Raw genomic sequence first — 56,741 nt, 5'->3', positions numbered from 1 at the left:
CTTGATGATGATGACCCGCACATCCTGCGCCATAGCCAGCAGCATCTTTCGGACGTTCTCCGCCTGCCGCTCCTCACGCGAGGTCTGATAGCTGATCTGCCCCAACTTGGTCACGCCGTTCACCAACAGGGCGACATCGCTGCCAAACTGCCGTGAAATCTGCTCAAGCGGGATTTCGGTATCCTCCACCACGTCATGGAGAAGCGCCGCCTGAATGCATTCGTCATCCATCCCCAGATCCGCCAGAATCATTGCCACCGCGATTGGATGGGAGATATACGGTTCCCCCGAAACCCGGCACTGCCCTTTGTGGGCAGCGTTGGCCAGATCGTATGCATTGATGATGCTGTTTTTGTCATGGGGCTTGCCGCTCCTGTCCAGAAGATCGAGCAGGTCCTGTATCTCGTAATATTTCATTGCTATCACTCCTACGACGGGTTTCCAAATTCCCGCATTACGCCTGCAATGCGCGCAGAATTTTTGAACTGGAGATGTCCACCTTTTCCGGATTGCGCACCACCGATAGGCTTTTCCCGCAGCTGCTGGGGCGGCAGGTGATCAGCCGCATCTCGTCAAGAACATCCAGCGCAATCTTGAGTTTGCACAGGCTGGAGATGCTTTCACAAAGCCGGGCATAGAGCAGCTCGTCGGACGCCTCCAACTCTCCTCTGGAACGCAGGTAACGGTAGACCACCGCAATCTCATCCCGGTTGGGACATACCTGCACACGCACTGGTTTTTCGAGCGTCTCCCTACGGGCAATCTGCTGATAGAGCTGCTCGGAATGGTGAATCTGGTCGTAATCAATTCCCGCCAGATGGATGTCTCTGATCTTGACCGAGACGCGCAGTTCCCCATTCCATTCCCCTACATCGGCTGTCACCGCGAGGTCAACCGCGTCCCCGGCCGCGTAGGGAAAGCTCTGCTGGGTCATCCCGAAATAGACCGCATAAAATACGACACCGTCTCCCGAAAACCGCAGGCGCAGATGCTTTCCGTCGCCAATCGGGTAGATTCCCTGGAGGGTGCAGTTTTTCACGACAAATACCGGCGTCTCGTTGCCCGAACCAAACGGCTCCAGCATCGAAAGCGGCTGTACCCCCTCGACTGTGAGAACACGCGGGGAAATCGTACAGTCGATCCGGAGGGTCTGCTGGGGCATCTGCGGGTGGTGCGCCTCCGCCCACCTGTTGATTGCCTCGATGAAATCTGAAATCCTGTCGGTCCTGACAGTCAATCCCGCTGCCTGGTTATGCCCGCCATAGCGGGTCAGATGTTCGGAACAGGCATTGATCGCGTCAATGATCGAGAACCCCTCGATACTCCGCCCCGACCCGCGGGAGGTCTCCCCCTCGATTGAAAGAACAATGCAGGGTTTTCCAAACCGCTCGACCATCCGGGATGCCACAATCCCAACGATTCCATGATGCCAGTTTTCCCCGCAGATCACAATGACCCGGTGGCGGAGCAGCTGTTCGTCTGCGTTGATCCGCTCCATGATCTGCGCGACGATCTGATCCTCGATCTCCCGCCGCTTCTCGTTGAGCGCATTGATCCCGCCGGCGAGGGTATCCGGTTCATCTGCACCGCCCGCAAACAGCTCAATCGCCTGGTCCGCCTGATCGAACCGCCCGGCAGAGTTGATCCTTGGCACAATCCCATAGGCGATATTTTCGCATGTGAGGGCTTTGTCTGCCATCCCGCAAACCCGAATCAGCGCGGCAAGCCCTTCGTTCCCGGTATTTTGCAGCAACTCCATCCCCCGCTGGACAATCAGCCGGTTCTCTCCCGACAGAGGCACAATGTCCGCAATCGTAGCGACTGTTACCAGGTCCCCATATTGGTCAAGCATCATCTCATCGTCCGAGCCTTCGAGTGCGCAAGCCAGCTTGAAGGCTACGCCCACTCCTGCCAGATACTCGCACCCGCTTTCATCGTCCAGCCGGTGCGGGTCGACGACCGCAACCGCCCGGGGCAGAACATCGCGCGGCTTATGATGGTCGGTAACGACCACATCCAGACCGATCGAAACCGCATAGTCAACCTCCTCGAGCGCGGTCACCCCATTATCGACCGTCACAACCAGTGAAACTCCGTAATCGTGGATCTGTTTGAGTGCATTTTTATTCATGCCATAGCCCTCGCGATCCCGATCGGGGATGTAGTAGCAGACATCCACACCCATCGACTCGAGATAGCTGTAAAGGAGCACCGTCGACATGATACCGTCGCAATCGTAGTCTCCGTAGACCGCCACCCGTTCGCCATCTTTCGCAGCCTGCCGGATGCGCGCGACCGCTTTGTCCATATCCTTCAGCGACATTGGGTCGGTGAGACTGCTCCCTGAAAGAAACGCGCCTGCTTTTTCTATTGTGTCATAGCCTCTTGCCGCCAGCACCCGCGCCACCAGAAGCGGTAGTTTCAGCCCTTCCGCAAGGCGAGTGGCAGTGGATTCATCTGACTTTTTGAAACTCCAATGTTTGATGGGCACACCGATTCCTCCGTAGCTCTCAATTTACATTTGCCCTGTAATCCAGATTCCTTATGTATCCCCTGGAACAAATCGAACTTTCAGAAGTTCATCGTCGAATTGGGACTATTTTAACACTTTTTTCAATAAAACACAATAGAATGCTCCAAAAGTCCTGATCTCCTCCACACAGAACTGGAACAAAGACGCATTTTGTTTAAAACAGATCCACAACGACGGCTCCGCAGCCAACCGGATGGGTCAGAAAAACCATGCCGGCCTGATCGTAGAGCCTGCGCATACAATGCCGCGCGTGCGACCGCTTCTCAAACAGCCCAAATACCGCCGATCCGCTTCCGCTCATCATCGCACCAGCGGCACCGCCCGAAAGCAGCCTTTCATGCAGCTTGCACACCTCATCAAGACCCGCAACTTCCTCTAATACATTATACATCCCTTTAGCCAGGCCATGCAAATCTCCCTCTTTCAGCTTTCTGAGCAGCAGTTCGGTATCGGGACGCCGTACCGCACCCTGCTGGTCATATCGGCGGTAGCTCTCCTTAGTCGAAACGCCCGCCGTCGGTTTGGCGACAACAATATGACACTTTGGCAGGTCTGGCAGCCGGGTCAACTGTTCCCCAATCCCGCGGGCCCGCTGAATCCCGCCCATAATGCAGAACGGCACATCCGCACCAATCTCCCTGCCCAGCCGGCAAAGCGTCTCCATGTCCGCACCGACCTCGAACAGCGCATTCATTCCCACCAGAACGCCCGCCGCATCTGCACTTCCTCCGCCCATGCCCGCCTGCATCGGCAGACGCTTCTGAATATCAATCGAGATTGCAGATGCATCCAGTCCGAACCGGTCAAAGAAAAGACGCGCGGCAATATGAGCATAATTGGTATCATCGCTCGGGACGCGCGGCCGGTCACAGGAGATGAAGATTCCCTTCCCGGACATACGGGTGATTGTCACTGTATCCCGCAGGTCAACCGCCTGCATAATGGTGTCAATCTCGTGATATCCATCCTCGCGCACACCTGTAATATCCAGCGAAAGGTTGATCTTTCCTGGCGCATCCACAATTACTGTTTTTTTCAAAATCCGCCACCTGCCTTTTCCATGCTCAAATGGCTCCCACGCAGTGGCCCATAGCATGTCTGTTTTATATACCGGCCATCGGGACGGGCGCGGCCTTCCCTGTCATTCACATATCGTCCTGACCATAACCTGGTATAATAGGTTATTATACCATGGATCTTTCTAATTCTCAATCCTTTACAACTCTTTGGAAGAATAAGAAAAAGCCTTGAAAACAGTTTTGCTTTCAAGGCTATGTTATGTTATCTATGACGACTACAAGCGCTGTCTCCACACCGGCTGTATCTGTTCGCCAGATGCAGCTGATAAAAGTGTGGGGGCAATCAGGTCAAAAAAAGCCACAGCCGAAGTGGGCTTGTTCTTCGGGTCGTCCTGTGCCATCGGAACAAAATAAACCTGCTTGACATTCATTAGCCGTCCGATGTTCTGTGCTGAACCTCCAAGCGCATCATTGGTTGAAACTGCCAAGATAAGCGGATTCCCATTGCGTAAACTCGATTTCGCAGCCATCGTTACTGGTGTATCGTTGATTCCATTGGCAAGCTTCCCCAATGTGTTGCCTGTACAGGGCGCAATTAACAGCAAATCAAGCAGATTTTTAGGCCCTATTGGTTCTACTTCCTCAATAGTGTGCCATATTTTTCTTCCACAGATTTCCTCTACCCGTTCGATCCAATCAGCAGCCTTACCGAAGCGGTTGTCCGAGCAATAGGAGATCGGAGAAAAAATCGGATAAATCTCATAAAATTCAGTCAACTTCTCCATCTGCGGAATCACCGATGACCATGTACAAAAGGAACCCGTCATTGCAAACCCGAGCCGTTTTTTCCCCATCATACACCGCTCCTTTCGTTCAGGCAGTTGTCAATCGTCGACAGGATGATCTCCCCTGCGGAAATCGGCGCTGTTTTTCCTGGTAGAGAAAGCGCCCAGATGGTCTTTCTCTGAAGTTCCGCCGCAGCTTCGAGATCCACCCCCCGTGGCTTCGAATATTGTTGGCGGGAGTGGTGTGCAAGAATGAAACTGGACCTCTACTGGCTGACCCTGTGGCAACTGTTGACTTCTTTCCTTACGAGACCTCCCATGCATTTTCAATATGGCCTGCACCTGGTCAAACAGCTCCTGCGGTACGATCGGCGCATGTGTGTTTGGAACTGTCACCCATTCCTCTGGTGGCAGGCAGACCTTTTTTCCCACCTTGTGGCTGATCTTCCGCGTGCGGTTCTGGGTGAGATGACCAGCATAGGTTGGATTGCTTAAAATACGCCTCACCGTCACATCGTTCCATCCTACGGATGAGTCCTTTTTTCTTCCAGATGGCGGAGGAATCTGCCTGGCGTTGAGCGCTCGTACCACCTGGCTGATCTGCCCTGTCCGCAGATAAGCCCGATAGATCATCCGCACCACCGGTGCTGCCTGCGGATTAATCCGGAGCCTCCCGCGCTGCTCCGGGTCTTTCTGGTAGCCAAACGGCGGCACAGAACCAATGAACTGTCCCGTCTCTTTTCGAACTGAGAGCGCTGCCCGTACCTTTTTGGAAATGTCTCTCGCATACATATCGTTGACAACCGAAAGGAACGGTGCAAGGTCGTTCCCCTCCTGTTCTCCGGTGTCGATCCGGTCATTGACCGCAATATACCGTACCCCATGTTCTGGAAAGTATCGCTCGAGAAAATGCCCGGTCTGGATATAGTCCCTTCCCAGGCGGGAGAGATCCTTGGTAATCACTGTACCAACCCGCCCTGCTTCGATTTCCTGCACCATCTGCTGAAATGCAGGCCGCTCAAAACTGGTGCCGCTCCATCCATCGTCCACAAAAATTCCCGTAACCACGAAACCATGCTCCTGTGCATAGCGAAGCAGATATGCCCTCTGGTTGGCGATACTCTGCGATTCCATCTGCCGTTCGCCATCCTCCCGCGAAAGTCTTAGATAGAGCGCTGTTCCTCTTTGATCCACGCTGCTTTTCCTCCCCTGTCATCCAAGATGTTTCTCTCCTGCGGAAAACATTCCGCAGAAATCGGCGCATTGCGGCTTTACACCACTATATGCGGCAGGGAAGGATGTCCTTGCTGAAAAAAGCAGAAGGTCCGGGACGAAACTGTCCCGGGCCTCCCCGATCTGCCAGTCCGCTAAAATCGGACAAGCTGTTATTTTCTGTTCGTTTTGGCGGCCAGTGCGCCCGCAGCCGCGAGGGATGCGATCCCCGCCATAACAGCCGCATGAATCATATCGCCTGCACCTGTGCCCGGGTTCTCCTTGTCAGCATTGGTGGAATCACCGGAGGTGTTCTCCTGTGCATCCGAAACGGCGAACCCATCTTTGATCGGCTGATCGGTCACGACAAAAGTGTCCAGCTTGTTGGTGCGGAAATTGAGGGTGTTGTCCTCCGCGTTGAAGGTCGCGTTGATCCGGTACATCTTTCCATCTGCATAGCGGTATGTGTACAGCTTGGCGAAATCATCCGCAACGTCTGAAACATCCAGGGATACCTTGCCGGTTGCTTGGAAGGACGGCTTACCCGCAAACCGGAAGAACTTGAAGTCCTGATCCGGCAGCTTGGAGAGGATTTCCTTGATGCCCGCATTCGAAAATACCATATTTTTAGTCGGCTCGTCGGTCACATTGACAGTGAACTGCCAGCCGGCGCCCGCCAGGGTGACGTTCTTATAGTCGTTGAGTTTCGCAATTTTGTTGAACTGCTCCTTGGTGATGACCGGGCGGTCGTTGTCGATCTCCACAATGTCGCCCTTGTCCAGGTCGTTGATATAGTCGTCATTGCTCTCGTCGTAGCCGTAGGAGAACTTAACCTCCTGGCTGAACACCGAAAGATTGTTGGATTTGCGCACCAGCTTGACGTTGTATTTTACGTCGACCGGTTTTGCCGGAGTGGTGTCCTTCACCTCAACAAAGAGGTAGTAATTGCCTTTGTATTCCTCGATCTTGAAGGTTTTAACGCCCGACGCACTTACCCGGGTGTAGGTAAACTTATAGTCTTTGAGCAGCTCGTCGCTGATCGCCACCTGTTTTCCGCCTACCTCGACATAGGCCGGGAACCGGTACTCCTTACCCGGCTCAAGGATCGTCTCACTGAGCAGGCTGCCTTCGTCATCCGCCTTGAATACAAATGCGGAAGGCTCTACCGCAGGGGTCTCATCCTCGGAACTGGAGGAATCATCCGAAGAGGTGTCCTCGGACGAACTGTCAGACGAAACGTCCGACGAACTCTCATCCGAAGAAGTCTCGGAAGAGCTTACAATCGAAGAGCTGCTGGACTCATCGGACAGATCCTCGGCAAAAGCAGCCACGCTCATCGACATCATAGAAGAAACTGCAAGCAGCATCGCAATCGCTTTTTTCATGGTTTAGGTGCCTCCTGAAAGAAAAGTTTCGATCCGCAGCGCCCATCGTCGGGGCCGCTTGGAACGTGTCTCAGTATATCCGAGGCAAAGCGATTTTTCAAGAGGTTTTTGTTACCAGATTGTCATTTTTATTGTATTATTTTTATATAAAAATTCAACTTAGTTTATAAAAACTATCTATTTTTTATATTTTCAAAATATATGCAGGACAATCCGCCTGATCTATGGAATCTTCCTTCCATTCGCAGACATGCTTACTGCCGCATTTACAGATTCCCGTGGATACCGCCGGTTTTTGGAGGGGGAGGGGGTATTCCAGAAGGAGTTCAGTGCTCCTGCCGTCCGGATTCTAAAAGCTTCACCGCCTCACCAAGCTCCACGCAACGTGCATAGCGCCGGTTCCACATCATTTCATTATAATATCGATAGGTCTTTTCTGCGGCCAGAAACGCATTATCCTCGGTCGTATTGCAGCCTGCCGGGACGATCATCTCAAACCCATGCTCAAAGCCACATTTGACCGTCGCGTCAATACAGTAATCGGTCTGTAGCCCCACGATCATAACGCTGTTTTCCTGTTTCTCCCTCAGATATTCCAACAACCCACTGCCTTTAAAGGCTCTGTTGACCCGTTTGTCAAAAATTTTCTCCCCCTGCATGGGTGCGGCCTCTTTCGAGATTTCAAAACCAGGGACACCTCTTGTCAGCTCTATCCCATCATCATGCCGGACATAAATGACCTCGCCCCCCTGTTCCCGCGCAGTGGAAATCAGTTTTTTGACACGTTCCAAAAATGTTTTGCACCGGTACATCTTTTCTGTTACAAGCATTTCCTGTGTGTCAACCACGAGCAGAACCATTTTAACCCTTCTTATTTTAACGCCCGGATCATTGGTGTATGGTCATCCCCGGGCAGGTACCCCACTACCTCAACCTGTCCAAAACCGGCGGCTTTCATCGACTGTATCTCATGTTCGAGCGTGAGGGGTGTGTCAAAATGTATAGACCTGTCGGATGTAATCCCGTCGCGCAGCCGCCGCCTTTCGCACTCCGAAGCGCACAGCGTCTCGATCTCCTGCGTTTTTGCGACGTAATCACACTCCAGATAGACCCCGCCGGGCTTCAAACTGCCATACAGTTTGGAAAAAAGCTGGGTCTTTTTCTCTGCGGAGAAATGATGCAGCGTCTGGAAAGAAACTGCTGCATCAAAATGCGCGCTTTCAAACGGATGGAGAAAATAATCCTCCTGAATGACGGTCAGTGCCCGCCCGCCATGCTTCTGGACAAGTCTGTCGAGCATCTTTTCCGAAAGGTCAATGCCCGTCACTTGTAGAGACGGGAACCGCTGAAAGACCGTGTCCAATTCCAAGCCGCTTCCACAGCCAATATCGAGCAGTGTTCCGATCCCGTCCGGCAGCAGTTCCGCCATCCACTGGTAGTGTGCCTGCCATGGAGGTACACATCCTGTCCTTGAAAATGGTTGATATATCTGGACTTTCAGCAGATACCCCCGCAAATGTACTACTTGTTTACTACTTTTGCGGTCTGGACGATAACACCCGCCTCGGCACGATATGGACGATAAAGGGCAAGACACAGATAGACGTGCCTTGCCCTTTTTGCCGTTGTTGGCATTTCCGTCGTCGGATAATCCGACAACGGGAAAACCGACGTCGGAAAATCCAACACAATAAAATATAGATATAAGTAACTAAAGATAAAATCAAGTAAAGACTTATCAATTACCCATTCCTTTCCTATCCTTTCCGCTACCCTTCCCGTTGAGGAACGGGCGGCAAAGCCGCCGGAAAGGAATGGAACGGAAGCGAGACACAGGGAGATTAAATAGCAGCAGGGGGGTATCATGGGCGTTATCTGACCCACTGGAAGCGTACAGACGCGAAGCGGGTGTACGGTTTCTGCGGGTGTCGCAAGAGGGCCGTGGCCCTCTTGCGTGACAGTACAGTTTCACAGCCCAGCAGAAGCCGGGACAGGAGTGCCGGGGCGTTGGCCTCCCGCCCTGGCGTTTCCATGCCTATTTCTATGCATTTAGAACCTCATTTTTGAGGGTATAGGTCAAATCGTATTGCACCCTGTGTGACCGCCGCTTGGAAGTCTTGAAAATAGGGTGCTGAACAGGCCCTAAATGCGTAGGCTGGTGGGCTAATTGGGGACTATCAATTAAATTTGTTTTCCATCATTACTCTGATAATGCACACAGATGCACCGATTATGTTTCCACCAGTATTTTTTGATGTACGCCATGTTTTCAGGAGTAACCTGAAAAATTCAAATATAAACTGGAAATTATTGACCGTAATAAATCGCAATGGGATGAACGACAAATAAATCCTTTTCCTTTGTGGGTAACATAGATACTAAGGCCTGATTTACTAACGTTTGTAATTGTGAAAAAATATTTTCACTTGTAGCGTCACTTGTCTCACCGATTACATTGGTGATATAGCCTACACAAGTGATATACCCACCATGTTTGAACCCCATTGTTTGCGGATTATCCCTAAAGTACTTATCTTCCAACGGAATCAGATACCCATCATGCGAAACAAGCATCCGATCATAAGGAATCATTTGTCGAATAGCTTTGATGATTTCCGCTATATCATCATATTGTTTGTCATTAGCATCAAGCAGCTTTTTTATTTCTTTTTTTACATCTACACCGCCTTTTCTCTGTTGTCCACGATTCAATTCGCTCGAAACACTTTCATTTAATTCTTGTTCAATTTTTTCTCGCTCCGATTTTTTTAGGAAATCTATAAAAGAACCTTTCGAAAAGAGCCCCTCAATATACACCAAATCAACAAACTCGAACGCTTGGGTTAGTTCAACATAAGAACCCAAGTCTGCATTTTCTAAACTCAAGTCATATTCCCCACGTATTTGCTTGTAAGCAATATCAAATGCAGCGTCGTGCAAGGTTTTGGTTGCGATTTCTTTTAATACAGTTTGAGAATGCTTATTGAACGATACTTCTCCAGTTCCACTTAATTCTGCCTGTGCTTGCGCAAACTTCCATATCCCGCCACTTGCGGAGCCGTTAAACGTTAGACTTCCAGTTTTTCCACGTTCATCGCCACTGGTATCTTCATGTTCGCTGGCAGTTTCCAGCACAAGCCCTTTATCTTTTTGGGCAATGATTGAATTAACAATGTCTGTATCAAGATAAATAAATTGTTTCATTTCTTCTCCTTTTCTGTCGCTATTTGATTTATCGTATCAACGCCGCAATATAAGTATTTCGGTAGTCTGACTACGATAGAAGCCGTGAGTCTAATCTATTGGCGAACTTTGTGCAACTCTGGGCAACTACAGCCAACTACTAATATGTTACTCTACTTTCATAAATACGTCAAGTGATTAGGAAACCATAAAGGGTTTGGGACTATCCCAACAAGCAAAAACGGACACGGCCCGGCAAGGGCGGATTTGGACGTTTTTCGGGAGTGTGGCTACACTCCCTATGCTTGCTCTGAAAGCGTTCCCCTTAATTTTACAACGGGAGAAACAAAGTTTACTATCATTTCATATCCATTCCACATTCCCGTGTTACACTATTTCCAAAGGAGGCGAGTTAATGGCAACGTTACTGATTGTTGAGGACGACCGCAAGACCAACGATGCGATTTGTGAATACCTAAAGCCCACAGGCCACAAGGTTATCCCAGCTTACGACGGTGTGGAGGCGTTACAGCTTTTCCGTGAGAACAGCATCGACCTTGTTGTGCTGGATATTATGCTACCCCATGTCAGCGGCCTGTCCATTCTGCATGAGATACGGCGGACAAGCGCAACGCCCATTCTGATGCTTACGGCTCTTGAGGACGAATATACCCAGGTCATGAGTTTTGATGAACAGGCGGACGATTACATGACAAAGCCCTTTTCTATGGTATTGCTGGGGAGGCGGATCACCGCCCTCCTGCGGCGGAGTGGGCAGGCCCCGTTACCCCAAACGATAACCTTTGGTGATGTGACCGTTGATTTCTCCGGCTATACCGCCAGTGACCGCGCCGGGAAAATCGACATCATGCCAAAGGAAATTGATTTGCTCCGGCTGCTGGTGGAGCATAGGGGGCTGGTACTGACCCGTTCGCAGATTTTGGACGAACTGTGGGGCGCTGACTATCCGATCATCGACCGAACCGTGGACACTTATATCAAAAATCTGCGGAAGAAACTGCGGCTTGACTGTATCGTAACAGTCAAGGGTATCGGCTATAAATATGAGGTGCAGCCATGAAACGCTTAAAATTGTTTCCGAAGATATTTCTCTATACCATGAGCATCATGTTATTTGTCGTTGTTGTCACGCATGGGCTGATCTATCTGCTTGCCCCACAGATGCAGCTTGCATTGAGTACCCAAGATGATGTTGTTGTCAGCATCCGGCAGGAGCAGTTTGTGACCGAGGCAGTAGAAAAAGCCCTGCCTATCTCGTTAATCTGTTCCCTGCTGATTTCCGTTGTCTGTTCCCTCCTGTTTTCCAAAGCGATTGCCGACCCTATCAAGAAGATTTCTGCGTCAACCGAGCAGATGATGAAATTAGACCACGGAGCAAGCTGCCCTATCCATACAAAGGATGAAATTGGTACACTGGCGCAGAACGTCAATGATCTGTACTCTAATCTGCTGTCTACCATTGAACATTTAGAACGGGAAAAAGACGCTGTGCGTGATATGGAGCGGGCCAAGGTGGACTTCCTGCGGGCGGCGTCCCATGAACTGAAAACACCCGTGACCGCACTGAACGCCACCCTGGAAAATATGATTTTGGGCGTGGGGAAATATCAGGATTATGCTACTTATCTCCCAGAGTGCAAAGAAATGGTGGAGCAGCTTTCCGGGATGGTACATGAAATTTTGGAAACCTCCAAGCTGAACACTACCGATGAACCAGCGAAACTGATTGACATAGCGGAGCTGATGGCAGAACTGTGTGCGCCGTATCAGATGATTGCGGCAGCGCATCAAATCATCTTCTCTCTTGATCTGCCGGAACAATTTCCCGCGACACTTCCGGCTGGCCGATTTAGCAAGGCGGTATCGAATGTTCTTGCAAATGCTGTTGCTTATACGGAAGCCGGAAAATCCGTTTCTGTCTATATGGACGAAAACTGCCTAATCATTGAAAACGAATGTGACCCTATCCCTGATCGTGAAATTCGCCGCCTGTTTGAACCGTTCTATCGTCCAGACTTCTCCCGAAGCCGGGAGAGCGGCGGCAATGGCCTGGGCCTCTATATCGTGGATACGATCTTGACCTCTATGAATATTTTCTATGCCTTTGCACCGATGAAATCCCCGTTGGGGATGCGATTTACCATCCATCTATAAGCGTGAAAAACTCTCCAGCCGGGGAGTTTTTTCATTTCCACCACAATTCCATCTCCGTTTCATACCCATTCCACATTGGGATGCTATTCTACGGGTGCGTTCAGAAGAACAGCACAACAATATGGAGGTATCAAACATGAGTATTTTCAAAAGGGCGTTTCTATACGTCACACGAAAACGGGGGAAAACCATTCTCCTGTTCGCCATCCTTCTGATTATGGCAACCCTTGTCCTGACGGGGCTTTCCATCTGGAAAGCGTCGGAGGCCACGCAACTCGACCTGCGGCAGAGCCTGGGCGGCAAATTTGACGTTTTCGTAGATTGGAACAACAGCCCCTATGTAGTCAAAGAAACTGTCAAAGAGGAGTACGACGAGGAAACCGGCAAGGCAAGCAACGGCTTTATTATGTATTCCACCGTACAATTTACCCCGGAGAACATTGCCGCCATCAAAGGCGTTCCCGGCGTAAAGTATTGCAGCGCAAGGCAGGACAATCTTTTGCCGTTTGATGGGCTTTCCCTGTTTCCCGGGACAATCTCAACCGACGCAAAATATCAGGGATATACAAAGGCCCTGGGCGTCTGCAACACGGAAGATGATGAACTTTTCACCACCGGCACACTGACGCTGGCAGAGGGACGGCATATTACCACTGACGATACCCATGTGGCAATCATCAGCCAGGACTTGGCGGAAAGAAACGAGTTGAAGATCGGGGATTATCTCACCGCCCACAGTTACAGCGTGGAAGATCAGGGCTTTACCGGGCTGGAAATCAGGATACAAATTATTGGACTGTTTACCCCTCATGCGGTGGAACAGTTTGGGGAAACTGTCACCACCTATGACAAAATCCAGAACCGAGTGTTTGTGGATTTGCAGTCCTCGAAAGAGTTTGACGGCGAAGAAATCAACTATGGATTTTCCGCGCTCCATGTCACCATAGACGACCCGCAGGACATGGCGCGGGTCGTAGCCGAAGTCAAGGCCCTGCCGGGTATCGACTGGAAAGCCTTTACTGTGGAGATGGACAATGAAACTTACGAAAACGCCGCCGCTCCGCTGGCTACGCTGAATGAATTGGTCGTGACCCTTCTGGTGGTGATTATCGTTGTCAGCGCCATCATTCTGGCCTTGATATTGACCCTTTGGACAAAGACACGTATTCACGAAATCGGCGTGTTCTTGTCCGTTGGTATCAGAAAATCGGCCATCATCGGCCAGTATTTGATTGAGGTGCTGCTGATCGCCGTCCTCGCCTTTGGCCTGTCCTACTTCACCAGCAACGCCATAGCGGGACAAATCGGCAACCACCTGTTGGAGCAGAGTATGCAGACGGAGCCGGAGGATGATAACGATGTTGTAGCTGCTGCCGCGGTTGATGTGGGCGCGGATAATCTGCTTCAAAAGCCCCTGCCTACGGAGAACGGCATTCAGGTGTCCGTTGGACTGGACAACCTCGCCCAACTCTATCTGATCGGCCTTGCCATTGTCATTGTGGCCGTCAGTACATCGTCCATCACGGTCATGCGGCTGAAACCCCGTGAAATCCTGTCAAAAATGAGCTGAAGGAGGGACTATCATGCCTACATTGGAATTGAAAAATGTTTCTTACGCCTATGAAAAGGGTAAGGCGGTTTTGCAGAACGTCAGCGGGTCACTGGAAACCGGGAAGATGTATGCCATCCTCGGCCCGTCCGGGTCGGGCAAGACCACGCTGCTGTCCCTGCTGGGCGGGCTGGATGTGCCGACACAGGGCAGCGTCCTGTTTGACGGCGAGGATATTGCGGCAAAGGGCCTGGAACATCACCGCAGGAACCATATCTCGCTGATTTTCCAAAGTTATAACCTGATCGACTACATGACGCCTGTTGAAAATGTACGGCTCACCGCCAAGCTGGACGCCGCCCCTATTTTGGAGCGGCTGGGGCTGGAGCAGGACGAGATCACCCGGAATGTGCTGAAACTGTCCGGCGGACAACAGCAGCGGGTGGCGATTGCGCGGGCGTTGGCCTCCGATGCCCCGGTCATTCTGGCGGACGAGCCGACCGGGAACCTGGATGCTGACACCGCCGAGGAAATCACAGCGATTTTGAAAGAGAGCGCCCATGCGTTCGGTAAGTGCGTGGTGGTCGTGACGCACTCTGGCGAGGTGGCAAAGCAGGCGGATGTGGTGCTGGAAATCAAACGGGGACATTTGAAAGAGAGGGAAATGTGATGAAGAAAATTACTGCTATTTTGGCGTGTATGCTGGTCTGCTTCTTGCTGTTCACCGGCTGTACCAATCTGAAAGACGGAAGCGATCAGGACACAAACGTGGGGAACTCCGTGGAAATTGATGATACAGACATTGAGATCGACACCGAACCGGGGCTGGACACCGAGGACAATTCCGACAATGTAACCTTATCTGACGGCTTTACTTACAGCTTCCGCGACCCGGATAATGCGGACGGCATTGTAGTCACACCGAGGGAGTAAGAAAAAATTCCCGTTTCACACAGGTTCCATATTGGCTTTATATAGGTTCCACATGGCGGCGGTACTTTGGTAAAAAGTGCCGCCGCTGTGATTTTGGCGGCTTTGGGAGGTAGCCGCTATGTGGGTATTACACTGTAGACAACTAGGAAAGCAGTTGTCAAAAAAATCCCAGCCTCCACCGGGGACTATTGCGACCACGAGTACGTACTATACAGTGTAGGTTCTATACATTATTGTTCATCTTTTGCCCGGCGGGTTTCTGACCTGCCGGGCGATTTTTGTCGTTTTCTGCGGCCCGAAAATTTTTCTTCACTTTTATCTCTGCGGAAAGCGGTTTTGCGCGCAAAACCTGTGCCGCTGAACGCTCTGTTAGCGGAAAGGGAAAGTACCACCGCCATCCCCAACGGAAAGGGGGTGAGAAGATGGAAACCAACCCCCGCGACTATGGCGAACGGTGCAGGTTTGACGCCTTTTGCAAGACCGTTTTGAAGCATGAGGCAATCGACTACATCCGGGAAATGAAGCGGCGGGCTAACCGGGAAATGTCCTTGGAGCGTCTGCCCCAAACGGCGATGGACAAGCTGTGTTCGGCGGACGATTACCCCAGCGACAGCTATGTATTCTCGTACTGCGGCTATGACCTGCCGATCAGCAATGAACGGGTGGCCGACGCCTTTGCCAGTCTGCCGGAGCAGGAGCAAAGTATTTTGATTTTGCGCTTGGTTCTGGATTTGACGGACAGCGAGATCGGCGAGGCCCTTGGCTTGTCCCGGAGTGCCGTCCAGCGGCGCAGAACAAAATCGCTGAATGTCCTGCGGACGAAACTGACAGCGAGGAAAGGAGGTTAGCGCCATGAAGCACCGTAATTACAAAGGCCGTGAACTGCTGCCGCTGGCGGTGAGCGATGCGGCCCGCGCCGGGGATGCCGATGCCGTGGAACAGGTCTTACGCTACTACGAGGGCTACATAAACAAGCTCTGTACCCGGACGGTCTACGACGAAAACGGCTGTCCCCACGCCTGCCTGGACGAGTACATGAAAAGCCGTCTGGAAAACAAACTCATCCGCGCCATTCTCGGCATGAACTGATAACCGGCCCCGGTTGGGGGGGACAGCTTACCCTTTCCCTGTTCCTCCCGCCTGTGGACCTGGGCATTTCAAAGAAAGGCTGGTGAACTATGGCCGAGGAAATCGGCATTTCGGTAAAGGACAAATTCTGCCTCACCATTGAGGAAGCCTCCCGCTATTTCGGAATTGGAGAAAAGAAACTGCGAAAGCTGGTAAACAGCAACCTGGACGCTGGTTTTGTCATTCAGAACGGCGTAAAAATTCTAATCAAACGCCAGCGGTTTGAGCAGTTTTTGGATAAGCTATCGTCGATTTAAGCGCCGTACCTTACGAAAAGTTCCTGTAAGACATTCAGATTTATATGGAAATCGGGCCTCGGTTATGGTATAATATGATTATATCGTGCCGAGGCTCTTTTCACAGAAAGGAGCATAGACGTGAGCGAAAAGCGACGTGACAGCAAGAACCGCATTCTTCGCAGCGGAGAGAGCCAACGCAAGGACGGACGATATGCGTACAAATACATCGATGCCACAGGCAAGCCCCAGTTTGTTTACAGTTGGAAGCTGGAAGCCACGGACAGCACACCCCAGGGCAAACGGGACGGGCTTTCCCTGCGGGAAAAGGAGAAGCAAATCCGGCGGGACATTGAGGACGCCATTATTCCTCGCGGCGGGGAGATGACCGTTCTGGATTTGGTGAAAAAGTACCTCTCCCAGAAAACTGGCGTCCGGCACAACACCGAGGCCAACTATAACTTTGTCCTCAATATCATCAAGAAAGAGGACTTCGGCAGACAGCGCATTGACCGGGTGAAGCTGTCCGACGCCAAGTGCTGGCTTATCAAGTTACAGCAGGACGGCAGGGGGTACAGCTCCATCCACTCCATTCGGGGCGTTGTCCGGCCTGCGTTTCAGATGGCCGTGGACGATGATTTGATACGCAAAAATCCGTTTGAGTTTCAGCTTGCCACCGTCGTTGTCAACGACAGCGTGACAAGGGAAGCGATCACAAGGAAACAGGAACGGGCGTTTCTGGAATTTGTAAAGGGTGACAAGCACTTTTCCCGGTACTACGACGGCATTTATATCCTGTTCAAGACGGGACTTCGCATTTCGGAGTTTGTAGGGCTGACCCTGGCTGACCTGGACATGAAAAACCGCAAAATCAGTGTCAATCACCAGCTTCAGCGCAAGCGGAACATGGAGTACATCATTGAGGACACGAAAACCTCCAGCGGGACGCGGGAAATCCCCATGACGGACGATGTGTACCAGTGTTTCCAGCGCATCATCGTCAACAGGCCGAAACCCAAAACCGAGCCAATGATCGGCGGCAGGTGCGGCTTTCTGTATTTGGATAAGGACGGCAAGCCGATGGTGGCACTTCACTGGGAGCATTACTTCAAGCACATCTGTCAGAAGTACAACAGCATCTACAAGGTGCAGATGCCCAAAGTCACCCCGCACGTTTGCAGGCACACATTCTGTTCCAACATGGCAAAGAGCGGTATGAACCCCAAGACGCTGCAATACCTTATGGGTCACTCGGATATTGGCGTCACGCTGAACACCTACACCCACCTGGGCTTTGAGGACGCGCAGGCGGAGCTGGAACGGGTTGCCAGCGGCGGGTAGTAAAACGGGATAAGCACCCTTGATTTACTACCTTTTCTACTACTTTCGGGGTCAAAGCTGTGCTATTTTATGCCGGGATATGCCAAGAGAATGAGCAGGAGAAAATGTCGCAAAACACCTGCAAGGCCCGGAATATCAATACTTTCAAGAGGTTTCAGGATATGACAAGAATCTTATTCGTCTGCCACGGCAACATATGCGCCTCGTATTCGTCGATACGCAGGTCAAAAAATGTGTCCATCCCTTCCAGAGGCTCGTCCCTGGTCTGCTCCAACCATGCTTTCAAATCCAGATATGCCTGATCCATTGAACCACCTCCTGTATACATCAAACAGTTGTTTTTGAACGGCGGACAAAAGCATACAAGCACGCTTTACCTGATTCATAACCATGCAGGTCTGCTGGTTGTAGCCGGCTGCATCTCCTCGCTACAAGCTTCATGATAGCAGAAAATTCCTTCCTGATCAACCCATAAAATCCGACGGAATCCGCCCCTATCCGAAGCCAGCCCCGCCCGGCTTTGAAGCAAGGTCGATCAACAGGGCATCCGGCTTCATATTGGCAAGCGCCTCCCGCCCGAGAATATGCGCCGGGACAGTGTTCAAAATCAGTCCAGACTTTCCGATCTCACGGGGAAGCGCGTTGATATGTACCGCCCGACACCCTTCCGCCTCGATTTCCGCAATGTCCCCCTGCTTTCGCGCCGCAGCCGTTACCTGTGCGCCCATCCCCCGAAGAATCCGGATCAGCGCCCGCGCAATCCGCCCATGCCCTGTAATCAGGCAGTTCAGCCCCGATATCGAAACCGGCAGCTCTTCCAGCGCGATCGCAAGCGCACCCTCCGCGGTAATGACCGCATTTTTGACCGCCAGTTCTTCCCGTTCTAGGTAATCGCAGAGTGTTATTCCGTGTCGGTCCGCCAGCTCTGACGCCGCACTGCTGATCTTTCCCGCAAATACCTGTGCATCTGGCCTGAGGGCAGAAAAACAGTCTTCCAGCAAGAGCTTCTGATTGGAGAATGGTGCATGAACCGTTTTTTCATCGGTCGAAAGCGGCAGCGGAAAGATCACCACATCACAGTCGTGGAGGATGGCTTCCACAGGCCCGGTCCGAAACAGGGCAGGATCGACCGTCGTATTCTGTTCGAGCAGCAGCGCGCAGACCGTCTTGCCCTGGGCAGCGAGCAGATTCGCAATGTGAGCCTGACGCAGGTCCCCGCCTACAACGGCATAGGTTTTATATGGTATCATAAAATAACCCCCATAGGATTGATACAAAATCAGTATGCTCCATCCTATGAGGGTTGTGCGTTTGGGGTGATTGATCGGACATCCGATCAACCGCCCTCAGCCGCGTTTATCTTCTTTTTTTAGGACCGCCCATCCGCTCCTTTGGCCGGTAGACCCGGACTGTCCCGGTGGGAGGTTCCTGTATGGGGCCGCGTATCCGCTGATCCCGCATTCTGCGCTGACGCCTGCGGTAACGCATCCGCGAGATGCCGCGTACCAGCAGGGCCACTGCCAGCAGGAAGAACAGTACCCCACCAGCAATCCATGCGACGGGGCTCCGCACAAGACGCTCCCACTTGATATGGCTCCATACTGCCGCCCTCTGCGATTCCGGGTCTGAACCTTCGGCCGATACCGGGAGATCATCCGGTACCAGAAGGAACGGAAAATAGCCCACCTGCGGTTCCATAAATGCGGACACCGATTTGGGTGCCAGAACGGTAACCGCTTCCTGTCCGGGAGATTCGGTATTCACCTGCAAATTGAGCTGATCGACAGAAAGCAGGTCGGGGAGCAGAACCGGCATCTCCTGTGCGACCAGCGTACCGCCATCAACTTTCCGGTCCTCCACCCCATCTTTGGGGATGAATACCCGATGGAAATTGTCATATCCGTAGTCGAGCAGGTTGGTTGAGTCGATAAATTCGGCGTCCGCCACACCGTTAGACTTGAGCACCACACTGGTCAGCGTTACGTTATCCCGCTCGGCAATCGTAATCAGGGTGTTTCCCGCTTCCTCAGTCCAGCCTGTTTTCCCGGCAAATGCACCCGGATAGGTATCGTTCAGACAAAACATATACTGCCTGTTGTTCATCCGCCGGGTCTGCGGCTGTAGGTTGGTCGGCGGAATCTCGTAATGCTGCGTTCCTGCTAGTGTCCGGAACTCCTCATGGGCCAGTGCCTCCCGGGTAAAGAGCGCGAGGTCGTATGCGGTTGTATAGTGGTCGTCCTCCGGCAGTCCGTTTGGATTGGAGAAATGCGTACCGTCCGCGCCGAGTTCATCCGCCTTGCGGTTCATCATCTCTACAAAGCCGGGCAGCGATCCACCCAGATGCACCGCCACCGCATTGGCCGCATCGTTGGCCGATTCCACCATCATCGCGTTGACAAGCTGTCCCAACGTAAGCTCCTCCCCATAAGTCAGCGCAATGTGGGTGGAGCTGCGAGGGACCGTGTCAATCATCTCCGCTGTGATGGTCACCTTATCTGAAAAATTGCCCTCCTCGATCGCCAGCAGACAGGTAATCACCTTGGTCAAACTGGCAGGGTACATCCTCTGATGGGGATTTTTCCCATAGATCACCTGTCCGGTGTCCATGTCCATCAGGATCGCCGCTTCTGCATAGAGTTCCGGCGGCTGAAGACGCTGCCCTCTGGATGCCGGTGCACCGGCCTTCTGCGCAGAATTAGAGGAATGATCGTTCCCCTGGGAAGCTGTCCGATCAATTCCGGAGCCGGGTTCCTCCTCCCCAAACACCTGAATCGTACTGGCCAAAACCGGCTGCATAGAAAGGGAAACAAGCAGTATGAGTGCTGTCAAAAAAGAAACTGCTGCTTTCTCCACATAAGCCTCCTCCCTCGCTATAACCTCGGTGCGCTCTAACATGATAACAACCATTTTTTAACGATTCAGCCACAATCGCAAAACGATGCGGCTGAATGGACCACCAGGGCGGGGGGCAGGCTCTGCCTGCACATCGTTCTGACCACAACTCTGGTATGATATATTATACCAGATCGTAAAAAAATGGTTGTAAAAAAAACGTTAAAATTCCCCTGAAATTTTTGCTCCCGCAGAAAGCATCACGCCAAAGATCAGAAAACCAGCTTGGAGAACAGCCCACCTGTCAGGGCAGTTCCTGTGCACACGATGGCGCCGCCCCTCCTGGCTCCGATTTTCAAACAGCCCTCTAGGCATCCGGCGAGGATTCAGGCTGCTCCTGCTGGTGGGAGATATGCTCATGATAGGCTTCAAGAATGCTGTCTTCGATCAAGCGGCGCGCCGCAGTTGTGATCGGATGGGTGATGTCCCGGAAAACACCGTTATCATCCCTGCGGCTGGGCATCGCAACAAAAAGCCGCTCCGGGCCTTCGATCACTTTGATGTCGTGAACTGCCAGTTCACCATCAATCGTCAGCGAAACAAGTGCCCTCAGTCGGGTATCCTGATAGGTACGGCGGATTTTAATATCGGTGATATTCATGTTGTTCCTCCTCATGATGAAATGGTCTTACTTTTTGTGGATTCGTTATGGTATAGTATTCGGCATTTCTGCAAATCTTATACATATCCGCCGGTGCAGGCTTGCTTTTTTCACAAAATCGTCTTATACTACATACCAGTAGATCAAGAGATTATAGAGAAATTTTGGAGTTGAATCCGTATGTTTGATGGAGCCTTACTGAAAGATGCAAAACACATCCACTTTATCGGCGTTGGGGGATCGGGCATGTTCCCGATCGTGGAAATCCTCCTGGCACAGGGCTTTCAGATTTCCGGTTCGGACAATAACGAGAGCGACACCCTCGCGCTCGAGCGGGCCATGGGAGTCCACGTTCTTCCGCTGGGACAACGCGCCGAAAACATCGCCGGCGCTGACTTAATTGTCTACACCGCAGCCATTATGGACGATAATCCCGAGCTGCTTGCTGCCCGCCAAAGCGGCATCCCGACTGTGGAGCGGGCGGAGGTGCTCGGCTATCTGACCGCGCAGTATGCGAACTGCATCTGTGTCTGCGGCACCCACGGGAAAACCACTGTTACTGCGATGCTCACCCAGATGCTCCTTGAGTCCGGACTGGACCCCACTGCGGTGATCGGCGGAAAACTCCCGCTGATTGGCGGAAACGGACGTTCCGGAAAAAGCGATCTGATGGTCTGCGAGGCGTGCGAGTTTGCCGACCATTTTCTCCAGCTCTCCCCCGATGTGGCGGTGATCCTAAATGTGGATGCCGACCATCTGGAGTATTTCGGCTCTCTGGAAAACATCATCCATTCGTTCCACCGGTTTGCAGAGATGACCTCCCGGACGCTGATTGTCAACGGCAGCGACCCAAACACGATGCAGGCCATTGAGGGGATTCCCGGCAAAGAGGTCATCACCTTTGGATGGGAAGAAGCCTGCGACTACGCGCCTGCCAACCTGCGGCATGAAGGAGGGGTGGTCAGCTCGTTCGACCTTCGCTGTCATGGGCGCACCCTCACCCGCCTGACCCTCAATATCCCCGGCAGACACAACATCCTTAATGCGGTTGCTGCCTGTGCTGCGGCGATCCATGCGGGCGTCCCAGTGACTGCACTGGCGGAATTCCTCGGGCATTTCCACGGCGCAGGCCGGCGGTTCGAGGTGCTCGGCAAAGTGCGTGGGGTCACCATTGCGGATGACTATGCGCACCATCCCGCTGAAATCGCAGCCACGCTCAAGGCAGCCAAAGAGCTGGATTTCCGTAGGATCTGGGCAGTGTTCCAGCCGTTCACCTACTCCCGCACCCAGCTTCTGATGGACGATTTCGCGGCTGCACTTTCAATTGCTGACCAGGTTGTGATGAGCGAGATTATGGGGGCGCGGGAGAAAAATACCTATGGCGTCCATACCGGTCAGCTTGCTGAAAAAATCCCCGGCTCGGTCTGGTTCCCCGCCTTCCCGGAGATCGCGGCGTATGTCATGGAACATGCACAGGAGGGGGACCTGGTGATCACCCTCGGATGCGGGGATGTCTATAAATGTGCAAAAATCATGCTATGCCAATAATGTCAAATCCATACAAAACCGTATTTACTTCAAACGCGCTGCAAGATGTATCAAAACATCTTGCAGCGCGTTTTATTAGCAACAAAAGTATTTTTTATTCTTCAGAAGGGCCTGCCTCATAGACCACATCCGAATCTGCCTGTTCAGCGGGAGCGGACTCCTCATCCGAGGCTTCCAGCAGTGCACGAATCGAAAGGCTGACGCGTTTCTTCTCGGTGTCCAGCTCGGTGATCTTGACCTGGACTTCCTGACCGATCTCAAGCACATCGGAAGGCTTGTTGATCCGCTCGTTGGAAATCTGGCTGATATGGATCAGGCCATCAACACCCGGGATGATCTGCGCGAATGCGCCAAACGGAGTCATCGAAACGACCTTGACGTTGCAGACCGTACCGACATCGTAATCCTTCTTCATGATCTCCCACGGGTTGTCCTCGCTCTTCTTATAACCGAGCGAAATCTTCTTGTTTTCAGAGTCGATGTCCTTGATATAAACATCAACCGTATCACCGACATTGACTACCTCAGACGGATGTTTGATCCGGTTCCAGCTCAGTTCGGAGATATGGACCATACCGTCCACGCCGCCCAGGTTGACAAATGCACCATAGCTGGTAAGCGATTTAACCATACCGGTGAATTTCTGTCCGACTTCGACCGACTGCCAGAACTTCTCCTCCAGCTCCTTACGCTGCTCGCGCAGAACCGCACGAATCGAACCGACCGCACGTTTGCGCTGGCGGTTGACTTCGAGGATTTTGAACTCGACCTTCTTTTTCAGCAGATCCTCAAGGCTGTCGTTTCTGGACATGGTGGCCTGCGAAGCCGGAATAAAGACCTTTACCCCATTGGTCAGCGCGAGGACGCCGCCCTTGATGACTTCCACGACAGTGCCTTCCAGAATCTCGCTGGTATCGACCGCATTCATAACCTTCTCAAAGCCAGCAATCGCATCGAGCCGCTTTTTGGAGAGCATCACAGTTCCTTCCACATCGTTGACACGGACAACCAGAAGTTCCAGCTCGTCCCCAACCTTAACCAGGTCTTCAACTTTGGCGTTCGGGTCGTCGGTCAGCTCCGCAAGCGGCACGTATCCTGCGTGCTTGGTACCGATGTCCACCGAGATCTCGTTGGGCGCGAGACCCGTAACAACGGCGGTTACCTTCTCCCTGTTATATATCGTTTTGAAGGACTGCTCCAGCATCTCCTCAAAAGAAAGTTCATCCTGGTCTTTTAGAATCTCACTCATTGTTTTATGTACCTCCTTAATTATACCAGCCGGTGTAGAAGCCCCGGCTGTAACGCCAACACGGGAGTAACCGCCCAGATTCTTCCCTCGCAACTCGCCGGCGTCCTCGACCAGAAACGTATCGCAATACGATTCACAGATCTGCGCGAGTTTGCGGGTGTTCGAGCTGTGCCTGCCCCCTACAACCACCATCGCATCACTGACGGCAGCAAGTTCCTTTGCCTCTGCTTGACGTTTTTCAGTAGCAATACATATTGTATCAAATATTTCGAGCTTTGTACACACCTTTTTTAGTTTTTCTACAGATTTTTCCCACGATACGGTGGAAAAGGTGGTCTGAGCAACCAATATGTAGGCATTTTGGCGACCTTTTTCAATCTCTGGGAGCTTAGTTTCCAGATCTTTTTCGTCCGAAAAGGCAATATAAGGGCCATCGCAAAACCCAATAATCCCCTGCACCTCGGGATGGCTGCTGTCCCCCGCGATCAGGACTACACGATCCCGGGAATGCTCTTCCACAATGTGATGGATTTTTTTCACAAACGGGCAGGTGGCGTCGACCACCTTGCACCCGCATGCCTCCAGCTCCTCATAGACCCGCCGCGGCACCCCATGGGAGCGGATCACCACACACCTCCCGTCCCGGTTTTCCGCAGGGGACTGGATCGGCGGAATCCCCAGTCCGGCAAAATAGTCGACCATCTGCCGGTTGTTAATGAGTTCCCCCAGCGTATAGGTCGGCTCCCCCAGCTCCGCCTGTTTTTTGACCTTCTCAACCGCCCGCTCCACCCCAGGGCAGAAGCCGGCGGTTTTTGCAACTGTGATCCTCAAATTAGCCCTCCTCCAGAAGCTGCACAACCTGATCCATGATCCGGCGGCTTACATCCTTGATCTCACGCGGAGAATTTGCCCCCGGCGTGAACCCCAGCTCACTGTTTTGGAGCAGCTTGCCATACCGGATGACCACCCTTGTGCGGAATTTCAGCTCTGGCCCGAAGCAAACCGCACAGGGCAGCACATCGGTCCCCGTCTGCATCGCGATCATCGCAGCGCCCGACTTTGGACGGAGCGGTTTACCGTCCTTCGAACGGGTGCCCTCGGGGAACATTCCAAGTATCTTTCCCTCCCGCACGACCGTTTGGGCCCAGTCGAGCGCACCAGAATCCCCCTTGCCGCGTTCAACCGGAAAAGCGCCTAGGTGTTTGAACAGCCAACGCTGGAACCCGTTGCTGAACAGCTCCGCCTTGGCCATAAAACAGACCTGATTGCGTTTGACTCCGGCTACAACAAACAGGGGGTCAAAGTTGGTCCGATGGTTGGCCACCAGCATATAGCCGCCTGCCTTTGGAATATTTTCCCGCCCATATATCTCCACATGGAAGAGTATCCGGATTAAAATTTCACAGACGGCCCAGCCGATCTTATAAAGCATTCTTCACGCACGCCTCCCTTTCAAGCGCCGCGCGCACCTCATCCTGCGCACGCGCGACCACCTGTTCGAGCGTCAGTTCGGTGGTATCGAGCAGAACCGCATCCGCCGCCTGCCGCAGCGGTGCAATCGGACGGTTGCGGTCGCTGTCATCCCGCTCCTGAATCTCGCGGAGCACCTGTGCATAGTCCGAGGCCATCCCCCTGGCAGTCAGCTCGGCACAGCGGCGGCGTGCCCGTTCTTCGGCGGAGGCGGTCAGGAAAATCTTGACCTGTGCCTTGGGAAGCACCACTGTCCCGATGTCGCGTCCATCCATTACCACGTCATGCTCCACCGCCATATTTTGCTGGAGCGCAAACAGAAAGGTGCGGACTGCCGGAAGTGCGCTCACATGGCTGGCTGCCGAAGAGATTTCCGGACGCCGAATGTCTTCCGAGACATCGTACCCGTTCAGGAATACCCTCTGCTCCCCCTGGAGATAACGCAGCTCCAGCTTGACCCCGCCCAACATTGGCTCCACCGATGCTTCCGAATCAATGTCCACTTCGTGCGCAGTCATATAAAGTGCGATTGCCCGGTAGAGCGCCCCTGTGTCGACATAAAGATAACCCAATTCGTGCGCCAGCTTGCGTGCAACTGTGCTTTTTCCGGCTCCCGCCGGCCCATCAATCGCGATTGCGATCATATCCATTCCCCCATCTGACTGTCATTTTATTGCTATAGCCAGCACATTAAAAAACAGGCTGCTCGTTTTGAAGCGGCAGACAACAGTCCGCCGGCATGTTTCGTGTGCTTGATGGCTATGTAATCTGAAGCAAGGCTGCCGGAATCAGCCTCTTACAGAAATCTTGCCGCAGGCTTGAAAAGAATCAACGCAATTCTTTTCAAGTGCTTCCATTATAGGCTTTGTGCCGCCAGATATGCAGTGGCGTAAGCGATTTGCAGATTAAATCCGCCGGTAAAGCCATCGACGTCGATGACCTCTCCAGCGAAAAACAGCCCGCGCACCCGTTTGGATTCCATCGTTTTGGGGTTGATCTCCCGGACCGAAATCCCTCCCGCGGTGATGATCGCCTCATCGACCGGCCGGAATCCCGCCGGAGTGACCGGCAGCGCCTTGAGCAGCCGGACAAACGAGCGCCGCTGTTCCTTTGTCACCGAATGCACCTTGGTATCTGCCGGGATTCCCGAAAGCCGCACCGCGACCGGGATCAGCTTACGGGGCAGCAGATGATCGAGCGCATTGGAAAAGTCCCTGTTGCGGGCCTCCTCAAAATCACGCAGCAGGCGCGTGTCCAGCTGCTGTTCTTCCAGTCCTGGCTTGAGATCGATCTCCATGCGGTAATCGGACGGGTTCCCGTCCATATATGCCGACGCCGAGAGCACCAGCGGCCCGGAAACACCAAAATGGGTGAACAGCATCTCGCCCAGCTCGCTGAACACCGTTTTCCCCTTTGCATTTTTCAGGGTAAGCGTCACATTGCGCAGAGACAAACCCATCAGTTCCGCGCACCAGTTTTCCCGGGTAATGACCGGCACCAGTGATGCGCGTACAGGCACCACCGTATGCCCAAGCTGCCCAGCAAGCCGGTAACCATCCCCGTCCGAGCCGGTCAGCGGATAGCTCATCCCGCCGGTAGCGATCACCACTGCATCTGCCGGAAGACATTCTCCGCCCTCCAGCCGCACCCCGCAGACCGCGCCATCCTGCTGCAAAACCTCTATCGCGCGGACCTTCTGCAAAAACTGTGCGTCGCCGCAGAACCGTTTGAGCGCTTTGACAATATCCACCGCCTGGTCCGAAACCGGAAATACCCGGTTCCCCCGCTCGGTTTTGAGCGGCACTCCCAGCGATTCGAACAACTCCATGGTATCCTGTGCCGAAAACGCATGGAAAGCGCTGTAGAGAAACCGCGGATTGGTGTGCACATGCCGGATCAGCTCTTCGGGGGAGCAGTTGTTGGTGACATTGCACCGGCCCTTTCCGGTGATCTGAAGTTTACGCCCCGGACGAGCGTTTTTATCGAGCAGCGTGACCTCTGCGCCCCGCCGCAGTGCAAATCCTGCGCAGGCCATCCCGGCCGCTCCTGCCCCTATGATAACCGTTTTACTGCCCACCCTGATCCTCCCCGCGGGTCTCAAAGACCTCGTATTCTCCCCATATCCGTTCCAACAGCTCGTAGGTACGGGAAACTTCCTCCCGCTTTTTCAGCCCGACCGCCACGATCAGTGCATTGACCATTGAGAGCGGCGCAACAAGCGAATCGACAAACGAGATCATATCACTGCGCGCCATCAAAAGGAAATGGGCGGCATCGGCAATCGGGGCTTTCCCGGTGTCGGTCAGCGCGATAACCTTTGCGCCATTTGCGCGGGCATAATGCGCCGCCTGCACCGTCCGTTTGGAATAGCGCGGGAAGCTGAAACCGATGAACACATCCCCCTCCCCGATCCGCATGATATGTTCGAACATTTCGCTGCGGCTGTTGGTGTTGATCAGCCGCACATCCGAAAAAATGTGGTTGAAATAGAAGCTCAGGAAGGTTGCCAGCGCCGAGGAGGAGCGCACGCCAATGATATAAATTGTTTTGGCAGAGCAGATCGCGTCAACTGCGCCCGCAAAATCCCGCTCACTGGTCTCCTCAAGGGTGCGGCGGATCTTCTCAATATCCTTCCCGAGCACCCGCGCGAGCACATTCCCATTCTCCAGCTGATCGCTGGTCACATCCATCCGCTGTACAGTGGTCAGCTTGTTGCGGATCAACTCCTGAAGCGCCTTTTGCAGCTCCGGATACCCCGAAAACCCCACCTCGGAGGCGAACCGCACCACCGTGGATTCACTCACGCCCACGGTCGTCCCCAGCTTAAAAGCGGTCATGAATGCAGCTTTATCAAAATGATTGACGATATAGTTGGCAATCAGCCGCTGTCCCTTGGAAAACTGAGGGGACATCTGGCTGATAATGGTTAATAAATCTCTGTTCATAGAAGCCCCTTCCTGTTCTTTCCAATCCTGTTTTCCTTCCCCTAAGATGTGAAACAGATTTTCAGGATCATCCTGGCCATTTTTTCAAAACATATAGGTTCATAATAGCATAATTTCCTGCAAAACGCAAGAGGAAATCGGTAAAAGCGGATGAAAAATGCAGGATTTTTTGCATTCTCCTGCAATGGTATGTACTTCAGGGCAAAAGATTTCGCAAACAAGTGCTTATGGTCAAGAAAAAGCGTATTTTCAGATGAAGCGGTATAGCCCTGCTGATGCAAGGGCCATACCGCCTTTTTCTGTTTCTATGTATTCTTGTGTTTTTTCTACAGGCTTATCAGAAGGTTTCATCGGCGCCATTTGAACAGGAATCTGTTTTCAACAAAAATCGGCCTGACAGAATTTGCATTCTCCGCCTTTGAAGGTCATCATCGGCACCAAAACCCGGCTGCCTTCGAAGCGGTTCCCATTGATATCCTCATATGGCACCTTTTTTTCTTTCAGCCGCAGAATACACACATCCGCCTCAGTCCCTTCCGCCATGCTCGCCAGAGAAGGCCGGCCGATCAGCCTAGCGGGTGCGGCGGTCGCCGCATCAAGCACCTGGGGCAGGCCCATGCCAAAATCCAAAAACTTGGACAGGATGCGCGGCAGGCTGTGCAGCGGCTGCAAAAAGCAACTGGAGGTATTGATATCGCTGCTGATAATATCCGGCACAAATCCCTGTTCCACCGCTTTCCGGCAGGTCTCCAGATCATAGTTGCTGCGCCCGTTGGATGCATCAAACAGCACCCCGCGTTTCTGTGCTTCCAACAGGCCGGGCAACACTCTGCCCTGCGCATCCAGACAGGTATGTTCCCCGCGGTTCTGATAGATATGGCAGATCACGTCACCAGGGCGGAGCATTGCCGCCAGCTGATCCAGTGGAATCACAGGGCTGGTCACATGCACCACCAGCCGCGTTCCCACTTTTTCGGCGATCTCGACAGCCCGCCGCAGGGAAGTTTCTGCCTGCCCTCTGGCGACGATTCCGTTGGACATTCGGATTTTCAGCCCCACCAGATTGTCCGGGTACTGCTGGAACAGGCGGCATATCTTTGCCTCATCAAAGAAAGCCGGATCGAGGTTTTCCGGATACCGATCGGTCGCCTGCCCGCCGGACGCCACGAGAAGGCAGTTCAGGATTCGCACATCGCTGGATGCCATCACCGTACGCCGGTAGAGTTCGTAGGACCCTGCGCCGCAGCTCCCGCCATCCACCGCAGTTGTGACGCCGCAGCAAAAGGAACTCGCGTCCGGATTCACCCCATTTTCGGTGCCACGGTAGAAATAATGTACATGGTAGTCGATCAGCCCGGTGGTCACAATGCAGTTGTCGGCATCAACCACCTGCCGATAGCTTCTCTGCGGATCGGGACAGGCGATCTTTCCATCTTCCAACGCCACATCCCGACGCTCCAGGCACGCTTGGGCGGGATCGTAGACCAATCCATTCTTGATTAAAAAGTCCAAAGAAATGCTCCTTTCCAGTCCAGCCATTCTAGGGGGCCATTTGAAAAATCGAGTCAGCCTCTTTTGCTGCAAAATTGGTATCTTCCGCGTCAAAAGCACATGAAATACAGCGGGCATTTCTGCACTTTCCCTTGCAGCCGCTCACTTTTTTACGAAATACCCGTCCATTTCTCTATTTTCAAACCAGCTCTAACGAAACCCTTCAAAATATTCTTTTGAAGCCTGTGGCCAAAAAGCCGCGCAGGGAGCCCCTTTGGCCGCTCTGTTTTACATTGCATCGTCAACAAGTATGCCTGCGGGATTTGCCCGCTGCTTGAAACCAGAATCCGTTTCAAGTATGTTGACTGTATAAAGAGATCCTGCACTGTAAAAAGGGGCGGCTGATTCAGCGCGCCCCTTTTGCTCCATTTCAGGCTGCCGCAATCGCTTCCAGCAGTCCGTCTACCTTTTCGTCCCCCAGATTTTCACGAACCATGTCATAAACGACCTGGGCTTGCTCTTTCAGGGCTGCCATATCCTCGTCGCTGAAGGTGAGGATCTCGCAGCCGGCATCGATGCAGACCTGCTTATCGGCCGCGATCTCCTCATCAGCGGTGCCTGCGGCAAACTGAACCGCTTCATTTGCACATTCGTCTACCAGTGCGCGGGTGTTCTCAGGCAGGCTCTGGTACAGGCTGTTGCTCATGAAGAAGGTGATGATGTGGCCAAGATGGTTGGTCTCAACGATGTACTTCTGGACTTCCTGGAAGTTGTTTCCGACGATGTTCATATAAGGGTTCTCCTCACCGTCGATGCTGCCCTGCTGCAGGCCCATGAACACCTCGGTAAACTGCATCGGAGTAGCTGCTGCACCCAGCGCATTCCAATAAGCAATGTGGTAGTTGTTGGTCATGGTGCGGATTTTCTGTCCACGCAGGTCAGCCAGCGAATTTACCTTCTTATTGGTGCTCAGCTGACGGAAGCCCGCGTCCGAGTAGCCCAGCATATGCACACCCGCATTTTCGCAATAGCTGTTCAGCGTGTTGGCGGCATAGTCACTCGAAAGCACCGAACGCATCTGCTGTACATCGCTGAACAGGTTGGGCATATCAAACAGCCCCATCTCCGGCACAAAGTCCACCAGGTCGGTGGTCATACCGGTACCAATGTCAATCGAGCCTGCGACAACCGCTTCGGTGAACTCGGTCGTATTGCCAAGCTGCCCGCCGGGATAGATATCCACAGTGATGCTGCCGCCGGATTTTTCCTCGATCAACTGTTTGAATTTTTCAACCATCTTGTAGTTGGTGGTGGTCTCCGCAACCGTCATTGCCGCGGTCCAGTTGTAGGTTCCGTAGTCCTCACCGGTGGCCGCAGGCGCGGCATCGGAAGTAGATGCGGATGCTGCGGAAGATGCAGCCGGAGCTGCCGGAGCCGCCGCACTGCTGGAGGAGCCGGACGATCCGCAGGCCGCCAGACTCAAAGCGGCAGAAAGAGCAAGTGTCAAAGCAATTACTTTTTTCATAGTTTTTTCTCCTTTTGTTTGGTATAATAGAAAAGGCAAAGACCTTTTACACCCTTTGGAACAAGATTGTCCATTTGGATTTCGCAGAGAGTTCTGCATTTTCTGGCGCTTAAACCAGCATCATGCTTAATGGCGGACAGAAGGTAATCAGCAGCAGGCAGAGGATAAACGCGATCAGGAATGGAACAGTTGCCTTTGCCAGCTTAATCATGGGAATTTTGGTCATACCCGAGGCGACAAACAGGTTGATCCCCATCGGCGGTGTGACCATGCCGATGGCCAGATTTGCCGTCATGATGATACCGAAGTGAACCGGGTCCACACCGACAGCGGTTGCGATCGGCAGCAGGATCGGAGTCAGAATCATGATGTTCGGGATGTTGTCGATAATCATACCGCACACCAGCATGATAATGTTCATCAGCAGCAGGATCACGATTTTGTTGTCGGTCACACTGAGCACAGCTTTGGAGATCGTCTGCGGGTAGCGCAGCAGGGTCATGACCCGCGCAAACGCATTTGCCGCCGCGATGACAAACAGGATATTTACATAGGTCTTTGCACCGGAGACGAATACCCGTCCCAAGTCCTTGACACGCAATGTCTTATAGGCGAAAATACAGACCAACAGACCATAAATGACCGAGATCACCGCCGCTTCGGTCGGGGAGCAGATGCCGGAGTAGATACAGCCCAGAATCACAACCGGGGTCAGCAATGCCCAGAAGCTCTCCTTGAACAGCGGCAGAAAGCCTTTTGCGCGGATGGACTGGTAGTTTGCCATCAGCTTCTCGCGGTCCTCACCCTTGCGGATGCAGTAGATGTAGCAGTAGACCATCAAAGCAACGCCGATCAGCACGCCAGGAATGATGCCCGCGATGAACAGCGATGACGGGGAGGTATTCGCTGCCGCCGCATAGACGATATACGAGATGGAAGGCGGGATAATGACGCCCAGCCCACCGGCCACTGTCACGATCGAAGTTGCAAATACCAGGTCATAGCCCATTTCGACCAGGAAAGGGATGGTCATAGCACCAACCGCAGAAACAGTCGCAGGGGAGGAACCTGAAATCGCTGCATAGAACATGCAGGTTACGACCACCGCACAAGGGAAACCTGCACGTTTGTTGCCAATGAAGTAGGCGAAGAAGTCGAACAGACGCTTGGAAAGGCCACCTTCCGCCATAATCATGCCGGATACCATAAACAGCGGGACCGCCAGCAGCGTGAAGCTGTTCATGCCCGAGAACATGCCGCGCACAACATCAGAAGGACCATAGTTGAGGCCGCCAAGCAGGTTCGGCAGCATCGCCAGCAGTCCAAACACACCGCCTACCGGCAGAGAAATGACCAGAAATACCGCCAGCAGGAGCAGAAACAAACCGATTGCCATTATGCTTCCTCCTTTACACCCTTAAAATCGAGAATGATGATCTGAACCAATCGGAAGATACTGAGGGCAAAACAGAAGGTCATGACATGATAAAGCCCCGCAACCGGGATTTGCAACGCCGGGCTTTTCTGGTTGACGCTTGCCGCGTTCGCTGCGACCTCCAGCCCACCTTTGATGCAAAAGCCCATAAATACGATCATAATGGCATTGCAGACATAATTCAGGACATTTTGCACTGCTTTGGGCAGCATCACCGTCAAAGTGTCCACCCGGATCGCACTGCGGTGCCGGATGGAACAGGACAGGCAGAAAAATGCGCTCAGTGCAAGGCAATAGCAGCAGATTTCGTCCGACCAGCCCAGCGGACTTTTAAAACAATACCGCAGGATAACATTCGCAAACGACAGAACCGTCATGATTACCAGGAAGAATGCCAGGCAAACATATTCGAAGTTCTTGTCAAGCCATTTCAAAAATGACATGAAAAAATTCCTCCTCCGTTTTCGTTTTGCTTTGCAAGCTTTTTGAACAGTTTCTCTCCTCTTGCGTCATGGTTTTATTATAAAATTCCCATATAAATAAGTAAAGTTAATTAAATTTAGTTTTTCATTAAGTTTTTCTAATAGTTATATTCTTCACCTGGAATCCATACACAATTTGCATAAATCAGTCTGTCAACTATTTGTCAAATTGATAAAACAGGAATGATTGCTTGTGAAATAGTATAAACTTTTCTCTATTTTTTCTATCTTTTCACCAATGTTTTTTTATAGCAAAACTGGAAGGAAGCGATTGGCAATGGATTTAAAGCAGTTGGAATATATAGTTGCAATTGAAAAATATGGAACCATGAGCGATGCTGCGGTGGGGTTGTTCATCACCCCATCGGCGCTGAACCAGCAGCTGCTCAAGCTGGAAAAAGACCTGGGCATCCCGCTCTTCAACCGTCGCCGCCGCCATATGGAGCCGACGGAAGCCGGGCGGGTCTACCTGGATGCCGCAAAGCAGATGCTCGCACTGCGGCAGGCTACCTATGCCCAGCTGCAAGACCTCGCCAACTGCCATACCGGCTCCTACCATGTAGGGCTGACCTTCGAGCACAGCTCGGATATGTTCGCACGCATCTACCCGCCGTTCCATCAAAAATACCCCGGTATCTCGATCCAATGCCACCAGCTTCTGGTGCCGGAAATGCTGGATATGCTGCTGACGGGTCAGCTGGACATTGCCTTTGTCCTGGGGGGAAGACCGGAAATCTATGAAGCAGAGTATATCCCGCTGAGTGCGGAAAACCTGCTGCTCGGGGTGCAGCGCAGCCATCCGGTTGCCCAGCTCGCAGGCCCGGCAGACCAGCAGCCCTGCAATATCATTGACCTTTCCCTCCTGAAGGATGAAGCCTTCGCCACTGCTCTGAAAAGCTCCACGATGCGCACCGAGCTGATCGACCCGATTTTTGAACGGGAACAGTTCCACCCACGGATTATGATGGAATCCAGCTTTAACTCTTTCCTGCAACAGCTGGCTGCACTGGGCGTCTGCGTTTCTATTGTGCCACAGTCGCGCGTCACAAATCACCGGGACATTGCATGGTTTTATCTGCCCGGCTACCCGAGGTTCCAGTTCGGGGTGGCCTACCCCAAAAACTATCGCCTGAACCGGGCGCTAAACGATTTTATCGAACTGGCTCGGCAGGATGCGCAGACCTATTTGCAGTGCCCTCCACCGGAAATCTGATAAAAAAGAGCGAAACAACCGGCAATCGTTGTTTCGCTCTTTTTTATGGATTTTTCTGATATGGATTTTGATATTCCGGGCATAACCAGGTCTCGCTCCACTCCATCATCGTTTGGAGAACTGGGATAAAACTTTCCCCAAACGCGGTCAGGGAGTATTCCACTTTCGGAGGGATCTCCTTGTAAACCTCCCTGTGCAGAAATCCATCCTGTTCCAATTCCCGCAGCTGCTTCGTCAGGGTGGACTGTGTAATCCCATCCAGACGCCGCATCAGCTCCCCAAACCGCTGCACTCTATAAAAAGCCACATACCACAGGATCAAAATTTTCCATTTGCCGCCTATGACCGATTGCAGCCTGCTCATAGGAACACAGCGCGCGATCGTCTTTTCGTCGCTGAATTTGTTTTCTGCCATAAAAACCCCCTCTTTTTCCATCAAAAGTATACCCCAAAGCCGATGTCAAATCAAGATATGGGATTCGGCTGTTTAGGCTGTTTCGGCTGCTTCGGTATCCAAAATCATACTATCGCTAAAAAAAGACCGTACTTGAAATACGCGGGATGTTGAGATATGTTTGAGATACAGGAGTTGATCCGGACGATTCTGAACCACAAAACCAACAAAAGGAGCGATCTTTATGCACTATACTGGAACGATATGGCGTCCGCCATATGAAGCATCCTCCCTGCTTCTGGAAGTTACCGCAGGATGCACCCATCACAAGTGTAAATTTTGCACACTCTATGATGATCTGCCGTTTTCATTCAGGATGTCGCCGCTTGAGGTCATAGAGGACGATCTGAAAGAAGCCGAATCACGGTTGCAGTTATGGAAAGACAGGCAGATAACCCGGACTTTTTTGACTGGGGCAAACCCGTTTGTGCTGAAAACCTCACGGCTCATCGAGATCGCAGAGCGCATCCAGAACCATTTCCCAGGTAACAGGAGTATCGGCTGTTTCTCGAGGATAACGGATGTTGCCTTGAAAAGCGATAAGGAGCTTTTAGAGCTGCATGATGCCGGATATGACTATCTGACAATCGGGGTCGAAACAGGCGATGACAACGCATTGGAATTTATGAACAAGGGTTACCTGTCAAAAAATATTCTAACCGAGTGCAAGCGGCTGGACCACGCGGGAATCCACTACCATTTCTTTTACCTCACGGGGATTTCCGGCTCAGGCCAAGGGGAAGCCGGTGCGGAAGCGACCGCGCGGATCTGCAACCAACTGCATCCCCAAATCATTGGGGCAAGTATGCTGACGATTTATCCCGATTCAGAACTTTACGCGGAAATGCAAAAAGGGAACTGGCAGGAAGAAACCGAAATCGAAAAATACAAAGAATTAAAAACATTGGTGGAGCATCTGGACATTCCCGTTTGGTTCGGCGCGTTGGGCGCTTCCAACCCGATACCCGTTCAAGGCAGGCTGCCAGAGGATAAGCAGGAAATCCTGTCCATATTGAACGAGATTATTGAACGTGTGAGTGAAGAGGAATTGCGAAATTACCGCAAAAATCTCCGCCATTTGTAGAGGTGGGCCGATGCATTTCACTGAAAGGACATGGCGACCGCATTATGAAGCCAGTTCCTGCATCATCCAACTAACTTCCGGCTGCACCTACCAGAAATGTCACTTCTGCAATCTATATGCGCAGGAGCCATTTCGGCTATCCCATTTGTCGGAGTTTGAAGCGGATCTCGAGGAAATCAAAAAATATCAGCCCCATGCACGAAGAATTTTTTTGACAGGTGCCAATCCATTTGCATTGGGGTACGAACAGCTCAAACCATACCTGCTGACAGTCCGCGACTATTTGATTAAGTGCCAGACGATTGCCATGTTTGCCAGCATACGTGATATTAAAAATAAAGAACCTTGGCAGTTGAGGAAACTGCGGGCCATGGGGGTAAACGGGCTGAGTATTGGCGTAGAAAGTGGAGACGATGAAACCCTTCTGCTGGCGAATAAGGGGTATACTGCACAGGATATTTTAGAGCAATGCAGGAAATTGGAGGAAGCAGAAATTGAATACTATTTTGTATATATGACCGGATTAGCTGGAAACGGTTCCTGCTTTCGGAGTGCGGAAAACAGCGCAAGGCTGTTCAATCAGCTGAATCCACGCTTTATTTCTGTGACTTCACTTACCATCTTCCCAAAAACAAAATTTTTTGATATGGTGCAGCGAGGTCTTTTCACGCCTGCTGAAGAAAAAGAGCGTATTCAAGAGTTGCAGATACTGATTCAAAATTTGCAGATACGAACCCATCTGTTTGCAAACTCCAAATCTAATTTTTACCCCACTGCCGCATATTTGCCAAAAGAACGCAGTTTTATCATCCGGGAATTACAGAACATCATCAATACGGTATCAGAAGAGGAAATGCAGCGATACCGGAGCACGATGCAATCATTAGAATAAAACAGGATCATTAACAGGGGCGACAGCTCGAAATGCTGCCGCCCCTGTGGCTATTATTTCTGTGGTTTATTGTGCGTCTGACTGATAAGGAGAGATCGAAAACGCATTGCTCTGCGGCGGCAGGCTGCGGGTAGAAATCTGGCTGTGCTCGATATGCAGCTTGGTCTGCGGCTGGATTTCCTTCAGGTCGATTCCCTCCACCGTAGTCTCCTCATTAAAGTGAAAGACATAGGGCATCTGGCCATCAAAATCCGTCATCTCAATCGAACCTTCTTTGGGGTTCGAAGGATCAAAAGAAACAGAAAGAACAACGCCGTCGTAGCTCACCGATTCCTCCATATCAAAATCAGGAAGCTCATCACTGCCGGCCGGAACCTCGTCTGTATCGTTAATCTGTACCGCAACGGCCTCATTCTTCTCATTCAGGACATAAAAAATCTCCAGTTCTGCACCGTTGGCAAGCGCGCCATCCTCTATGGTGTAAGAGGTATCTTTGGTCAGCGCGATATTGAGGCTCCCATTGGCGTCTCCGCCGTGGGAGGGCTTCATGATAAGTACCGTCTCCCCAGCATCATTGACCGCAAAATCGTCCACTACTCCGACATAACGGGGAGCACTCATCTTCTCGAGCTGTTGGGAATCAGGAGATGCATCCGATTCTTCCGGAGTAGACTCGGAAGACGCCTTCTCGGAAGAGACCACCCCAGAAGAAACTGCTTCAGAGGACGGGGATGACGAGGCGGCGGGAGCGGATGCCCCGCACGCTGCAAGCGAGACCGCTGCCATCAGGGAAATTGCTGCAATCCAAAAATTTTTCATGGAAAGAACCTCTTTTCTATCTTTTTTGTCGTTGTAGGAATTTGCCTTACATGTATTAGGTGCATGGAACAAGCCAGATTACTGCATCCAAAAAACAGCCGGTTGAAAAAAGTCGAAAAACAGGATATAATATGCGCAGGGGGAAAACGACTCGCCTATTTTTCAGGTGGGCAGTTTCACATAATAGCGTTTGAAGGGACTGGAATTTATGCCTAAATTTACATATATCATAAAACGGATTGCCGGGATGGACTACGGCGCAATGGTGCGCACTGCTAAGACTGTCCATGAACGGACCGGAAAAAATACACTCGCGGTCCTGGCCGACATCATCTCCTGCGGCCTTCGATACCAGGCAGGTTATATGGATTATCTGGTCTTCGAGTTTTACACCCTGACTGCTGCCCAGCGCGCCACCTACATCACCCGCGGGGTAAATAACCGGTATGTCAGCCTTCTGAACCCGCGGGAAAACTGGCATCTGCTCGAGGACAAGGTCGAGTTTCTCAAACGGTTTGACGGATTCCATGGGCGGGACTGGGTCGATCTGCGTGTCTGCGGGAAAGAGGGGTTCGAAGCGTTCTGCAAAAAACATTCCCAGATGGTTGCCAAGCCACTCGACGGCACTTGCGGACGTGGCGTGGAATTCATTGAGCAGTCGGAAAAAAGTGAGATCGTAGGGCTTTACGAAATGCTGATGCAGGGCGGGCAATATCTGGTGGAGGCTTTCATTGTGCAGCATCCACTGGTCAGCCATATCTATCCGCTCTCGGTCAATACACTGCGGCTGGTAACCATCAAAAACCATGATACAGTCCATCTGGTCTTTTTCAGTATGCGGATTGGCAACGGAAAACGGGTGGACAACCTTAACAGTGGAGGAATGGCGGTCATTGTCGACATGGAAGCCGGCGAAATCTGCACCCCCGGAGCGGATAAGGATGGGAAAGCCTATTACACCCATCCGCTGACTGGCGTTGCACTGGTTGGGGCAAAGATCCCGTTTTGCAAAGAGTCAGCCGAGCTGGTCAAACAAGCCGCCATGCGGATTCCCGAGTTGGGCTATATCGCTTGGGACGTCGCACTTACCGAGAAAGGCCCCATCATCATTGAGGCAAATCATTTCCCGGGACATGACATCTATCAGTTTCAGGTGCATCTCGGCGCGGATAAGATTGGCCTTGCCCCCAGATTCGACAAGGCGGTTGAGGGGATTTGACCCCTGCCCACCTTTCTCTTTTTTTCGGCATCCTCTCTGCTGGAAAAAAGGAAGGATGATTGTCATTTTCCGAGGATACGCGAAGCAGAAAAAGCATTCCTGGAAAGACAAAACGACATGACCACAAATGGTCATGCCGCATTTGATAAAAACCATGGTTGTCCCCTTCACATTTGAAATGTGGAGGGGACAAATAAACTGGTCTTTTCCTGTTGACCGAACTTCTTCCACAGAACAGGGGTTGTGCGCCCACCGATGGTTTGGCATGTCATGTTTTCAGATAGCCAAAGCTCTCCGGCTTTTTCCCATCCGCGAGCTGTAAAAGCAGTGCGTAGCTCGCCTCCAGTTCCCCATAGGTCCCATAGCTGTTGCGATAAACTTCCTCGATCACCGCTCCATCAAACCCCTGCGATTTTAGCTGTGCGATCAATCCGACCAGATCAGAATTGCCGCTTCCGACGGTAAGACAGTCGCTGGCATCGTCCCGGTCACTGATATGCAGATGGGCGATCTGCCTTCCCATCGCGCCCGCCATTTCCGAGACGGAAAAACCTGCACGCACACTTTGTTTGACATCCAGCACAAAGCGTGCTTCCGGCAGGCAGTGTGCCATACTGCGGAAAAATGCGGGATTCCATGCCGCACAACGCGGCACATTCTCCTGCGCAACCGTAACACCCATCCGTTCTCCGGCCTCCATCACCCCTTGGAACCGCTCACAGTATTCCTCAACCGTTCTTTGTGTCTGCCTTCTGTCCCCGTGAAAGACCAGCAGGTCAGCACCCAACAGATTTGCCGCCTCAAAAAATTTTTTGTAAAGCTCCAGACCATCCTGATAACGCCGTTCATATGCGGAAAAAAACAGGAGCGGTTCCATTTCCGAGGTAAACGGATGAATCGAAACGATCCGCACCCCTCCCCTATCCGCAATTCTGCGCAGCTCCCGCAGATACGGCTTTTCCAGCTCGCTTGGCGCGTTAATGAAAACCTCCGCTGCTTTTACCCCCAGAACCGCCATCCGTTTCAGAGCGAATTCCGGTACTTCTGGATAGTATGAGGCAGTCGAAATTCCGGCAACCATAACATCCTCCACTCTATTCTGTCAAAACAGACCGCCGTGGGTGCCGGCGGTCTGTTCTCAGTTTCATTTCTGTTTGTTCTGCGCCGCTTTATAGTTCTGCCAGGTTGCCCAGAGAGGACCGGCAAGGCAAACCGACGAATAGGCGCCCGCAACCATGCCAATCAGCATTGGGAGCGAGAAAACGAGGATTGATTCCACATGATAGATGACCGAGATGACACAGACCGTTCCCATCGCAATCACGGTTGAAACCGTTGTATTGATCGAACGCGTCAGGCTCTGGTTGATCGAGACATTGACTACCTCGTCAACCGTCACCTTACTCCCGAGCAAGCGTTTATTTTCACGAATCCGGTCGTAGACCACGATAGTCGCATTGATCGAATAGCCCAAAATGGTCAGGGCTACCGCGATAAAGCTGTCCCCGATTGGGAACCGGAAAAGCACAAACGCTGCAAACACGTACATCACATCGTGGAGCAGGGCGACCACCGAGAATACACCTGCCGACCATCCGCCCATCCTGCGGAACCGGTAGGCGATATACAGGATCATCAAAACAGCTGCTGCTGCAACTGCTACCATGGACTTGACGAAGAAATCCCGCCCGATCGCCGGGTCAACATTGCTGGTCGAGACAACCTCTATCTTGTTGTCCGGGAACTTCTCCTGAAGTGCGGAGGTAATCGCAATCTGCTGGTCAGGGCTGATCCCCTCTTTCACCGACAGGTTCGCAACATAGTTGGTCCTGCCGGTCACGACATCCTGCTGCTCCTGCACCGAAATCTGCTGGCCAAAAGCCTGCTGAATCGTGTCCTCAAACTGGCCCTTGTCAACCGACCCTTCAAATGAGTAGGTTACCAGCGAACCGCCCCGGAAGTTGATGTCCAGCTCTACGCCAAACACCAGAGAGGCGACCAGCGTAACCACCAGCACGACACAGGGAATGGTAAACCAGAGCTTTCTGCGTCCTACAATATCACGCATCACTTCTCACCTCCAAACAGCCAGGGTTTCCGGAAGGCTTTATATTTCGAGATTGATTTTAACATCAGACGGGAAGCGGTGACCCCCATCAGGAAGTTGAAGATCACGCCGACAATCAGGGTATAACCAAACGAATAGATCGCGCCGGTTGCGGAAGGCCCAAACCAGCGGAAAATTGGGCTGAACAGATTGCCCAGAATGCTGTTTGGCGGTCCAAACGCGCCCATCAGCACCGCAGCCACCAGCACCATTGTGATATTGCCGTCAAAAATCGCTGCAAAGGTGCGCTGGAAACCCGAATCAATCGCGCCTTCCAGGGTTCTTCCGTTTTTCAGCTCCTCCTTGATGCGCTCCGACGTGATGACATTCGCATCCACGCCCATACCGATCGAGAGGATGATGCCCGCGATACCCGGCAGTGTCAGGGTGAACGACGGGGCATTCCCGAAGAAACCGGAAATGCAGGCTACCGAGCCGGCAACTTGTCCAACAAGCGCGATGCAGGCTACCACACCCGGCAGGCGGTAGAGCACAATGATATAGAGCGAAACCAGAGCGAATGCAACCGCCCCTGCCATAACCATCGCGTCACGCGCACCCATCCCAAGGGTCGGGGAAATCGAAGAGAAGTTCTCGGTCTCGAGCTTGAACGGGAGCGCACCGCCGTTAATCTTGTCCGCAAGGGATTTGGCCTCCTCCGCAGTGAATGCATACTGGCCGGAGCCTCCCGAGATGATCGCTTCCCCGCTCGGAATCTGCTGGTTGACGTTCGGTGCGGAGATCATGGTATCGTCCATCCAGATCGAAATTTTCTGCCCGACCAGGCGCCCGGTAGCGTCCGCAAACAGTTTCGCACCCTCGCTGGTCAGCTTGAGCGAGACAATATATTCGTTATTCTCCGGATTGATCCCTGCTTCGGCTTTTTCAACGTCTTTACCCTCAAGGATCACCGGCCCGCTGGTGTTCTCCCGGAAGGTCAGAAGCGCTGTCTCCCCCAGCTCTTTCACAGCGGTTTCAGGGTTGAAGTCGCTCTCCCCTTCTTTCCAGGGAAATCGAACGATAATGCGGTCCTTATTATAATCGGTATAAACCTCGGAATCGGTGATGTTCTGCGAAACCAGACGCACCTTGATGATTGATTCCGCGGCAGCCATTTCGTCGTCGGTCGCGTCATAATCGTCCGGCGGGCTGAATGTTACATCCACGCCGCCCCGGATATCGATGCCCCAGCGTATATCGCCCGCGCCCTTGATGAACGTGGTCTTGTTGTCCCCATAGCTGTACGAAAGCCCAAAGAACGACATCGCTGTAAGCAGGACGATAACCGCGACAACCACGAAAAACATCGGCTTGCCAACTTTTTTCATCTGCTTAATCCTCCTTGCACCGCGCCGCACAGCTGTGGGCGCGCCAATTGCCGCAATACGGCACTTTTTCTATTATAGGTGAAACTGCTAAAAAAGTCAATCAGATTTTGGAGCTGAACCCGTATTCTGCCTATGTTGCAAAGTAAAAATTCTGTGGTATGATAGGCAGGAAACCTGATTTTTGGTTTCATCTCAGAATACTGTCAGCGGAACAAAGACAGGAAAACCAAAAAGGAGTTGTTATCATGCGTTCCCCAAATCGGGCATTATCTCTTTTGAGATGCTATGGCCCGCTGGTGCTCGGCGCTTCCATTCTTTCGTTTGGGCTTTATAACGTGCACAGCCCGAGTGGGATCACCGAAGGCGGTGTACTGGGGATGACCCTGCTGCTTCACCACTGGTTCGGCATTTCCCCATCTATCAGCGGTTTCCTGATGGACGTGAGCTGTTATCTGCTTGCATTTCGGTTTCTGGGGACCTCGTTCGCCCGGTACGCACTCGTTGCCAGTTGTAGTTTTGCGGTTTCCTACGCATTTTATGAGCGGTTTCCACCGCTTCTTCCCGATCTTTCCGGACACCCGCTGACCGCTGCGGTAGTTGGAGGGCTTTTTGTTGGGCTGGGAGTCGGGCTGGTGGTGCGCAGGGGCGGCGCTTCCGGCGGGGACGACGCGCTCGCGCTGGTGATCTCCCATCTCACCCGAATCCCGATCTCCCGCGCGTACCTTTCCACAGACCTCACCGTTCTGGCGCTCTCTCTGAGCTATCTCCCGCTGAGCAAGATTGCCTGCTCGCTTGTGACTGTCACCATCTCCTCTTATGTGATCGGGAAGGTGCACACATACGGCGAACAGGCAAAATCTGAGCCGGCATGACAGTGGATCAAGCAGGGGAATAGATACCTGTGTGAAAAATATTACAGCAGCTCTAGATGTGCGCCACTCCGCTGCAAAATCCAAAGAACAAGCGGTCGAAAAAACAGAACATAAAAAGAGCACTCCGCGCCTTTTCAGGGCGCGGAGCTGTTTATTCCTGGATAGTGACGGTTACCGGCGTCTCCAGCGTCCCGACCAGATCGAGCGTCTGAGGGTCGACCGCGTTGATGTAAGCGGTCGCGGGATAGGCTCCAGGAGAGCCTGGGATCAGCTTGAGGGATGCCTTTTCTATGTACTGGTTGGGGGCGATAAACTGGGACTGGTAACAAACCGACTCGGAGCCCTCCAGCCGGATTTCGACCACCATCAGATACTGATTGACAGCCGGATTCCCAATCAGCAGTTCCCCATCCTTCCCGTTCCTGGTAAAGGACGGGGCGGTATTGAGCTGATACACGAAATCGGTTTCACTGGCTGGCTGCCCCACGTTTTCAGAGCCAGGAAGCCTGCCGATTTTGGCGGCGGGGTCCAAGCCCTCCACCTGATAGATCCGCTGGATTTCGTTTCTGTCGATCCCGCCTCTAAAAAAAAGAAATACGCCGAATCCGATCAGCAGAATACAGAACAGCGAAAGTACCAAAACAAGGAACAGATTGGTGCGGGAGCGCGACCTGTATCTGACCGACATAAAAACACCTGCCTTAAAAAATTTTGCGTAGGATTTTGGGCCGAAACCACTCGACATAGAATCGCAGTACCTGGGTCAGCATGGAATCATACATCAAAAAGGTGAGATTTGCCATGCCTAGGACAATATATGTGGCATATTGTCCAAAACTGCCCCAGCCGTCAAGAAGGTCCGGGATGCCAAACACATAGAGGCAGATATAATAAAATGCTACAAGCACCAGATTAAAAAGTACGAGCTTTGCCAGATAGGCGAACGGGCGAAAAAGCCGTTGGAATACCGGGCGGATCATCGGATAATAGCCCAGCAGAAGAATGAACAACAGCTTTGCTTCCTGGTCAGGGATCAAAAAAAGGGAAAGCAAAGAAACCGAGAGATAAACCATCAAAGCTGTCCGAACACCATTCTCCTCTGAAACGGCAATCAGGACAATCCCCGCAAAGGCGGGAAAAACATAGGAAGAAAACGGGATCAACCCGGTCATGAACAGCATCAGCAGGCAGACCGCGGCGGAGAGCCCGCCGATTGCAACCTGTGTACTTTTTTTCATAGAGTGCCTCCAAAGCGGGATGGGATAGAAACCAAAGCCTGTTTCAAAAAGGATGTTCCGATTTTTTGACCAGGCTTTAGAAGCAGCCGCCGCAATCCATGCAGCAGTTGGCGCAGTAGAGCGCAGCACAGATATCACAGCAGCTGCATGGCGCAGCATTCATGTGCGTCGTATATCCGCCCTGGCCATAACGGGCCTGACCGGTCTGACGCTGCCAGAGAAGCTGGTTATAAGCCGCAGAATACTCCCTGTTCTGGGGATTCATTGCACACGCCTTCTGGAAACTCTGGAGCGCGTCGTCCAGCCATCCGCGGGAATAGTAGATGCTGCCTTTCAGAAAATACCACTCTGCATCCCGGCTGCCGGCCGAAACCCCGTCCAACAGTTCCTGTGCCTCGGCGAGCCTTCCCGCATTGATCATTCTGCGGATGTCCGCAAACTGGGATGAGCCGCCATAGCCGCCGGTATAGCCACCGCCGCCATAGGTGGAACCGCCCTGCCCGGCCTTGCGCTGTGCAAGGATCGCATCGTACGCCTGATTGATCTCCTGCATCTTTTCTTCCGCAAGGTCAGAGAGCGGATTGTTCACATAGTTGTCGGGGTGATACTTTTTAGCAAGCTCCCGGTAGGCAGATTTCACCTGCTCATCCGTTGCAGTGGGGGAAACCCCTAAGACCTTATAAGGATCTGTCATCTGCGTTTCGTCTCCTTTGGCAACAAGATTCGTTCAACGGTATCGCGAAGCCCCAAATAGACAATGTTGTCCAAGATCGGCTTATAATACTGCAAGTCAAGCAGGTCATATGTTTTTTCCAGCTCGGCGATCGTGAGGAACAGGGAGCCTTTCGCGTTCTCCCGGATGGCCGCGAGCTGTTCGTCCGAGGGGATAGCATCCAGATGCTCCCGCAGCAGAAAGGCGTTGTAGCTGCCCTGACGAACATCTTCCTCCAGATCGTCCAGCGCATCCGCAAGATAGACATACCGCCCCAGCAGATACCCAAACCGCAGCAGCACCCGTTTGCAGCCGGGTTCCTCCGAAAGCTGCCCGCAAAGCCCCGAAAGCGCAAGGGCGGTCGGCTCACTCGCCTGATCCACACTGTCACACCGCTCGCTTTCGATCAGACTCTGCCTGCTGATCGTCTCATAGAGGATTGAGGCTGTTTCGGGATAGACGTCCGCCGCTTTCCGGTAGGCAAACCATACCAAAGGCTTGCAGGCCAGAGAACCCAACCGCTGAACAAACCCGCCGTCGTTATAATTGTCGAGCAGTTTGAAATAGAGGGTCAGCATTGCGGCCCCCCCTGCGAACTCCAAAGCCCCGCTTTCTTCACAACACGGCGCTTTTTTCAGTGGGTTCAGCATACACCGCCGAAGCGAAAAATCCTGCGGCTTGTCTTGGAGTGACATCTGAAGCAGCGCAAGAAAGGTAAAATCATAGCTGAGGGTGAGCCGAGAGAATGGGCCGTATGTGCGGCCCAGCTGCTTACACAGTCCACAGTAAACCGCCTTGTAGGTTTCGTATTCACAAACCCGCATCTGCGGCTTAAAGGGCTTCACATATCCAAACATAGTGTGCTCCATTACAAGATACTTAACGATACCAGTTTACACGAATCAGCTTCCAATTTGTTTAATAAACTATGAATTGTCTAAAAAACCCTGTAAATTTGTAGCGAAAAGACCGCGCAGACTGTCACAACCGATCAGAACGCCGGATTCTTTTTATTCGCGTCTGTTTGAAACCGGCTGAGAACGTGTTTCACGCTTTCTTTGCCGAAGATACAAAACGAATTCCCTGCGTTTACAGAAGATTGAACAGAAAAATAGCAAGTCCCAGAAGAACCAAAATGACCCCGGTCGCCCGGTTTAACGTCTTTGGTTCTGCCCTATTCGCAAAGATTGCCGCAACTCTGGCCCACAGGAAGGTAAAAAGTATGCATAACGCCATAACCAACCAGTCCGGGGAGCCGCCAATCCGGAAATGGGAAACAGCACCAGTCAGTGCGGTAAACGTCATGATAAATACGCTGGTGCCGACGGCTGTCTTCAGCTCATATCCCAGAACGGAGGTCAGTATCAGGAGCATCATCATGCCGCCACCCGCTCCGACAAACCCGCAGATGAAGCCGATGAGGATTCCACAGGCAACCGACTGAACCGCCCTTTTCCCGGGGGCTGTCCGCTTCATCGCTTCCTTGGTGGTCATCACCGGTCTCACAATAAATTTGATGCCGAGAAGGAAGGTCATAAATATTGAAAAATTCCCCATCGCCGCAGAAGGGATCAGGCTCGAAACATAACTCCCAACGACGGTGAACAATAAAACGCTGCACATCATGAGGAATCCATTTCTGATGTCCAGATTTTGATTCTTTTTATAGGTGTAGGCGGATACTGCGCTCGCCAGCACATCAGACGAAAGTGCAATTCCAACCGCCATATAGGGCTCTATATGCAGAAAGCTGATAAGCATGGGGCTGATTACGGCAGCGGCACTCATCCCCGCAAAGCCGGTCCCGAGGCCCGCGCCCATACCGGCAAAAAAGGTCACTGCGATTGTCATAAGCAGTTCCATATCACATCTTCCCCTTCATCATGTTCGTTGTATTTTGATCAATCCTGTCCAATGTTCCAAGGAAATTCTGGTACTGTGCCGCATCAATGCCCTGGAAAAGCTGCTCCAAAAACTGGCTTTGAATGATATGTCCCTGTTCTATAAAAGGAGCGGCTTTTTCGGTACAGACCAAAATCGTTTTCCTGCGGTCTCCGGGCGCAGGCCTTCGCTCCAGCAGCCCTTCATTCACCAGGCGATCCACATTGATCGAAACAAGATTGGCCTTGATGCCTCTGATTTGCACAATATCCCGCGCAGTATTCAGGTTCGGATTGTTTGCAAGAAACATGAGGATGTCAAAAGCAGTCTGCGGAATCTGCGTCTTCTTGCAGATTCCCTTGCAGATCTGTCCATAGGCCCGCAGAATTTTATAGGGGAGTTCAATCCCCTTTATAAAGTCCATAGATTCACTTCCTTATTATTCAAAAATGAACTATTCAATTTTAGAATTACTATAGCAAAAACAGCATATCTTGTCAACCTACCATTTCTCGAAAAACGCTTTTAGAGTGGCCTTTTCGAAAAAACGTCGAATTTTCCTCCACTGGCACTTGACGAACCTTTCCGCTTCTGCTATAATTTACTGGTTAGTCACGGGATCATGTCCTGTAACTTCAACATCCTTGCTCTGTCCGTTCGAGGCAGGGCCTAAAGTCCAAAAGGAGGTGTTCAAATGGCACAGCTGAAAGCAAATTACGAGACTGTCATGGTATTCAGTGTGAAGAACGGTGAGGAATCGGTGAACGCTCTGGTTGAGAAGTTCAACACTCTGATCGCCGACAATGCGACCATCAACAAGGTGGATACCTGGGGGCAGCGCACACTGGCCTACCCGATCAACGACGAGACGGTTGGTCATTATGTAGTTGTTGAGTTTACCTCGTCCCCAGAATTCCCTGCAGAGCTTGACCGTATCTACAAGATTACGGACGGCGTTCTTCGCAGCCTGATCGTTGCGAAAGAGGAAGCAACCCAGGCGGAGGAAGCATAAGGACAAGGATGGTGTACGGCTATGTTAAATAGAGCGATCCTGATGGGCCGTCTCGTTGCCGATCCTGAACTGAGACAGACCCCAAACGGCATTTCGGTCTGTTCGTTCACCATTGCGATCGACCGCAACTACGCCAAGGACCGGGAACGTCAGGCTGATTTTATCGACATCGTTGCATGGCGGCAGAGCGCGGAATTTGTTTCGCGGTATTTTGCCAAAGGCAAGATGATTATTGTGGAGGGTTCGATTCAGACCCGCCTCTATGAGGATAAAAACGGCAATAAGCGCAAGGCGGTTGAAGTGGTCGCGGATAATGTGCAGTTCGGCGAATCCAAAAATGCCAGTGCGGGCGCACCGCAGGATTATCGTACTCCTGCGCCAACACAGGCTCCCCCTCAGCCCGCTGTTTCCTATTCGAGCGGTGATGTGGGCGACTTTGCCGAGATGCCTGCTGATTCGGACGATCTGCCGTTCTAATTAACTAGAGTATTCTCCCCCGCATTTTCCGCGGCACACTGAAGAAACCGTATAAGGAGGTTTGTGATTATGGCTTTCGAGAGAGAAAACAGAGGTCCCCGCTCCGGCGGCAGAAAAGGCAGAAAAAAAGTCTGCTCGTTCTGTGTCGATAAGCTCGGCCCGATCGATTATAAGGATGTCCCGCGCCTGAGAAGATACCTGAGCGAACGTGCAAAAATTGTTCCCCGCCGTGTAACCGGTACCTGTGCGCGCCATCAGCGTCAGCTTACCATTGCGATTAAGCGCGCCCGTCATCTTGGTCTGCTGCCCTATGTCAGCGACTAATTTTGCTGATAGATACTGAACGATTTTTATGGCTGCTGTTTCTGGAAACAGCAGCTATATTTTATTTGTTCACCCTTTTTGATTCTCTCCTAAGACTTCCCTTTTCGGATTTTTTTATTTGGTTTTTGTTCACACTGTTCACATCGGATACATTGATCGTTTGTGGATTTTATGGTAGTATTTTGAACATGGAATGTAAAATGAAAGAAGGACGATTATGAACTGGCTTAGAAGGATGATGTACGGAAGATATGGTTCGGATCAGCTCAATGTTGCGATGCTGGTCTTGAGTATTGCGCTCTTGCTGGTCAGCAGGCTTCTGCGAATCCGGATTTTTTATTGGTTGTCGTTTATTCTGTTAGTACTCTGCTACCTGCGGATGTTTTCCCGCAATATCACGCGGCGGCATGAAGAAAACCAGAAGTTCCTGCGCTACTGGTTCCCCATGCGTGAACGTTGGTACCGGATGACCGATAACCTGCGGGACTGCCGTACCCATCGCCATTTTAAATGCCGCAACTGTGGGCAGAAGCTGCGTGTTCCACGCGGCCGCGGAAAGGTAAGCATCACCTGCCCCAGATGTGGAAATCAATTTCTGGGGAAAACCTGATGAAATCCTGTAATTTTACCAAAAAACACCTTGGCGTATCTCTAAAAATATGGTAAAATCAGCACATACTGACCCGACAACCAGTACGGCCGTTGCTTACAGGAGGTGTGGATTTGCGGCGTTCTTTAACCTACAATGCCAAACATCCCAGCGATTTCATCCAATCCACCATGCTCATCTTTTCCCTCTTGCTGATCGGATATGGCTTCCTGTGCGATCCGCCCTGGCAGATCGCAATCGGGCTTTATCAGATCGTCACCACGCAGGCAGTCTTAATTACCGATTCCATGCTGATTGGTGGAGTTGGCGCGGCATTCGTCAATGCGGGGCTGGTGACGCTCATCTCGGTTTTTCTGCTTCGGATAGCCAAGGTCCCATTTTCCGGAATCAGTGTGGCCTGCCTGTTTTTGATGGCGGGTTTTTCCCTGTTCGGTAAAGACATCAGCAACATCTTCCCTATCATCATCGGGGGCTACCTCTACTCTCTCTATAAGCAAGAGCCTTTTTCCCGTTATATCTACATATCCCTTTTCGGAACAGCGCTCGCTCCGGTCGTCACCGAGATCGCTTCGATCGGGCAGAATGGCACCCCGCTTTTTCGCTATCTTATCGGCTGTCTGATCGGTCTGCTGATCGGGTTTGTTCTGCCGCCGCTCGCCGCCTATACCTTGCGGGTGCACCAGGGATACAATCTCTATAATGTCGGCTTTACTGCCGGATTGATCGGCATGGTGCTCGCTTCCCTGTTCAAATCCTTCGGACATGAGTTTGATTCCCGGATGGTTTGGAGCACCGGGTATAACCTGCCGTTTTCAATCTTCCTGTTTTTACTCTTTGGAATTATGGTTTTTACCGGCTTTTGGCTAAATGGGAAGTGCTTTTCCGGTTTTTCCCGTATCCATCGCCACACTGGCCGCTCGGTGGCGGACTTCATCCTGCTCGACGGTTACCCCCTCGTGCTGATTAACATGGGAGTGGTTGGTGGTTTCGCGACCGCTTATGTGCTGCTGGTCGGTGGTGATCTCAACGGTCCGACAATCGGCGGTATCCTGACCATCTGTGGATTTGGTGCATTTGGTAAGCATATGCGCAATATCGTCCCAGTGATGGCGGGGGTGGTCATAAGCTCTTATTTTATGGTCTGGAAGTTGGATTCCCCCAGCGTGCTTTTGGCAGCCCTTTTTTCGACCGGGCTCGCCCCGATCTCTGGGCAGTACGGCTGGAAATGGGGGATCCTTGCGGGAATCCTGCACGCTTCGGTCGTGCTCAACACCAACATTCTACACGGCGGATTGAATCTTTACAACAACGGATTTGCTGCGGGGCTGGTCTGTATGGTGCTGTTGCCGCTGATCGAGGCATTCCGCAAAGAAGATGGTGATTAGGGCTTGCTTGAAAACTGTAAACCGGACGATCATTTTAGCTTTCAGGCAGCCCCTGGATGGTTCAGGAAGCAGCGCTTCGCTGTTTCGCGATAAAAACAGGAAAGGAAGTGGTAGGGATGAATGCGACTATCAAAAAGATGACCCGAATTATGGATGAGCTGACTTATTTTTTCTTTAGTGTCGGCTCTCAGGGGATACGGATTAACCTGCTGCGGCTGGAAAACGGATGCGAACTGCACTTTTCAAGCGGATACAGCCCTTCGGAGCGCGCCCGGGTCAACGACCTTGAACGCTTTCTACAGGTGGAAGAATCCGAACGGGACCAAAGCCTGGAGGAATTTTTCTGGCAGCTCGCAGGCTCTAACCGTAACGGGGGCGGGCAGGACTCCGAACTGCATTTGATTGGGCAGATGATCGACCGCGCTTCGGTACAGATCACCGACGAACGGGTGGATCTGGTGCTTTTCAAACAGCGGGATTGACAGGGCTGGTACTTGCAGGAAAAAATGCGTTTTTCCTGCTTTTCCCGATACAGGAGACAAAAAACTGCATTAGGTTGTGTTTTTTGCAGGAAAATTTGCGGAAAAACGGAAGGATTCTAGCAATTTGTGCGAAACTGGTGTATACTGGGCTAGTAATTCACCGCCTGTGAGCGGGGTTGAAGAAGTGGAAGACCAAAATAAATAACGGAGGCGTTTATTATGGCAAGAGAAGTAGTACTGGTTGGCGCTGTGCGTACCGCGCTCGGCAGAATGGGCGGCTCGCTGGCGAATGTTCCGGCGGCGGAGATGGGTTCTATCGTGATTAAGGAAGCGCTCAACCGCGCCGGGGTCAAGCCGGAGGCGGTCGATGAGGTGCTGATGGGCTGCGTGCTCCAGGGCGCTTTGGGGCAGAACGTTGCACGTCAGGCCGCAGTGAAGGCGGGGGTTCCGGTCGACGTCCCTGCACTGACTGTCAATAACGTCTGCGGCTCCGGCCTGAAATGCGTCAACATGGCGGCTGCAATGATCCTAGCCGGTGAAGCGGATATCATCGTTGCAGGCGGCATGGAGAATATGTCGGCGGCTCCGTTTGCGCTGCCGCAGGCGCGTTACGGCTACCGCATGAACAACGGCACGCTGGTTGACACAATGATTAAAGATGCGCTCTGGGATGCGTTCAATGACTACCATATGGGCATCACCGCAGAGAATGTCGCCGAGAAATATGGCATCACCCGCGAGATGCAGGATGCGTTTGCCGCGCAGAGCCAGCAGAAATGTGAAGCTGCCCGGAAAGCCGGTAAATTTGATGAAGAGATCGTCCCGGTGCCGGTCAAGGTGAAAAAAGAGACCGTGATGTTCGATAAGGACGAGTTCCCGCGCGACGGTGTGACCGTTGAAGGGCTTGCAAAGCTCAAGGGCGCATTCAAGAAGGACGGCACTGTCACCGCTGCAAACGCTTCCGGCATCAATGACGGTGCGGCTGCGATCGTCGTCATGAGCGCTGAAAAAGCGGCTGAACTGGGCATCAAGCCGATGGCGAAATGGATCGGCGGTGCCTCCGCTGGTGTCGACCCGGCATACATGGGCATTGGCCCTGCCGCCTCTACCCAAAAACTGTTTGCAAAGACCGGACTCAAGATCGAGGATATGGACCTGATCGAGGCAAACGAGGCATTCGCGGCACAGGCACTGGCCGTTGGCATGGACCTGAAATGGGATCCCGCCAAGGTCAATGTCAATGGCGGCGCCATCTCGATTGGACATCCGGTCGGTGCATCCGGCTGCCGTATCCTGGTTACCCTGCTCTATGAGCTGAAACGCCGTGAAGCCGGTAAGGGCCTTGCTACCCTCTGCGTCGGCGGCGGCATGGGTGTGTCGGCGGTTGTCGAAAATATCAAATAAGGATTTTTCCAGCAGGCCGCCGGGAACGGCGGCCTACATCCCATTTCTTCCGGAACCGGTTCCGGGACATTGTTGTATGTGTGGCGGTTTTGGGCCGCGTATGTGTGAGAAGTATTTTTTTAGGAGGATTTGTGTGGAATTTGTAAAGTATGAGCAAAAAGGCTTTGTAGGGATCATGACGATCAACCGTCCAAAGGCGATGAATGCGCTCAATGCACAGGTGTTGGATGAGATGGCTGAAACGATCGACAACATCTTGATTGACGAAACCCGCTGCCTGATTATCACCGGAGGGGGAGAAAAAGCCTTTGTTGCGGGGGCTGACATCGCTATGATGCGTGAAATGACCCACGAGGAAGGCAAAGAGTGGAGCCGAAAAGGCAACAGTGTTTTCCGGTCGCTTACCACCCTGCCGATCCCGGTCATCGCCGCAGTCAACGGATACGCATTGGGCGGCGGCTGTGAGCTTGCATCCGCCTGTGATATTCGCATCGCGTCTCACAATGCTGTTTTTTCTCAGCCGGAGGTTTCCCTTGGCATCACCGCCGGGTTCGGCGGCACCCAGCGGCTCGCCCGTATCGTCGGGTTTGGCTGGGCCAAAGAGATGCTCTACACCGCAGGGCGGATCGACGCAAACACTGCGCTCCAGATCGGGTTGGTCAACCATGTCTATCCGCAGGAAAGCCTGATGGAAGAGGCGGTCAAGCTGGCGGAGCGGATCGCCGCAAATGCCCCGATCGCGGTTCGTGCAACCAAAATGGCGGTCAACCGCGGACAGGATGTAGGGAATCAATGGTCGCTGGAGGTCGAGTCCGACCAGTTCAGCACCTGTTTCGAGAGCGAGGACCAGCATAATGCCATGCTTGCATTCCTCGAAAAACGCAAACCAGGCGCATTCTTGAACCGTTAACGGTGAAATTTGAAAAATCAGGAGGTATCCGAAGATGAAAGTTGGAGTAATCGGCGCGGGAACGATGGGTTCCGGTATCGCGCAGGCGTTCGCAGTTACGGATGGATATGAGGTTGTCCTCTGCGACATCTCAGAGGAATTTGCTGCCGGCGGCAAGCAGAGGATCGAGAAAAACCTCTCCCGACTGGTTTCAAAAGGCAAGATGGAGCAGGCCAAGATGGACGACATTCTCGGCCGTATTACGACTGGGCTGAATGATAAGGTCGCCGATTGTGACCTCGTTGTGGAAGCTGCGCTCGAGCGGATGGATCTGAAAAAAGAACTGTTCTCAAAATTGCAGGGGATCTGCAAACCCGAGACGATCTTCGCGTCCAATACCTCTTCCCTCTCGCTGACCGAGATGTCCAAAGGGCTGGACCGTCCGGTGGTCGGAATGCACTTTTTCAATCCCGCCCCTGTCATGAAGCTGGTGGAAGTGATCGCCGGTCTCCAGACTACCCCCGAGACAATGGAAAAAATCTTCGCAATTGCAAAAGAGATCGGTAAAGTGCCGGTCGAGGTGAAAGAGGCGGCGGGTTTCGTAGTCAACCGTGTCCTGATCCCAATGATTAACGAAGGCATTGGCATCTATGCGGATGGAGTCGCTTCGGTGGAGGACATTGATACTGCAATGAAACTGGGCGCAAACCACCCGATGGGGCCGCTGGAGCTGGGCGACCTGGTCGGGCTGGATGTTTGCCTCGCAATCATGGAGGTTCTCTACGCTGAATTCGGCGATCCGAAATACCGTCCGCATCCCCTGCTCCGCAAGATGGTTCGCGGCGGTATGCTCGGCAGGAAAACAGGCAAAGGCTTCTACGATTACACCAATCGGTAATGTCTGCGCGCTCCATCTTTTGAAGTGGCTGACACCCCGCAGGTTTTGGGCCGTTGCCGGCAGTCCTCCGCAATGGATGCCATGGGCCTGCAAAGGATCAAAGCGATCCTTTGCACCTGCTTCGGCTGTGATCGGGAAGTAAAATATAGCAGGAGGAACGTATATGGACTTTGTATTGAGCAAAGAGCAGGAAATGGCGCGGCAGCTGTTCCGTGATTTCGCGGAAAAAGAGGTAAAACCGCTGGCGCAGGAAGTGGACGAGGAAGAGCGGTTCCCGAGTGAGACGGTGGAAAAGATGGCGAAATACGGCTTTCTTGGAATCCCGTTCACCAAGGAGCAGGGCGGCCAGGGCTGCGATTCGCTGACCTACGCGATCTGCGTGGAAGAGCTGTCGAAGGTCTGCGGTACGACAGGCGTTATTGTGTCGGCGCACACCTCGCTCTGTGCGGAGCCGATCCGCAAGTTCGGCACCCCGGAGCAGATCGAGAAATATCTGGTGCCGCTGGCGCAGGGCAAACACCTGGGCGCATTCGGCCTGACCGAGCCTGCTGCGGGAACCGACGCATCGGGCCAGCAGACCAAGGCGGTGCTGGACGGCGACCACTATGTCCTCAACGGGACCAAAATCTTCATCACCAACGGCGGCAAGGCGGATACATACGTGATCTTCGCAATGACCGACAAGAGCAAGGGCAACCACGGGATTTCGGCGTTCATCGTCGAGAAGGATTTCCCGGGCTTCAGCATCGGCAAAAAAGAGCTGAAAATGGGTATCCGGGGTTCGTCTACCACCGAGCTGGTATTTGAAAACTGCATCGTGCCCAAAGAGAACCTGCTGGGCAAAGAGGGCGAGGGCTTCAAGATTGCGATGACCACGCTGGACGGCGGACGGATCGGGATTGCGGCACAGGCGCTGGGCATTGCACAGGGTGCGATTGATGAGACGGTCAAATATGTCAAGGAGCGTAAGCAGTTCGGGCGCCCGCTGGCAAAATTCCAGAACACCCAGTTCCAGCTTGCGGACCTGCAAACCCGCGTGGATGCGGCGCGGCTGCTGGTCTACCGCGCGGCCATGGCGAAAGACACCAAAAAGCGCTTCTCCTCCGAGGCGGCGATGGCGAAACTGTTCGCGGCAGAGACCGCAATGGCAGTCACCACCAAGTGCGTACAGCTGTACGGCGGCTATGGATATACCCGTGATTACCCGGTCGAGCGGATGATGCGCGACGCGAAGATCACCGAGATCTACGAGGGTACCAGCGAGGTCCAGCGCATGGTCATCGCCGGCGCAATGCTGAAATAAGAGAAGGGAGCGCAAAGCATTGAATATTATCGTATGCATCAAGCAGGTTCCGGACACCAACGAGGTCAAGCTGGACCCGGTAACCGGTACACTGATCCGTGAAGGAATCCCGAGCATCATCAACCCGGATGACAAGGCAGGGCTGGAAGCAGCGCTGCGGATCAAAGACGAGAACGGCGCAAAGGTGACTGTCATTTCGATGGGCCCGCCGCAGGCGGATCTGGCGCTGCGTGAGGCGCTGGCCATGGGCGCGGACGAGGCGATTCTGGTGACCGACCGCGCATTCGGCGGCGCAGATACCTGGGCCACCTCTTCGACGTTGGCATCGGCAGTCAAGAAGCTGCCGTACGACCTGATTATCACCGGCCGTCAGGCGATCGACGGCGATACCGCACAGGTTGGCCCGCAGATTTCCGAGCATCTCGGCCTGGTTAACATCAGCTATGCGGAGAAGATCACTGTCAAAGGCGAATATGTCGAGGTTCAGCGGCAGTACGAGGACCGTTACCACGTCATCAAGGCGAAGATGCCCTGCCTGATTACCGCACTGGCCGAGCTGAACGAGCCGCGTTACATGAGCCCGAAGGGCATCTTCGATGCTTACCGGGAGAAAGAGGTTACCATCTGGACCCGTCCGGACCTGGATGTCGAGGATGGCAACATCGGCCTGAAAGGCTCGCCCACCCGCGTGTTCAAGTCGTTCACCAAGGCGCTCAAGGGCAAAGGCACCGTAGTGAATCTGGACGCGCAGGAATCGGTGGATTTCCTGGTCGAGAAGCTGCATGAGAAATTCATACTGTAAGGAAAGATGGTGGTAACATGAGTGTACAGGATTATAAAGGCGTATTTGTATTTGCGCAGCAGGTAGACAACAAGATCACCAGCGTTTCCTATGAGCTGATCGGCAAGGGCAAAGAGCTGGCAAACGACCTTGGCACCGAAGTGACCGCGGTGCTGCTGGGGCACAATGTGGAGCCGCTGTGCGAAAGGCTTGCAAAATATGGTGCGGATAAGATCATCG

The 56,741-nt window shown here is 52.5% G+C and carries 61 protein-coding genes (2 of these 61 only partly in view); 28 read left to right on the top strand and 33 right to left on the bottom strand.

Annotated features, from left to right (window positions below; genetic code table 11):
- The 9 genes from C814_RS14560 to C814_RS24180 form a co-directional block, all read right to left on the bottom strand.
- A protein-coding gene (locus C814_RS14560; protein ID WP_016316113.1) for a RelA/SpoT family protein crosses the window boundary here: on the bottom strand, positions 1-417 show its 5' portion. It extends 1,785 nt beyond the left edge of the window; the window shows 417 of its 2,202 coding nt (coding positions 1-417); it begins with the start codon at positions 415-417; the stop codon falls past the left edge of the window.
- A gap of 37 nt (positions 418-454) precedes the next feature.
- Positions 455-2,491: a single-stranded-DNA-specific exonuclease RecJ gene (recJ, locus tag C814_RS14555; RefSeq protein WP_016316112.1), complete on the bottom strand. Its 2,037-nt coding sequence runs from the start codon at positions 2,489-2,491 to the stop codon at positions 455-457.
- Between the two features lie 196 nt (positions 2,492-2,687).
- Positions 2,688-3,572: a 4-(cytidine 5'-diphospho)-2-C-methyl-D-erythritol kinase gene (gene ispE / locus C814_RS14550; RefSeq protein ID WP_016316111.1), complete on the bottom strand. Its 885-nt coding sequence runs from the start codon at positions 3,570-3,572 to the stop codon at positions 2,688-2,690.
- Positions 3,573-3,827: 255 nt separating this feature from the next.
- Positions 3,828-4,409: a dipicolinate synthase subunit B gene (locus C814_RS14545; protein ID WP_369750560.1), complete on the bottom strand. Its 582-nt coding sequence runs from the start codon at positions 4,407-4,409 to the stop codon at positions 3,828-3,830.
- 27 nt (positions 4,410-4,436) lie between these two features.
- Entirely contained in the window at positions 4,437-5,531 is a 1,095-nt protein-coding gene (locus tag C814_RS14540) for a recombinase family protein (RefSeq protein WP_016316109.1), read from the bottom strand.
- A 191-nt stretch (positions 5,532-5,722) separates the two neighbouring features.
- Positions 5,723-6,934: a hypothetical protein gene (locus tag C814_RS14535; protein WP_016316108.1), complete on the bottom strand. Its 1,212-nt coding sequence runs from the start codon at positions 6,932-6,934 to the stop codon at positions 5,723-5,725.
- Between the two features lie 326 nt (positions 6,935-7,260).
- Complete coding sequence (locus tag C814_RS14530; RefSeq protein ID WP_016316107.1) at positions 7,261-7,794, bottom strand: cysteine hydrolase family protein; 534 nt, start codon at positions 7,792-7,794, stop codon at positions 7,261-7,263.
- Positions 7,795-7,805: 11 nt separating this feature from the next.
- Positions 7,806-8,363, bottom strand: a complete 558-nt coding sequence (locus C814_RS14525) for a class I SAM-dependent methyltransferase (RefSeq protein WP_016316106.1) — start codon at positions 8,361-8,363, stop codon at positions 7,806-7,808.
- Between the two features lie 878 nt (positions 8,364-9,241).
- Positions 9,242-10,138: a DUF6414 family protein gene (locus C814_RS24180; RefSeq protein WP_016316105.1), complete on the bottom strand. Its 897-nt coding sequence runs from the start codon at positions 10,136-10,138 to the stop codon at positions 9,242-9,244.
- Positions 10,139-10,532: 394 nt separating this feature from the next.
- On the opposite strand from C814_RS24180, the gene C814_RS14520 reads away from it, so the two are divergent.
- The 9 genes from C814_RS14520 to C814_RS14480 all read left to right on the top strand — a co-directional run bounded on the left by C814_RS14520 (position 10,533) and on the right by C814_RS14480 (position 17,479).
- Positions 10,533-11,198, top strand: coding sequence for a response regulator transcription factor (locus tag C814_RS14520; RefSeq protein WP_016316104.1), 666 nt, complete (start codon positions 10,533-10,535; stop codon positions 11,196-11,198).
- Positions 11,195-12,292: a sensor histidine kinase gene (locus tag C814_RS14515; RefSeq protein WP_016316103.1), complete on the top strand. Its 1,098-nt coding sequence runs from the start codon at positions 11,195-11,197 to the stop codon at positions 12,290-12,292. The genes C814_RS14520 and C814_RS14515 overlap by 4 nt, the downstream gene beginning before the upstream one ends.
- A gap of 136 nt (positions 12,293-12,428) precedes the next feature.
- Positions 12,429-13,862 carry an ABC transporter permease gene (locus C814_RS14510; protein WP_016316102.1) on the top strand — a complete coding sequence of 478 codons (1,434 nt, stop codon included), beginning with the start codon at positions 12,429-12,431 and terminating at the stop codon, positions 13,860-13,862.
- A 13-nt stretch (positions 13,863-13,875) separates the two neighbouring features.
- Positions 13,876-14,511 (top strand): ABC transporter ATP-binding protein, encoded by a 636-nt coding sequence (locus C814_RS14505; protein WP_016316101.1) that lies wholly within the window; start codon positions 13,876-13,878, stop codon positions 14,509-14,511.
- Positions 14,511-14,774 (top strand): hypothetical protein, encoded by a 264-nt coding sequence (locus C814_RS14500; protein ID WP_016316100.1) that lies wholly within the window; start codon positions 14,511-14,513, stop codon positions 14,772-14,774. Before C814_RS14505 ends, C814_RS14500 begins: the two co-directional genes overlap by 1 nt.
- A 422-nt stretch (positions 14,775-15,196) precedes the next feature.
- Complete coding sequence (locus tag C814_RS14495; protein WP_016316099.1) at positions 15,197-15,622, top strand: RNA polymerase sigma factor; 426 nt, start codon at positions 15,197-15,199, stop codon at positions 15,620-15,622.
- Positions 15,623-15,626: 4 nt separating this feature from the next.
- Positions 15,627-15,863, top strand: a complete 237-nt coding sequence (locus C814_RS14490) for a helix-turn-helix domain-containing protein (protein WP_016316098.1) — start codon at positions 15,627-15,629, stop codon at positions 15,861-15,863.
- An 89-nt stretch (positions 15,864-15,952) separates the two neighbouring features.
- Positions 15,953-16,159, top strand: coding sequence for an excisionase (locus tag C814_RS14485; protein WP_016316097.1), 207 nt, complete (start codon positions 15,953-15,955; stop codon positions 16,157-16,159).
- A gap of 120 nt (positions 16,160-16,279) precedes the next feature.
- Entirely contained in the window at positions 16,280-17,479 is a 1,200-nt protein-coding gene (locus C814_RS14480) for a site-specific integrase (protein WP_016316096.1), read from the top strand.
- A gap of 154 nt (positions 17,480-17,633) precedes the next feature.
- Here C814_RS14480 and C814_RS23695 read toward each other — a convergent pair whose 3' ends face one another.
- The 4 genes from C814_RS23695 to spoVG all read right to left on the bottom strand — a co-directional run bounded on the left by C814_RS23695 (position 17,634) and on the right by spoVG (position 20,972).
- The gene (locus tag C814_RS23695; RefSeq protein WP_016316095.1) at positions 17,634-17,786 is read right to left on the bottom strand and encodes a hypothetical protein; all 153 of its coding nucleotides are present in this window, start codon (positions 17,784-17,786) and stop codon (positions 17,634-17,636) included.
- Positions 17,787-17,973: 187 nt separating this feature from the next.
- Positions 17,974-18,729, bottom strand: coding sequence for a dipicolinate synthase subunit DpsA (locus C814_RS14475; RefSeq protein ID WP_022788432.1), 756 nt, complete (start codon positions 18,727-18,729; stop codon positions 17,974-17,976).
- Between the two features lie 106 nt (positions 18,730-18,835).
- Positions 18,836-20,332 carry a D-alanyl-D-alanine carboxypeptidase family protein gene (locus C814_RS22385; RefSeq protein ID WP_016316093.1) on the bottom strand — a complete coding sequence of 499 codons (1,497 nt, stop codon included), beginning with the start codon at positions 20,330-20,332 and terminating at the stop codon, positions 18,836-18,838.
- A gap of 346 nt (positions 20,333-20,678) precedes the next feature.
- Positions 20,679-20,972: a septation regulator SpoVG gene (gene spoVG / locus C814_RS14465; RefSeq protein ID WP_016316092.1), complete on the bottom strand. Its 294-nt coding sequence runs from the start codon at positions 20,970-20,972 to the stop codon at positions 20,679-20,681.
- A 180-nt stretch (positions 20,973-21,152) separates the two neighbouring features.
- On the opposite strand from spoVG, the gene murC reads away from it, so the two are divergent.
- On the top strand, positions 21,153-22,520 hold the full coding sequence (murC, locus tag C814_RS14460; protein ID WP_016316091.1) for a UDP-N-acetylmuramate--L-alanine ligase: 1,368 nt from the start codon (positions 21,153-21,155) through the stop codon (positions 22,518-22,520).
- A gap of 94 nt (positions 22,521-22,614) precedes the next feature.
- Here the strand turns inward: murC and C814_RS14455 are convergent, their stop codons facing one another.
- The 5 genes from C814_RS14455 to C814_RS14435 all read right to left on the bottom strand — a co-directional run bounded on the left by C814_RS14455 (position 22,615) and on the right by C814_RS14435 (position 28,184).
- Positions 22,615-24,600, bottom strand: coding sequence for a bifunctional 4-hydroxy-3-methylbut-2-enyl diphosphate reductase/30S ribosomal protein S1 (locus C814_RS14455; RefSeq protein ID WP_016316090.1), 1,986 nt, complete (start codon positions 24,598-24,600; stop codon positions 22,615-22,617).
- Position 24,601: 1 nt separating this feature from the next.
- The gene (locus C814_RS14450) at positions 24,602-25,201 is read right to left on the bottom strand and encodes a lysophospholipid acyltransferase family protein (protein ID WP_016316089.1); all 600 of its coding nucleotides are present in this window, start codon (positions 25,199-25,201) and stop codon (positions 24,602-24,604) included.
- On the bottom strand, positions 25,191-25,883 hold the full coding sequence (gene cmk / locus C814_RS14445) for a (d)CMP kinase (protein ID WP_016316088.1): 693 nt from the start codon (positions 25,881-25,883) through the stop codon (positions 25,191-25,193). Before cmk ends, C814_RS14450 begins: the two co-directional genes overlap by 11 nt.
- Positions 25,884-26,095: 212 nt before the next feature.
- Complete coding sequence (locus C814_RS14440) at positions 26,096-27,316, bottom strand: BaiN/RdsA family NAD(P)/FAD-dependent oxidoreductase (RefSeq protein ID WP_031219721.1); 1,221 nt, start codon at positions 27,314-27,316, stop codon at positions 26,096-26,098.
- Positions 27,306-28,184 (bottom strand): MurR/RpiR family transcriptional regulator, encoded by an 879-nt coding sequence (locus C814_RS14435; RefSeq protein ID WP_016316086.1) that lies wholly within the window; start codon positions 28,182-28,184, stop codon positions 27,306-27,308. Before C814_RS14435 ends, C814_RS14440 begins: the two co-directional genes overlap by 11 nt.
- Before the next feature lie 157 nt (positions 28,185-28,341).
- On the opposite strand from C814_RS14435, the gene C814_RS23690 reads away from it, so the two are divergent.
- Entirely contained in the window at positions 28,342-28,548 is a 207-nt protein-coding gene (locus C814_RS23690) for a hypothetical protein (RefSeq protein WP_155846390.1), read from the top strand.
- A 14-nt stretch (positions 28,549-28,562) separates the two neighbouring features.
- Here the strand turns inward: C814_RS23690 and C814_RS14425 are convergent, their stop codons facing one another.
- The 4 genes from C814_RS14425 to C814_RS14410 form a co-directional block, all read right to left on the bottom strand.
- On the bottom strand, positions 28,563-29,696 hold the full coding sequence (locus tag C814_RS14425; protein WP_016316084.1) for a metallo-dependent hydrolase: 1,134 nt from the start codon (positions 29,694-29,696) through the stop codon (positions 28,563-28,565).
- A gap of 409 nt (positions 29,697-30,105) precedes the next feature.
- On the bottom strand, positions 30,106-31,200 hold the full coding sequence (locus tag C814_RS14420) for a TRAP transporter substrate-binding protein (protein WP_016316083.1): 1,095 nt from the start codon (positions 31,198-31,200) through the stop codon (positions 30,106-30,108).
- Positions 31,201-31,309: 109 nt separating this feature from the next.
- The gene (locus tag C814_RS14415) at positions 31,310-32,596 is read right to left on the bottom strand and encodes a TRAP transporter large permease (RefSeq protein WP_016316082.1); all 1,287 of its coding nucleotides are present in this window, start codon (positions 32,594-32,596) and stop codon (positions 31,310-31,312) included.
- On the bottom strand, positions 32,596-33,078 hold the full coding sequence (locus C814_RS14410) for a TRAP transporter small permease (RefSeq protein WP_016316081.1): 483 nt from the start codon (positions 33,076-33,078) through the stop codon (positions 32,596-32,598). Before C814_RS14410 ends, C814_RS14415 begins: the two co-directional genes overlap by 1 nt.
- Positions 33,079-33,394: 316 nt before the next feature.
- On the opposite strand from C814_RS14410, the gene C814_RS14405 reads away from it, so the two are divergent.
- On the top strand, positions 33,395-34,330 hold the full coding sequence (locus tag C814_RS14405) for a LysR family transcriptional regulator (RefSeq protein ID WP_016316080.1): 936 nt from the start codon (positions 33,395-33,397) through the stop codon (positions 34,328-34,330).
- A 43-nt stretch (positions 34,331-34,373) separates the two neighbouring features.
- Here the strand turns inward: C814_RS14405 and C814_RS14400 are convergent, their stop codons facing one another.
- Entirely contained in the window at positions 34,374-34,745 is a 372-nt protein-coding gene (locus C814_RS14400) for a winged helix-turn-helix transcriptional regulator (protein WP_016316079.1), read from the bottom strand.
- Positions 34,746-34,968: 223 nt separating this feature from the next.
- Between C814_RS14400 and C814_RS14395 the strand changes: the two genes are divergently transcribed.
- Together C814_RS14395 and C814_RS14390 are read left to right on the top strand one after the other, a co-directional pair.
- Positions 34,969-35,868, top strand: a complete 900-nt coding sequence (locus C814_RS14395; RefSeq protein ID WP_016316078.1) for a radical SAM protein — start codon at positions 34,969-34,971, stop codon at positions 35,866-35,868.
- A 10-nt stretch (positions 35,869-35,878) separates the two neighbouring features.
- Positions 35,879-36,760, top strand: coding sequence for a radical SAM protein (locus C814_RS14390; protein ID WP_016316077.1), 882 nt, complete (start codon positions 35,879-35,881; stop codon positions 36,758-36,760).
- A 66-nt stretch (positions 36,761-36,826) separates the two neighbouring features.
- Here the strand turns inward: C814_RS14390 and C814_RS14385 are convergent, their stop codons facing one another.
- Positions 36,827-37,579 carry a hypothetical protein gene (locus C814_RS14385; RefSeq protein WP_016316076.1) on the bottom strand — a complete coding sequence of 251 codons (753 nt, stop codon included), beginning with the start codon at positions 37,577-37,579 and terminating at the stop codon, positions 36,827-36,829.
- 208 nt (positions 37,580-37,787) lie between these two features.
- Between C814_RS14385 and C814_RS14380 the strand changes: the two genes are divergently transcribed.
- Positions 37,788-38,798, top strand: coding sequence for a sugar-transfer associated ATP-grasp domain-containing protein (locus C814_RS14380; protein WP_016316075.1), 1,011 nt, complete (start codon positions 37,788-37,790; stop codon positions 38,796-38,798).
- Between the two features lie 268 nt (positions 38,799-39,066).
- On the opposite strand, the gene C814_RS14375 is transcribed toward C814_RS14380, so the two are convergent.
- The 3 genes from C814_RS14375 to secD form a co-directional block, all read right to left on the bottom strand.
- Positions 39,067-39,879 (bottom strand): sugar phosphate isomerase/epimerase family protein, encoded by an 813-nt coding sequence (locus C814_RS14375; RefSeq protein WP_016316074.1) that lies wholly within the window; start codon positions 39,877-39,879, stop codon positions 39,067-39,069.
- Positions 39,880-39,942: 63 nt separating this feature from the next.
- On the bottom strand, positions 39,943-40,866 hold the full coding sequence (secF, locus tag C814_RS14370; RefSeq protein ID WP_016316073.1) for a protein translocase subunit SecF: 924 nt from the start codon (positions 40,864-40,866) through the stop codon (positions 39,943-39,945).
- On the bottom strand, positions 40,866-42,233 hold the full coding sequence (secD, locus tag C814_RS14365; protein WP_016316072.1) for a preprotein translocase subunit SecD: 1,368 nt from the start codon (positions 42,231-42,233) through the stop codon (positions 40,866-40,868). The genes secF and secD overlap by 1 nt, the downstream gene beginning before the upstream one ends.
- 245 nt (positions 42,234-42,478) lie before the next feature.
- Between secD and C814_RS14360 the strand changes: the two genes are divergently transcribed.
- Positions 42,479-43,105, top strand: a complete 627-nt coding sequence (locus tag C814_RS14360; protein ID WP_016316071.1) for a YitT family protein — start codon at positions 42,479-42,481, stop codon at positions 43,103-43,105.
- 151 nt (positions 43,106-43,256) lie between these two features.
- On the opposite strand, the gene C814_RS22380 is transcribed toward C814_RS14360, so the two are convergent.
- From C814_RS22380 to C814_RS14335, 6 genes are all read right to left on the bottom strand, one after another.
- Positions 43,257-43,793: a hypothetical protein gene (locus C814_RS22380; protein WP_016316070.1), complete on the bottom strand. Its 537-nt coding sequence runs from the start codon at positions 43,791-43,793 to the stop codon at positions 43,257-43,259.
- 13 nt (positions 43,794-43,806) lie between these two features.
- Complete coding sequence (locus tag C814_RS14355; protein WP_016316069.1) at positions 43,807-44,343, bottom strand: hypothetical protein; 537 nt, start codon at positions 44,341-44,343, stop codon at positions 43,807-43,809.
- 76 nt (positions 44,344-44,419) lie between these two features.
- Positions 44,420-45,037 (bottom strand): J domain-containing protein, encoded by a 618-nt coding sequence (locus tag C814_RS14350; RefSeq protein ID WP_016316068.1) that lies wholly within the window; start codon positions 45,035-45,037, stop codon positions 44,420-44,422.
- Complete coding sequence (locus C814_RS14345) at positions 45,034-45,912, bottom strand: DUF5685 family protein (RefSeq protein WP_016316067.1); 879 nt, start codon at positions 45,910-45,912, stop codon at positions 45,034-45,036. The genes C814_RS14350 and C814_RS14345 overlap by 4 nt, the downstream gene beginning before the upstream one ends.
- Before the next feature lie 232 nt (positions 45,913-46,144).
- Positions 46,145-46,918, bottom strand: coding sequence for a sulfite exporter TauE/SafE family protein (locus C814_RS14340; RefSeq protein WP_016316066.1), 774 nt, complete (start codon positions 46,916-46,918; stop codon positions 46,145-46,147).
- 1 nt (position 46,919) lies between these two features.
- Positions 46,920-47,360: a MarR family winged helix-turn-helix transcriptional regulator gene (locus C814_RS14335; protein ID WP_016316065.1), complete on the bottom strand. Its 441-nt coding sequence runs from the start codon at positions 47,358-47,360 to the stop codon at positions 46,920-46,922.
- A gap of 270 nt (positions 47,361-47,630) precedes the next feature.
- Between C814_RS14335 and rpsF the strand changes: the two genes are divergently transcribed.
- The 12 genes from rpsF to C814_RS14275 all read left to right on the top strand — a co-directional run.
- Positions 47,631-47,948 (top strand): 30S ribosomal protein S6, encoded by a 318-nt coding sequence (rpsF, locus tag C814_RS14330; protein WP_016316064.1) that lies wholly within the window; start codon positions 47,631-47,633, stop codon positions 47,946-47,948.
- 21 nt (positions 47,949-47,969) lie between these two features.
- Entirely contained in the window at positions 47,970-48,425 is a 456-nt protein-coding gene (locus C814_RS14325; protein ID WP_016316063.1) for a single-stranded DNA-binding protein, read from the top strand.
- Positions 48,426-48,494: 69 nt separating this feature from the next.
- Positions 48,495-48,749 (top strand): 30S ribosomal protein S18, encoded by a 255-nt coding sequence (gene rpsR, locus C814_RS14320; protein ID WP_016316062.1) that lies wholly within the window; start codon positions 48,495-48,497, stop codon positions 48,747-48,749.
- Between the two features lie 217 nt (positions 48,750-48,966).
- The gene (locus tag C814_RS14315; RefSeq protein ID WP_016316061.1) at positions 48,967-49,359 is read left to right on the top strand and encodes a hypothetical protein; all 393 of its coding nucleotides are present in this window, start codon (positions 48,967-48,969) and stop codon (positions 49,357-49,359) included.
- 113 nt (positions 49,360-49,472) lie between these two features.
- On the top strand, positions 49,473-50,744 hold the full coding sequence (locus tag C814_RS14310; RefSeq protein WP_016316060.1) for a DUF1576 domain-containing protein: 1,272 nt from the start codon (positions 49,473-49,475) through the stop codon (positions 50,742-50,744).
- A gap of 116 nt (positions 50,745-50,860) precedes the next feature.
- Positions 50,861-51,226, top strand: a complete 366-nt coding sequence (locus C814_RS14305) for a hypothetical protein (RefSeq protein WP_016316059.1) — start codon at positions 50,861-50,863, stop codon at positions 51,224-51,226.
- A 219-nt stretch (positions 51,227-51,445) separates the two neighbouring features.
- Positions 51,446-52,630: an acetyl-CoA C-acetyltransferase gene (locus C814_RS14300; RefSeq protein ID WP_016316058.1), complete on the top strand. Its 1,185-nt coding sequence runs from the start codon at positions 51,446-51,448 to the stop codon at positions 52,628-52,630.
- A gap of 133 nt (positions 52,631-52,763) precedes the next feature.
- Positions 52,764-53,540: an enoyl-CoA hydratase-related protein gene (locus C814_RS14295; protein ID WP_016316057.1), complete on the top strand. Its 777-nt coding sequence runs from the start codon at positions 52,764-52,766 to the stop codon at positions 53,538-53,540.
- Between the two features lie 34 nt (positions 53,541-53,574).
- On the top strand, positions 53,575-54,417 hold the full coding sequence (locus C814_RS14290; protein ID WP_016316056.1) for a 3-hydroxybutyryl-CoA dehydrogenase: 843 nt from the start codon (positions 53,575-53,577) through the stop codon (positions 54,415-54,417).
- Positions 54,418-54,580: 163 nt separating this feature from the next.
- Positions 54,581-55,720: an acyl-CoA dehydrogenase gene (locus tag C814_RS14285; protein ID WP_016316055.1), complete on the top strand. Its 1,140-nt coding sequence runs from the start codon at positions 54,581-54,583 to the stop codon at positions 55,718-55,720.
- 19 nt (positions 55,721-55,739) lie between these two features.
- The gene (locus C814_RS14280) at positions 55,740-56,522 is read left to right on the top strand and encodes an electron transfer flavoprotein subunit beta/FixA family protein (protein WP_016316054.1); all 783 of its coding nucleotides are present in this window, start codon (positions 55,740-55,742) and stop codon (positions 56,520-56,522) included.
- Positions 56,523-56,539: 17 nt separating this feature from the next.
- On the top strand, positions 56,540-56,741 hold the 5' end (the start) of the coding sequence (locus tag C814_RS14275) for an electron transfer flavoprotein subunit alpha/FixB family protein (protein ID WP_016316053.1). 812 nt of this gene lie beyond the right edge of the window; only the first 202 of its 1,014 coding nucleotides appear in the window; the start codon lies at positions 56,540-56,542; its stop codon lies off the right edge, out of view.

Source organism: Anaerotruncus sp. G3(2012), assembly GCF_000403395.2.
GTDB lineage: Bacteria > Bacillota > Clostridia > Oscillospirales > Ruminococcaceae > Anaerotruncus.
Note: the sequence above shows the minus strand (reverse complement) of the source record. Positions and strands in the feature narration are given on the sequence as shown.

What these genes read in the sequence shown, in the direction of transcription:
- C814_RS14545 (WP_369750560.1), bottom strand. Translation starts at nt 4,409, where the DNA reads ATGATGGGGAAAAAACGGCTCGGGTTTGCAATGACGGGTTCCTTTTGT.
- C814_RS14535 (WP_016316108.1), bottom strand. Translation starts at nt 6,934, where the DNA reads ATGAAAAAAGCGATTGCGATGCTGCTTGCAGTTTCTTCTATGATGTCG.
- C814_RS14530 (WP_016316107.1), bottom strand. Translation starts at nt 7,794, where the DNA reads ATGGTTCTGCTCGTGGTTGACACACAGGAAATGCTTGTAACAGAAAAG.
- C814_RS14525 (WP_016316106.1), bottom strand. Translation starts at nt 8,363, where the DNA reads ATGGCGGAACTGCTGCCGGACGGGATCGGAACACTGCTCGATATTGGC.
- C814_RS24180 (WP_016316105.1), bottom strand. Translation starts at nt 10,138, where the DNA reads ATGAAACAATTTATTTATCTTGATACAGACATTGTTAATTCAATCATT.
- C814_RS14520 (WP_016316104.1), top strand. Translation starts at nt 10,533, where the DNA reads ATGGCAACGTTACTGATTGTTGAGGACGACCGCAAGACCAACGATGCG.
- C814_RS14515 (WP_016316103.1), top strand. Translation starts at nt 11,195, where the DNA reads ATGAAACGCTTAAAATTGTTTCCGAAGATATTTCTCTATACCATGAGC.
- C814_RS14510 (WP_016316102.1), top strand. Translation starts at nt 12,429, where the DNA reads ATGAGTATTTTCAAAAGGGCGTTTCTATACGTCACACGAAAACGGGGG.
- C814_RS14505 (WP_016316101.1), top strand. Translation starts at nt 13,876, where the DNA reads ATGCCTACATTGGAATTGAAAAATGTTTCTTACGCCTATGAAAAGGGT.
- C814_RS14500 (WP_016316100.1), top strand. Translation starts at nt 14,511, where the DNA reads ATGAAGAAAATTACTGCTATTTTGGCGTGTATGCTGGTCTGCTTCTTG.
- C814_RS14495 (WP_016316099.1), top strand. Translation starts at nt 15,197, where the DNA reads ATGGAAACCAACCCCCGCGACTATGGCGAACGGTGCAGGTTTGACGCC.
- C814_RS14490 (WP_016316098.1), top strand. Translation starts at nt 15,627, where the DNA reads ATGAAGCACCGTAATTACAAAGGCCGTGAACTGCTGCCGCTGGCGGTG.
- C814_RS14485 (WP_016316097.1), top strand. Translation starts at nt 15,953, where the DNA reads ATGGCCGAGGAAATCGGCATTTCGGTAAAGGACAAATTCTGCCTCACC.
- C814_RS23695 (WP_016316095.1), bottom strand. Translation starts at nt 17,786, where the DNA reads ATGGATCAGGCATATCTGGATTTGAAAGCATGGTTGGAGCAGACCAGG.
- C814_RS14475 (WP_022788432.1), bottom strand. Translation starts at nt 18,729, where the DNA reads ATGATACCATATAAAACCTATGCCGTTGTAGGCGGGGACCTGCGTCAG.
- spoVG (WP_016316092.1), bottom strand. Translation starts at nt 20,972, where the DNA reads ATGAATATCACCGATATTAAAATCCGCCGTACCTATCAGGATACCCGA.
- murC (WP_016316091.1), top strand. Translation starts at nt 21,153, where the DNA reads ATGTTTGATGGAGCCTTACTGAAAGATGCAAAACACATCCACTTTATC.
- C814_RS14450 (WP_016316089.1), bottom strand. Translation starts at nt 25,201, where the DNA reads ATGCTTTATAAGATCGGCTGGGCCGTCTGTGAAATTTTAATCCGGATA.
- cmk (WP_016316088.1), bottom strand. Translation starts at nt 25,883, where the DNA reads ATGATCGCAATCGCGATTGATGGGCCGGCGGGAGCCGGAAAAAGCACA.
- C814_RS14435 (WP_016316086.1), bottom strand. Translation starts at nt 28,184, where the DNA reads ATGAACAGAGATTTATTAACCATTATCAGCCAGATGTCCCCTCAGTTT.
- C814_RS23690 (WP_155846390.1), top strand. Translation starts at nt 28,342, where the DNA reads ATGCAGGATTTTTTGCATTCTCCTGCAATGGTATGTACTTCAGGGCAA.
- C814_RS14420 (WP_016316083.1), bottom strand. Translation starts at nt 31,200, where the DNA reads ATGAAAAAAGTAATTGCTTTGACACTTGCTCTTTCTGCCGCTTTGAGT.
- C814_RS14415 (WP_016316082.1), bottom strand. Translation starts at nt 32,596, where the DNA reads ATGGCAATCGGTTTGTTTCTGCTCCTGCTGGCGGTATTTCTGGTCATT.
- C814_RS14410 (WP_016316081.1), bottom strand. Translation starts at nt 33,078, where the DNA reads ATGTCATTTTTGAAATGGCTTGACAAGAACTTCGAATATGTTTGCCTG.
- C814_RS14405 (WP_016316080.1), top strand. Translation starts at nt 33,395, where the DNA reads ATGGATTTAAAGCAGTTGGAATATATAGTTGCAATTGAAAAATATGGA.
- C814_RS14400 (WP_016316079.1), bottom strand. Translation starts at nt 34,745, where the DNA reads ATGGCAGAAAACAAATTCAGCGACGAAAAGACGATCGCGCGCTGTGTT.
- C814_RS14395 (WP_016316078.1), top strand. Translation starts at nt 34,969, where the DNA reads ATGCACTATACTGGAACGATATGGCGTCCGCCATATGAAGCATCCTCC.
- C814_RS14390 (WP_016316077.1), top strand. Translation starts at nt 35,879, where the DNA reads ATGCATTTCACTGAAAGGACATGGCGACCGCATTATGAAGCCAGTTCC.
- C814_RS14385 (WP_016316076.1), bottom strand. Translation starts at nt 37,579, where the DNA reads ATGAAAAATTTTTGGATTGCAGCAATTTCCCTGATGGCAGCGGTCTCG.
- C814_RS14380 (WP_016316075.1), top strand. Translation starts at nt 37,788, where the DNA reads ATGCCTAAATTTACATATATCATAAAACGGATTGCCGGGATGGACTAC.
- C814_RS14375 (WP_016316074.1), bottom strand. Translation starts at nt 39,879, where the DNA reads ATGGTTGCCGGAATTTCGACTGCCTCATACTATCCAGAAGTACCGGAA.
- secF (WP_016316073.1), bottom strand. Translation starts at nt 40,866, where the DNA reads ATGCGTGATATTGTAGGACGCAGAAAGCTCTGGTTTACCATTCCCTGT.
- secD (WP_016316072.1), bottom strand. Translation starts at nt 42,233, where the DNA reads ATGAAAAAAGTTGGCAAGCCGATGTTTTTCGTGGTTGTCGCGGTTATC.
- C814_RS14360 (WP_016316071.1), top strand. Translation starts at nt 42,479, where the DNA reads ATGCGTTCCCCAAATCGGGCATTATCTCTTTTGAGATGCTATGGCCCG.
- C814_RS22380 (WP_016316070.1), bottom strand. Translation starts at nt 43,793, where the DNA reads ATGTCGGTCAGATACAGGTCGCGCTCCCGCACCAATCTGTTCCTTGTT.
- C814_RS14355 (WP_016316069.1), bottom strand. Translation starts at nt 44,343, where the DNA reads ATGAAAAAAAGTACACAGGTTGCAATCGGCGGGCTCTCCGCCGCGGTC.
- C814_RS14350 (WP_016316068.1), bottom strand. Translation starts at nt 45,037, where the DNA reads ATGACAGATCCTTATAAGGTCTTAGGGGTTTCCCCCACTGCAACGGAT.
- C814_RS14345 (WP_016316067.1), bottom strand. Translation starts at nt 45,912, where the DNA reads ATGTTTGGATATGTGAAGCCCTTTAAGCCGCAGATGCGGGTTTGTGAA.
- C814_RS14340 (WP_016316066.1), bottom strand. Translation starts at nt 46,918, where the DNA reads ATGGAACTGCTTATGACAATCGCAGTGACCTTTTTTGCCGGTATGGGC.
- C814_RS14335 (WP_016316065.1), bottom strand. Translation starts at nt 47,360, where the DNA reads ATGGACTTTATAAAGGGGATTGAACTCCCCTATAAAATTCTGCGGGCC.
- rpsF (WP_016316064.1), top strand. Translation starts at nt 47,631, where the DNA reads ATGGCACAGCTGAAAGCAAATTACGAGACTGTCATGGTATTCAGTGTG.
- C814_RS14325 (WP_016316063.1), top strand. Translation starts at nt 47,970, where the DNA reads ATGTTAAATAGAGCGATCCTGATGGGCCGTCTCGTTGCCGATCCTGAA.
- rpsR (WP_016316062.1), top strand. Translation starts at nt 48,495, where the DNA reads ATGGCTTTCGAGAGAGAAAACAGAGGTCCCCGCTCCGGCGGCAGAAAA.
- C814_RS14315 (WP_016316061.1), top strand. Translation starts at nt 48,967, where the DNA reads ATGAACTGGCTTAGAAGGATGATGTACGGAAGATATGGTTCGGATCAG.
- C814_RS14305 (WP_016316059.1), top strand. Translation starts at nt 50,861, where the DNA reads ATGAATGCGACTATCAAAAAGATGACCCGAATTATGGATGAGCTGACT.
- C814_RS14300 (WP_016316058.1), top strand. Translation starts at nt 51,446, where the DNA reads ATGGCAAGAGAAGTAGTACTGGTTGGCGCTGTGCGTACCGCGCTCGGC.
- C814_RS14290 (WP_016316056.1), top strand. Translation starts at nt 53,575, where the DNA reads ATGAAAGTTGGAGTAATCGGCGCGGGAACGATGGGTTCCGGTATCGCG.
- C814_RS14285 (WP_016316055.1), top strand. Translation starts at nt 54,581, where the DNA reads ATGGACTTTGTATTGAGCAAAGAGCAGGAAATGGCGCGGCAGCTGTTC.